At 30.8% G+C, this 57,671-nt stretch carries 54 protein-coding genes (1 of these 54 running past the window's edge); 53 read left to right on the top strand and 1 reads right to left on the bottom strand.

The window, feature by feature from the left end; translation table 11 throughout:
* The 52 genes from VJY32_RS03325 to VJY32_RS03070 form a co-directional block, all read left to right on the top strand.
* Positions 1 to 161 carry the end of an FtsW/RodA/SpoVE family cell cycle protein gene (locus VJY32_RS03325; RefSeq protein ID WP_353676469.1) on the top strand. The gene continues 958 nt to the left of window position 1, outside the view, so 161 of the gene's 1,119 nt are visible here — the last part of the coding sequence; the start codon falls outside the window, past its left edge; the stop codon is at positions 159 to 161.
* On the top strand, positions 158 to 1,252 hold the full coding sequence (murG, locus tag VJY32_RS03320; RefSeq protein ID WP_353676468.1) for an undecaprenyldiphospho-muramoylpentapeptide beta-N-acetylglucosaminyltransferase: 1,095 nt from the start codon (positions 158 to 160) through the stop codon (positions 1,250 to 1,252). The genes VJY32_RS03325 and murG overlap by 4 nt, the downstream gene beginning before the upstream one ends.
* Before the next feature lie 30 nt (positions 1,253 to 1,282).
* Positions 1,283 to 2,671 (top strand): UDP-N-acetylmuramate--L-alanine ligase, encoded by a 1,389-nt coding sequence (murC, locus tag VJY32_RS03315; protein ID WP_434968525.1) that lies wholly within the window; start codon positions 1,283 to 1,285, stop codon positions 2,669 to 2,671.
* The gene (locus VJY32_RS03310; RefSeq protein ID WP_353676466.1) at positions 2,668 to 3,432 is read left to right on the top strand and encodes a cell division protein FtsQ/DivIB; all 765 of its coding nucleotides are present in this window, start codon (positions 2,668 to 2,670) and stop codon (positions 3,430 to 3,432) included. The genes murC and VJY32_RS03310 overlap by 4 nt, the downstream gene beginning before the upstream one ends.
* On the top strand, positions 3,429 to 4,673 hold the full coding sequence (ftsA, locus tag VJY32_RS03305; protein ID WP_353676465.1) for a cell division protein FtsA: 1,245 nt from the start codon (positions 3,429 to 3,431) through the stop codon (positions 4,671 to 4,673). Before VJY32_RS03310 ends, ftsA begins: the two co-directional genes overlap by 4 nt.
* A gap of 23 nt (positions 4,674 to 4,696) precedes the next feature.
* Positions 4,697 to 6,004 (top strand): cell division protein FtsZ, encoded by a 1,308-nt coding sequence (gene ftsZ / locus VJY32_RS03300; RefSeq protein ID WP_353676464.1) that lies wholly within the window; start codon positions 4,697 to 4,699, stop codon positions 6,002 to 6,004.
* Positions 6,005 to 6,176: 172 nt separating this feature from the next.
* Positions 6,177 to 6,908, top strand: coding sequence for a hypothetical protein (locus VJY32_RS03295; protein WP_353676463.1), 732 nt, complete (start codon positions 6,177 to 6,179; stop codon positions 6,906 to 6,908).
* Between the two features lie 3 nt (positions 6,909 to 6,911).
* Positions 6,912 to 7,931 carry a dTDP-glucose 4,6-dehydratase gene (gene rfbB, locus VJY32_RS03290; RefSeq protein ID WP_353676462.1) on the top strand — a complete coding sequence of 340 codons (1,020 nt, stop codon included), beginning with the start codon at positions 6,912 to 6,914 and terminating at the stop codon, positions 7,929 to 7,931.
* Between the two features lie 185 nt (positions 7,932 to 8,116).
* A complete protein-coding gene (locus tag VJY32_RS03285; RefSeq protein ID WP_353676461.1) occupies positions 8,117 to 9,580 on the top strand; it encodes an SLBB domain-containing protein in 1,464 nt (487 codons plus the stop codon).
* A 29-nt stretch (positions 9,581 to 9,609) separates the two neighbouring features.
* The gene (locus VJY32_RS03280) at positions 9,610 to 10,842 is read left to right on the top strand and encodes a GumC family protein (RefSeq protein WP_353676460.1); all 1,233 of its coding nucleotides are present in this window, start codon (positions 9,610 to 9,612) and stop codon (positions 10,840 to 10,842) included.
* A gap of 329 nt (positions 10,843 to 11,171) precedes the next feature.
* The gene (locus tag VJY32_RS03275; protein WP_353676459.1) at positions 11,172 to 12,194 is read left to right on the top strand and encodes an O-antigen ligase family protein; all 1,023 of its coding nucleotides are present in this window, start codon (positions 11,172 to 11,174) and stop codon (positions 12,192 to 12,194) included.
* Between the two features lie 34 nt (positions 12,195 to 12,228).
* Positions 12,229 to 13,656: an oligosaccharide flippase family protein gene (locus VJY32_RS03270; RefSeq protein WP_353676458.1), complete on the top strand. Its 1,428-nt coding sequence runs from the start codon at positions 12,229 to 12,231 to the stop codon at positions 13,654 to 13,656.
* 5 nt (positions 13,657 to 13,661) lie between these two features.
* Positions 13,662 to 14,558, top strand: a complete 897-nt coding sequence (locus VJY32_RS03265; RefSeq protein WP_353676457.1) for a glycosyltransferase family 2 protein — start codon at positions 13,662 to 13,664, stop codon at positions 14,556 to 14,558.
* Positions 14,559 to 14,609: 51 nt separating this feature from the next.
* Positions 14,610 to 15,725 (top strand): glycosyltransferase family 4 protein, encoded by a 1,116-nt coding sequence (locus VJY32_RS03260; protein WP_353676456.1) that lies wholly within the window; start codon positions 14,610 to 14,612, stop codon positions 15,723 to 15,725.
* A gap of 6 nt (positions 15,726 to 15,731) precedes the next feature.
* Positions 15,732 to 16,865 (top strand): glycosyltransferase, encoded by a 1,134-nt coding sequence (locus VJY32_RS03255; RefSeq protein WP_353676455.1) that lies wholly within the window; start codon positions 15,732 to 15,734, stop codon positions 16,863 to 16,865.
* An 8-nt stretch (positions 16,866 to 16,873) separates the two neighbouring features.
* On the top strand, positions 16,874 to 18,067 hold the full coding sequence (gene lhgO / locus VJY32_RS03250; RefSeq protein WP_353676454.1) for an L-2-hydroxyglutarate oxidase: 1,194 nt from the start codon (positions 16,874 to 16,876) through the stop codon (positions 18,065 to 18,067).
* Between the two features lie 19 nt (positions 18,068 to 18,086).
* Positions 18,087 to 19,484: a sugar transferase gene (locus tag VJY32_RS03245; protein ID WP_353676453.1), complete on the top strand. Its 1,398-nt coding sequence runs from the start codon at positions 18,087 to 18,089 to the stop codon at positions 19,482 to 19,484.
* A gap of 1 nt (position 19,485) precedes the next feature.
* Positions 19,486 to 20,202 carry a polyprenol monophosphomannose synthase gene (locus VJY32_RS03240; RefSeq protein ID WP_353676452.1) on the top strand — a complete coding sequence of 239 codons (717 nt, stop codon included), beginning with the start codon at positions 19,486 to 19,488 and terminating at the stop codon, positions 20,200 to 20,202.
* A 5-nt stretch (positions 20,203 to 20,207) separates the two neighbouring features.
* Positions 20,208 to 22,199 carry a glycosyltransferase gene (locus VJY32_RS03235; protein WP_353676451.1) on the top strand — a complete coding sequence of 664 codons (1,992 nt, stop codon included), beginning with the start codon at positions 20,208 to 20,210 and terminating at the stop codon, positions 22,197 to 22,199.
* A gap of 3 nt (positions 22,200 to 22,202) precedes the next feature.
* The gene (locus VJY32_RS03230; protein WP_353676450.1) at positions 22,203 to 23,153 is read left to right on the top strand and encodes an acetyl-CoA carboxylase carboxyltransferase subunit alpha; all 951 of its coding nucleotides are present in this window, start codon (positions 22,203 to 22,205) and stop codon (positions 23,151 to 23,153) included.
* 211 nt (positions 23,154 to 23,364) lie between these two features.
* Positions 23,365 to 23,772, top strand: coding sequence for an acyl-CoA thioesterase (locus VJY32_RS03225; RefSeq protein ID WP_353676449.1), 408 nt, complete (start codon positions 23,365 to 23,367; stop codon positions 23,770 to 23,772).
* A 119-nt stretch (positions 23,773 to 23,891) separates the two neighbouring features.
* The gene (locus tag VJY32_RS03220) at positions 23,892 to 25,352 is read left to right on the top strand and encodes a lipopolysaccharide biosynthesis protein (protein ID WP_353676448.1); all 1,461 of its coding nucleotides are present in this window, start codon (positions 23,892 to 23,894) and stop codon (positions 25,350 to 25,352) included.
* Between the two features lie 29 nt (positions 25,353 to 25,381).
* Positions 25,382 to 25,681, top strand: a complete 300-nt coding sequence (locus VJY32_RS03215; protein ID WP_353676447.1) for a hypothetical protein — start codon at positions 25,382 to 25,384, stop codon at positions 25,679 to 25,681.
* A complete protein-coding gene (gene dut, locus VJY32_RS03210; protein WP_353676446.1) occupies positions 25,656 to 26,111 on the top strand; it encodes a dUTP diphosphatase in 456 nt (151 codons plus the stop codon). Before VJY32_RS03215 ends, dut begins: the two co-directional genes overlap by 26 nt.
* A 122-nt stretch (positions 26,112 to 26,233) precedes the next feature.
* Positions 26,234 to 29,686 carry a DNA polymerase III subunit alpha gene (dnaE, locus tag VJY32_RS03205; RefSeq protein ID WP_353676445.1) on the top strand — a complete coding sequence of 1,151 codons (3,453 nt, stop codon included), beginning with the start codon at positions 26,234 to 26,236 and terminating at the stop codon, positions 29,684 to 29,686.
* 346 nt (positions 29,687 to 30,032) lie between these two features.
* The gene (locus VJY32_RS03200; protein ID WP_353676444.1) at positions 30,033 to 30,866 is read left to right on the top strand and encodes an enoyl-ACP reductase FabI; all 834 of its coding nucleotides are present in this window, start codon (positions 30,033 to 30,035) and stop codon (positions 30,864 to 30,866) included.
* A 27-nt stretch (positions 30,867 to 30,893) separates the two neighbouring features.
* On the top strand, positions 30,894 to 32,039 hold the full coding sequence (locus VJY32_RS03195) for an acyl-CoA dehydrogenase family protein (RefSeq protein ID WP_353676443.1): 1,146 nt from the start codon (positions 30,894 to 30,896) through the stop codon (positions 32,037 to 32,039).
* Positions 32,040 to 32,065: 26 nt separating this feature from the next.
* Positions 32,066 to 32,386 (top strand): thioredoxin, encoded by a 321-nt coding sequence (gene trxA, locus VJY32_RS03190; RefSeq protein ID WP_353676442.1) that lies wholly within the window; start codon positions 32,066 to 32,068, stop codon positions 32,384 to 32,386.
* 351 nt (positions 32,387 to 32,737) lie between these two features.
* Positions 32,738 to 35,737, top strand: a complete 3,000-nt coding sequence (locus tag VJY32_RS03185; RefSeq protein ID WP_353676441.1) for a TonB-dependent receptor — start codon at positions 32,738 to 32,740, stop codon at positions 35,735 to 35,737.
* A gap of 31 nt (positions 35,738 to 35,768) precedes the next feature.
* Positions 35,769 to 39,074, top strand: a complete 3,306-nt coding sequence (locus tag VJY32_RS03180; RefSeq protein ID WP_353676440.1) for a T9SS type A sorting domain-containing protein — start codon at positions 35,769 to 35,771, stop codon at positions 39,072 to 39,074.
* 21 nt (positions 39,075 to 39,095) lie between these two features.
* Positions 39,096 to 40,118: a PorV/PorQ family protein gene (locus tag VJY32_RS03175; protein WP_353676439.1), complete on the top strand. Its 1,023-nt coding sequence runs from the start codon at positions 39,096 to 39,098 to the stop codon at positions 40,116 to 40,118.
* Between the two features lie 171 nt (positions 40,119 to 40,289).
* Complete coding sequence (locus VJY32_RS03170; protein ID WP_353676438.1) at positions 40,290 to 41,663, top strand: GWxTD domain-containing protein; 1,374 nt, start codon at positions 40,290 to 40,292, stop codon at positions 41,661 to 41,663.
* Positions 41,664 to 41,666: 3 nt separating this feature from the next.
* Complete coding sequence (locus tag VJY32_RS03165; protein ID WP_353676437.1) at positions 41,667 to 42,542, top strand: lysophospholipid acyltransferase family protein; 876 nt, start codon at positions 41,667 to 41,669, stop codon at positions 42,540 to 42,542.
* Complete coding sequence (locus VJY32_RS03160) at positions 42,530 to 43,576, top strand: glycosyltransferase family 9 protein (protein ID WP_353676436.1); 1,047 nt, start codon at positions 42,530 to 42,532, stop codon at positions 43,574 to 43,576. Before VJY32_RS03165 ends, VJY32_RS03160 begins: the two co-directional genes overlap by 13 nt.
* Positions 43,577 to 43,611: 35 nt before the next feature.
* On the top strand, positions 43,612 to 44,451 hold the full coding sequence (locus VJY32_RS03155) for a M23 family metallopeptidase (RefSeq protein WP_353676435.1): 840 nt from the start codon (positions 43,612 to 43,614) through the stop codon (positions 44,449 to 44,451).
* Positions 44,452 to 44,460: 9 nt separating this feature from the next.
* The gene (locus VJY32_RS03150; RefSeq protein WP_353676434.1) at positions 44,461 to 44,832 is read left to right on the top strand and encodes a bactofilin family protein; all 372 of its coding nucleotides are present in this window, start codon (positions 44,461 to 44,463) and stop codon (positions 44,830 to 44,832) included.
* On the top strand, positions 44,825 to 45,082 hold the full coding sequence (locus VJY32_RS03145; RefSeq protein ID WP_353676433.1) for an AtpZ/AtpI family protein: 258 nt from the start codon (positions 44,825 to 44,827) through the stop codon (positions 45,080 to 45,082). Before VJY32_RS03150 ends, VJY32_RS03145 begins: the two co-directional genes overlap by 8 nt.
* Complete coding sequence (locus VJY32_RS03140) at positions 45,066 to 45,452, top strand: ATP synthase subunit I (protein WP_353676432.1); 387 nt, start codon at positions 45,066 to 45,068, stop codon at positions 45,450 to 45,452. Before VJY32_RS03145 ends, VJY32_RS03140 begins: the two co-directional genes overlap by 17 nt.
* Positions 45,453 to 45,454: 2 nt before the next feature.
* Positions 45,455 to 46,291, top strand: a complete 837-nt coding sequence (atpB, locus tag VJY32_RS03135) for a F0F1 ATP synthase subunit A (RefSeq protein WP_353676431.1) — start codon at positions 45,455 to 45,457, stop codon at positions 46,289 to 46,291.
* Between the two features lie 20 nt (positions 46,292 to 46,311).
* Positions 46,312 to 46,530 carry an ATP synthase F0 subunit C gene (gene atpE / locus VJY32_RS03130; protein WP_353676430.1) on the top strand — a complete coding sequence of 73 codons (219 nt, stop codon included), beginning with the start codon at positions 46,312 to 46,314 and terminating at the stop codon, positions 46,528 to 46,530.
* A 37-nt stretch (positions 46,531 to 46,567) separates the two neighbouring features.
* Positions 46,568 to 47,113, top strand: a complete 546-nt coding sequence (gene atpF / locus VJY32_RS03125) for a F0F1 ATP synthase subunit B (protein ID WP_353676429.1) — start codon at positions 46,568 to 46,570, stop codon at positions 47,111 to 47,113.
* 2 nt (positions 47,114 to 47,115) lie between these two features.
* Complete coding sequence (atpH, locus tag VJY32_RS03120; protein WP_353676428.1) at positions 47,116 to 47,673, top strand: ATP synthase F1 subunit delta; 558 nt, start codon at positions 47,116 to 47,118, stop codon at positions 47,671 to 47,673.
* Positions 47,674 to 47,685: 12 nt separating this feature from the next.
* Positions 47,686 to 49,233: a F0F1 ATP synthase subunit alpha gene (atpA, locus tag VJY32_RS03115; RefSeq protein WP_353676427.1), complete on the top strand. Its 1,548-nt coding sequence runs from the start codon at positions 47,686 to 47,688 to the stop codon at positions 49,231 to 49,233.
* Positions 49,234 to 49,244: 11 nt separating this feature from the next.
* A complete protein-coding gene (atpG, locus tag VJY32_RS03110; protein WP_353676426.1) occupies positions 49,245 to 50,129 on the top strand; it encodes an ATP synthase F1 subunit gamma in 885 nt (294 codons plus the stop codon).
* 53 nt (positions 50,130 to 50,182) lie between these two features.
* On the top strand, positions 50,183 to 51,517 hold the full coding sequence (gene ffh, locus VJY32_RS03105; protein WP_353676425.1) for a signal recognition particle protein: 1,335 nt from the start codon (positions 50,183 to 50,185) through the stop codon (positions 51,515 to 51,517).
* A gap of 29 nt (positions 51,518 to 51,546) precedes the next feature.
* Positions 51,547 to 51,999 (top strand): 30S ribosomal protein S16, encoded by a 453-nt coding sequence (gene rpsP, locus VJY32_RS03100; RefSeq protein WP_353676424.1) that lies wholly within the window; start codon positions 51,547 to 51,549, stop codon positions 51,997 to 51,999.
* 54 nt (positions 52,000 to 52,053) lie between these two features.
* On the top strand, positions 52,054 to 52,287 hold the full coding sequence (locus VJY32_RS03095) for a KH domain-containing protein (protein WP_353676423.1): 234 nt from the start codon (positions 52,054 to 52,056) through the stop codon (positions 52,285 to 52,287).
* 11 nt (positions 52,288 to 52,298) lie between these two features.
* Positions 52,299 to 52,817 carry a ribosome maturation factor RimM gene (gene rimM, locus VJY32_RS03090; protein ID WP_353676422.1) on the top strand — a complete coding sequence of 173 codons (519 nt, stop codon included), beginning with the start codon at positions 52,299 to 52,301 and terminating at the stop codon, positions 52,815 to 52,817.
* Positions 52,807 to 53,487, top strand: coding sequence for a tRNA (guanosine(37)-N1)-methyltransferase TrmD (trmD, locus tag VJY32_RS03085; RefSeq protein ID WP_353676753.1), 681 nt, complete (start codon positions 52,807 to 52,809; stop codon positions 53,485 to 53,487). Before rimM ends, trmD begins: the two co-directional genes overlap by 11 nt.
* Before the next feature lie 2 nt (positions 53,488 to 53,489).
* Positions 53,490 to 53,837, top strand: a complete 348-nt coding sequence (gene rplS, locus VJY32_RS03080) for a 50S ribosomal protein L19 (RefSeq protein WP_353676421.1) — start codon at positions 53,490 to 53,492, stop codon at positions 53,835 to 53,837.
* A 50-nt stretch (positions 53,838 to 53,887) separates the two neighbouring features.
* A complete protein-coding gene (locus VJY32_RS03075) occupies positions 53,888 to 54,646 on the top strand; it encodes a hypothetical protein (RefSeq protein ID WP_353676420.1) in 759 nt (252 codons plus the stop codon).
* A gap of 35 nt (positions 54,647 to 54,681) precedes the next feature.
* On the top strand, positions 54,682 to 55,017 hold the full coding sequence (locus VJY32_RS03070; protein ID WP_353676419.1) for a hypothetical protein: 336 nt from the start codon (positions 54,682 to 54,684) through the stop codon (positions 55,015 to 55,017).
* On the opposite strand, the gene VJY32_RS03065 is transcribed toward VJY32_RS03070, so the two are convergent.
* Positions 55,014 to 55,628, bottom strand: coding sequence for a YqaA family protein (locus VJY32_RS03065; protein ID WP_353676418.1), 615 nt, complete (start codon positions 55,626 to 55,628; stop codon positions 55,014 to 55,016). The two genes, VJY32_RS03070 and VJY32_RS03065, sit on opposite strands and share 4 nt — an antisense overlap.
* 128 nt (positions 55,629 to 55,756) lie before the next feature.
* Here VJY32_RS03065 and VJY32_RS03060 point away from each other — a divergent pair, with 128 nt between their 5' ends.
* Positions 55,757 to 57,580 carry an AMP-dependent synthetase/ligase gene (locus tag VJY32_RS03060; protein ID WP_353676417.1) on the top strand — a complete coding sequence of 608 codons (1,824 nt, stop codon included), beginning with the start codon at positions 55,757 to 55,759 and terminating at the stop codon, positions 57,578 to 57,580.
* Positions 57,581 to 57,671 lie beyond the last annotated feature (91 nt).

Genomic DNA, 57,671 nt, shown 5'->3' with positions numbered 1-57,671 from the left:
GAGTTGTAACAGGACTTCTTCCTACAACAGGAATACCTCTTCCATTTATAAGTTTTGGCGGGACATCAATAATATTATCAGGTATTTCTATTGGAATAATTTTAAATGTTGCACAACAATCATTAAGAACTGAAGAACTAAAATTAGCGCAGGTAGGATGAATAATATTTATCGATTCATATTTGCTGGTGGTGGAACAGGAGGTCATCTTTATCCGGCTTTAGCTGTTGCTCAAAAAATTCTTGAGCTTAAGCCTGAAGCTGATATTTTGTTTGTTGGCACAAAAGATAAAATAGAAGCTCGAGTTGTTCCAGAATATGGTTTTAATTATAAATCAATTTTGATTAGCGGTTTTTCAAGAAAATTTAATTTGAGTAATCTTCTGTTCCCTTTTAAGCTATTAACTGGACTTATTCAGTCATTAATTATTGCGATGAAATTTAAACCTCGCGTTACTATTGGAACAGGAGCTTATGTTTCAGGTCCAGTTGTATGGGCAGCTTCTGTGATGGGTTCGAAAATTGTCTTGCTTGAGCAAAATAGTTTTCCTGGTATAACAAATAGATTGCTTGAAAAAAAAGCTAATGAAATTTATTTGACTTATGAAGAATCAAAAAAATATTTCCGAGATAAAGAAAAATTATTACTAACCGGTAATCCTGTGAGAATTGATTTAAAGCTTATAGATAAAGAAGAAGCTTTAAAAAAATTTGGTTTGAGTGTATCAAAAAAAACCTTGCTTGTTCTTGGAGGAAGTTTAGGTGCAAAATCAATTAACGACATTATTGCAGAAATTGCTGATAACTTAATTAAAAATAATATTCAGATTCTATGGCAGACAGGTTCATCATATTATGATGATTATAAATCTTTTGAAAAGGAAGAGATAAAAGTTATGCCCTTCATAAAAGATATGCAGGCAGCTTACAATGCATGTGATTTGGTATTAGCACGAGCAGGTGCAACAACAATTGCAGAAGTTTCATCTTTTGGGTTGCCGGTAATTTTTGTCCCTTCAACAAATGTAGCTGCCAATCATCAATTTATGAATGCAAAAGTTCTTTCGGATAAAAATGCAGCAATCTTGATAGAAGATAAAAATTTACGAAACGAGCTATTTAAGAAAATAATTGAATTAATTAATGATGAGGAACAATTAAAAACCCTTAAAAAAAATATTTCTGAATTCTCAAAATCTGATGCAGTGAAAGTTGTGGCAGAAAGAGTAATAAAATTAGCAGAAACATTTTAAAATGATTTTAATAAGGAATTAATTTTTATGATGACAAAAACAATTAAGAATATTCATTTTGTCGGAATTGGCGGGATAGGGATGAGCGGAATAGCTGAAATCTTATTAAATCAAGGATTTAATATCACAGGCTCAGATTTGCATAAATCTGAAATTACAGACAGATTAGAAAGTCTTGGAATAAAAATTTATGAAGGTCATTCACCTGATAACTTAAAAAATGCTGACCTTGTTGTTTATTCATCTGCTGTTACTCTTGATAATACAGAAGTTAAAGCAGCAATAGAAAGAAAAATTCCAGTAATCAAAAGAGCAGAAATGCTTGCTGAGTGCATGAGAATGAAATATGGAATTGGTATTGCAGGTACTCACGGAAAAACTACTACTACTTCTATGGTTGGTCTTGTTTTGACAGAAGCTGGAATAGACCCAACTATAATTGTAGGTGGAAAACTTCATAGTCTTGGCGGAACAAATGCAAGACTTGGCAAAGGAGATTATATAGTTGTTGAAGCCGATGAATTCGATAGAACATTTCTAAAACTTACTCCTGTAATTGCAGCAATCACTACTCTTGAAAGAGAACATCTTGATACTTACAAAGATCTTGATGACCTCAAATCCGCTTTCACAGAGTTTGCAAACAAAGTTCCATTTTTTGGTTTTGTTGTTCTTTGTCTTGATGAACCTGCGCTTCAGGATATAATTCCTTTGATTAATAAAAAGATTATTACTTACGGAATTTCTCCGCAGGCAGATATCAGGGCTATAAATATTTCGCACTACAAAAATTTATCTGAGTTTACTGTGCTTTACAAAGGAGAAGAACTTGGTCAAATTAAAATTAATGTTCCTGGTATTCATAACGTTAAAAACTCACTTGTTGCAGTAACTATTGCAAAAGAAATGGGAGTTGAGTTTTCAATAATTAAAAAAGCTCTTGAATCTTTTAACGGTGTTTATCGCAGATTCGAAAAAAAATATGATGAAGATGTTATGGTAGTTGATGATTATGGCCATCATCCTACAGAAATTGATGTAACACTTGATGGAATTCGTAGAGGCTGGAACCGAAGATTAGTTGCTGTATTTCAACCCCATTTGTATTCGCGCACAAGAGATTTTTATGCAGAATTTGGGAGGTCTTTTCTAAATTCTGATGTTTTTATTTGTACTGATGTTTATCCAGCACGCGAAGAACCAATCGAAGGAGTTACAGGAGAATTAATTGCAAATGCAGCAAAAAATTATGGTCATAAAAATGTTTACTATGAACCTGATAAAACAAAAATTCCAGAACTGCTAAAAAGTATTTATAAAAAAGATGATATAATCATTACCATGGGTGCAGGAGATATATGGAAATTCGGAGAAAAATTTGTTGAATATCTTAAATCAAGAAATAAAAATAAGTTATGAAAAATTTACTAAGTGTAATTTTATTTGTCCTATTGATAGGTATAATTTTTTACATTGGATTGATGCAGAATGAAAAAACTAAAATACTGATTGATGCAATTACAATTTATGGGAATAACCATTTGTCAAAAGAAGATTACATGAGATTTGCAAATTTAATTGATAAAAATAGCTATAGAAATTTATCACTTAGAATAATTAAAGACAGAATTGAAAAGCATCCTTATGTAGATTATGCAGATGTTAAATATGAAGGAAGCGGTAAAGTTATAATCAAAATCTATGAGAAAAATTTTAGTTCAATATTAATAGATAACCAAAATCAATTCATATTGACAGAGGAGATGGAATTGCTGCCATTTCTGCCAGATACTAAGAATGTCGATTATCCAATAATATCAAACATATTTAAAAAAGATTCTTTAAGAGTACTTAAATCTCTCAGGAAAAATTATGATGTATTGACCGCATCAAAAATTTTGAGCGGAATAAAATATCTGAATGAAGAATTATATAATGAACTCTCTCTAATTGATATGAATAAAGGTGCTGATATTATGCTTTATTTTTCTTCATTAGATTATCCAGTGTTGATTGGCAGAGGGAGTGAAATTAAAAAAATTGTTTACTTCAATAATTTATGGAATTATCTGAAGGGAAAAGAAATAAATAATTATATGAACTATATAGATTTAAGATATAACGAACACATCTATTTTGGTATTCAAGATAGTTTACAAGCAGGAGAAAAGAAATTATGAAAAAAAATGTAATTGCAGGTTTAGATTTAGGTACCACAAAAGTTTGTGCTGTAATAGCAGAGCAGACTGAAAATAATATTAACATACTTGGATTTGGAGTGTCACCGTCAGAAGGATTAAATCGCGGTTTAGTTGCAAATATTTCAAAAACCGCTGAAGCAATTACACAGGCAATGAATATTGCATCAAACAGAGCGGGTCTTAATGTAAAAGAACTTAATGTTGGTGTTGCAGGCGAACATATTACAAGTTTGCGTCATAGAAATTATGTAACAATTAATAATCCAGACCATGAAATTACAAGAGAGGATTTAAATCGGCTTGAATCAGATGTTCAAACTATTAGAATTCCTGCCGATAGACAGATTCTTCATATAATTCCGGAAGAATATTTTGTTGACTATCAGGGGGGTATCGATGACCCGATTGGTTTGTGCGGCTCTCGTCTTGAAGCAGTAAATCATGTTGTACTTGCTTCAGTACCTGCAATGGAAAATATTAAAAAATCTGTTGAACGAGCTGGATATTCAGTTAGAAATTATATTCTTCAACCCATTGCATCATCAATTTCAGTTCTTGAAGAAAATGAAAAAGACCTTGGAGTTCTTCTAATTGATATAGGTGGTGGAACAACTGACCTTGCAATATTTCATCGTAAAGCTATTAAACATACAAAAGTAATTGGCGTAGCAGGTAATCAGGTTACAAATGATATTCGTGAAACTCTGGGTATTGTAACAGCTGATGCAGAGAAAATTAAGAAAGAGTATGGATATGCAATTGAAAGTGCAATTATAAAAGATGAAGATATTTACATCAAAGGTGTTGGTGCAAGAGGTAATATAAAAATTCCAATTTCTTTATTAACACAAATAATAAGTGTCAGAATGAGAGAACTCTTCACTTTAATAGATAATGAACTAAGAGTTTCCGGATTTAAAAATAAAATTAAAGCTGGCGTTGTTTTAACAGGAGGAGGTTCTTTATTGAAAGGTTGTGTTGAATTAGCAGAAGATGTTTTTGGATTACCTGCAAGAATCGGAGTGCCGCTAGATTTAGGTGGAGGATTGTCCCATGAAATTGAAAGTCCAGAATTTGCAACTGTAGCAGGATTGATAAAAGGATTACCAGGAATGAAACAGGAAGAAATTGTTGTAGATGTTAAAAAATCAAAAAAGGAAAAGAAGTTTAAACCAGGAAAGTATTTCAAGAAAATTCAAGAATTCTTTGAAAATTTATAAATAGACCACAACAAGGAGGAAGCATGGAACAAAATAACAATAACAAAAAACTGAGATTTGTCACTCTCGATAGGGAAGAAACTCAAAAACTTTCGGCTGTATTAAAAGTTGTTGGAGTAGGCGGTGGTGGCTGCAATGCTATAGATAGTATGATACATCGTGGTTTAAGTGGTGTAGAATTTATAGCAATTAATACGGATGCACAAGCACTTGCAAAAAGCTTGGCTCCACTAAAAGTTCAAATTGGTTCAAATATTACAAGGGGATTGGGGACAGGTGCTATTCCAAATATTGGTAAAAAAGCTGCTGAAGAGGACCGCGATAAATTAACTCGAATTCTTGATGGAAGTGATATGGTTTTTGTAACATGCGGAATGGGAGGTGGCACAGGAACGGGTGCTGCACCAATTGTGGCATCAATTGCAAAAAGTTTAGGTGCTTTAGTTGTTGGCATCGTAACCAAACCATTTACATGGGAAGGAAAACAAAGAATGAAAAATGCAGAAGAAGGTATTAAAGAATTAAGACAATATGTAGATAGCTTGATTGTTATACCAAATAGCAGAATCCTGAGTATTATAGATAATGCAACTGCAGCCATAGCTGCATTTGACAAACCAAATGAAATTCTTTATGAAGCAACAAGAGGTATTGCAGATATAATTACGATGACAGGAATTATAAATGTAGATTTTGCAGATGTTAGAACAGTAATGAAAGACAGTGGTCAGGCATTAATGGGATGTGGAATTGCAAGCGGTGAAAATCGTGCGGTCGAAGCAGCTCAAAAAGCAATTTCGTCTCCTTTACTTGAAGGTATTTCTATAAAAGGTGCAAAAAATATTCTTCTTAATGTTTCGGGTTCTTCAAATATGACAATGCAGGAAATTGAAGCTGGTAATAATATTATTTTCCAGGCTGCAGGTGAAGAAGCTAATGTTATATTTGGTGCTGTTGTAAAAGAAGAACTTAATGATTATATCTCTTATACAGTTATTGCAACTGGATTTGGAAGCAATGGTCAAGCAGGTAACTTAAATAACCTTAAACAGGATAAAGATGATAAATCAACACAAAGAAAACCTTCTTCTGGTCTGGGAGGTTTTTCGAAAGATAAAATTGATCTGGACAATAATGACGATTTAAATATTCCAACAATACTCAGAATGAGAAGAAAAGATCCTGATTTATTCCCGGATGATGATTTGAAAACTGGTTTTAAAGCAGAACCTGATGCTTTTGATTCTAATGATGATTTTAATAATAAAAAGAAAAAAGATGATAACGACGAAGAAGACAGCTCTTCTTTCTTAAGAAAAATTATGGATTAATTTTTACGGCTGATGTTGATTTTCCCTTGTTGTGGTAAACGAGTGACATATCTTGAAAATCAACTCAGCCTTTTATTTTATATTGCTGCAAACCTCATATTCAATTCTTCTTATTTTTGTTTTAGCTTCGGAATTGCTAATTTGTGACTCAAAAAATAAAATGTGATGAAATATGAAAAAATATATTTTAATTCTGATGTTTCTTTTTATAATAAACAATATTAAAGCTCAGGATGAAGAAGTAGGATGGACTTCCAGATTTGGTATTGCTGCAGGATTTAGTCCAGCATATGTTTTCCCGAATCTCGATAAAGTAAATTCTCAGGTTAAAAAGATGGGGATTAGTGAATTAAGTAATTCAGGATTTGTTGTGTGGGGTGGAGGTGGCTATGCTTACATCATGATGATTGAAAATTTTAGAATTGGAGCAATTGGTTTGAGCGGTTCAACTTCATCAAGTGGAAAAGTTAATAATTTTGAAAAAGAAGTAGTTTACGATTTCGGTCTTGGTGGAATAACATTTGAATACACACTTCCGTTCATTCAAAAAGTTGCAGTATCAATTGGTGCAATTGCTGGTTATGGTTCCTCAACAATTGAAATATATCAATCAAGTTCAAACTTTACATGGGATTATATCTGGAACAAAGTAAATGACGGCATAACAACAAGTGATGTAAGTGATAAACTTACTCAATCATATTTTCTTTTTTCTCCAACAATTAATTGTGATATCCCAATTACAAGATTTATCTCATTTAGAATTGGGGCAGGATATAATTTAACATTTGGCAAAAATTGGAAAGTAAATAATGAACGGGATATTTCAGGAGTTCCTTCTGATATTAATTCTAATGCTTTCTTTATTCAAACAGGTATTTATTTTGGATTTTTTGCTTATTGAATTATGAAAACAAAAAATATATTGATTACAGGCGGGGCAGGATTTATCGGTAGCAATTTTATAAATTACATTTTATCAACTCGAGATGATTGGAATATTATTAACCTTGATAAATTGACTTACGCAGGTAATCTTGAAAATCTAAAACAAGTAGAGGGAAAGAAGAATTATCATTTCGTTAAAGGGGACATTGCCAATCGTGAACTTGTTGATTATATCTTCAAAAAATTTTCAATTAAATATGTAATTAATTTTGCTGCTGAATCACATGTAGATAGAAGTATACTTGGCTCAGAAGTTTTTTATAGAACTAATGTAATTGGAACTAATGTTTTATTAGAAGCCTCCAGAAGATATGAAGTTGAAAAGTTTATCCAAATTTCTACTGATGAAGTCTATGGTAGCTTAGGACCTGAAGGAAAATTTACAGAACAAACGCCACTCTCGCCAAACAGCCCATATTCATCAAGCAAAGCAGCAGCAGATTTAATGGCACTTGCTTTTCATCATACTTATGGCTTGCCTGTTGTAATAACTAGATGTTCTAATAATTACGGTCCATATCAATTCCCAGAAAAATTAATCCCATTGATGATAATTAATTGTTTGAATAATAAAAAACTTCCCGTTTATGGAGATGGACTTAGTGTTCGTGATTGGATTTATGTAATTGACCATAATCGAGCCGTTGAATTAGTATTTGAAAAAGGAAAAACTGGAGAAGTTTATAACATTGGTGCAAGCCGCGAAATGAAAAATATTGAAATAGTAAAATTGATTTTGAAAAAACTTAATAAGACAGAAGACTTAATTGAATTTGTCAAAGACCGTCCAGGTCACGACCGTCGTTATGCAATTGATTCTTCTAAAATACAAAATGAACTTGGATGGAAACCAGAATATGAATTTGAAACAGCATTAGATTATACAATTGAATGGTATTTGAAAAATAGAAATTGGTGGGAAAGAATAATCTCTGGTGAGTATTTGAAGTATTATCAAACTCAATATGGAAATTTATAATGATAGTAAGATTCTTTTCATTGAGTTGTAATTATCTTCTCTTTCATATAAAATGAAATTTTAATCTGGTTGGAAAAACACAGGCAAATAACAAATTATATTTGTATTGCTTATATAAAAAGTAATATCTTTTGAACCAATTTCAGAAAGATTTTTATAATTGCAAAAAATAACTGGCTAAATCTATGAAATGGATAAAAAAATTTTTTTATGTGTGCTTAATAATTAGTGTTAATTTTATTTATGCTCAAGAGAACGAGCAAACTACGACAAAAAATTTACAAACATCATTGCTTCAACCAATTACTGTAACTGTTGGAGGAAATTTTGTAGTTACAGGTTCATTTACCGCATTTAGAACTCAGAGATTAGACCATTTTATTACAAATCTATATAATCAAGCACAAGAAAGAGCAGTTGGTGCAATTAACAAACCTGAACTTATAAGACAAATAAACAAAGAACTAAAAAAATACCCATTGAGAGATATTTTATTAAAAAGAGCTGATGGAACCGAATTAAAAATTGATTTACTAAAATTCAGACTTACAGGTGACTTCAAATATAATCCATATTTAATGAATGATGATGTAATCATATTCCCATCATATGATGATGAAAAAGGTATAGTGGATATTTCTGGTGCAGTTAATAATCCAACTCAATTTCAATATGTAGAAGGTGATAAATTATCAGATGCAATTTTATTTGCAGGTGGAATCAATAAATCTTATGATAATGTTACGGAAGCGGAAATATCAAGAATAACAAATGATGGTAACTCAGAAGAAATAATTAGAGTAAGAATAAATGAAGATTTCCCTTTGCAGCGGGGAGATAGAATAACTGTTTTGTTTACTGAGAATAATAAAATGGCTTATAAAGTTTTAGTTCTTGGTGAAGTTAATAGACCTGGTTATGTTTATATCACAAAGAATAATACAACGATAAAAGAAGTAATACAGAAAGCAGGCGGCTTTACACAAAAAGCAGATTTAAGAAGAGCTGAAATTCTAAAAGGTACGGATGAATCACAGCTTATGAAAATAAAATGGATTAGAGAGAAATATGAAGCCGATAGTTCATTTACAACTTTGCCATTAGTTCTTAAAACAGTAGATGAACTTGTTAGCGAAGAATTAAAAATGACGAGAGCCGCAAACTTAACTTTAGAAGAATTTCAATATTCATTTGCATATGACAATTCATTAAGATTTATCGAGAATAAAAGTATAGTTGATTTTACTAAAATATTTTCTGATACAACAGCTGATGGCAGTTACATAGTTGCCGATGGTGATGTAATAATAGTGCCAGCATATCAAAATTTGGTTTATGTATTTGGACAGGTAGTAAATCCGGGATTTTATATTTATGATTCAACAAAAACATGGAAAGATTATATTCACAAAGCTGGCGGCTTAACACAAAATGCAAAAAATGAAAAAAAGATTCAGATAATAAAAGGGACGAACAGAACATGGATGAATGCTGCAAATGTAGATAAAATAGAACCCGGTGATTTCATTTATGTACCCAAAGATATGCCGAAGGGAATTGATTATTATTTGCAGCAGGCAGGAGCTATAACAAGTATAGTAACTGCTTTAGTTACAATTACCATTCTAATATTCCAGGTATCAAGGTAATAAATAATTAAAAAATAGTTGAATTGCATATGGAAAAACTTAATAGCCAAGAATTAGAACAAAAATCATTTATTGACTTCTTAATAGTTTTAGTAAAGTGGCGAAAGTTAATAATTCTAAATGTAGTAATTATTACTTTGTCTGCTGTTATAATAAGTTTAATAATGCCCAAATGGTATACATCTACAGCGAATATACTGCCACCTAAAAATACGGGTGGTTTACTTGGCTCCATAAGTGGCTTTTCAAGTACAATAAAGGATTTATCTAAAACATTAGGTAGGTTAGGAACAACCTCAGAAGAAGCATATAATTATTTAGCAATTTTACAAAGTAGAACCTCTTTTGAAAAAGTAATTAATAAGTTTAACTTGCGTGAAGTATATAAATTTGACCCTGATGATCCGATTGAAGAAATAATTGATGAATTGGAGAGCAATGTAAAATTTAATGTAGAAGATGAAGGGAATATTACTATAAAAGTTACAGATAAGGATCCTAAGAGAGCTGCAGCAATGGCTAATTATTTTGTGCAAATATTAAATGAGATAAGTATAGAGCTTGGAACTCTTGAAGCAAAAAACAATAGAGAGTTTATTGAGAAAAGATACCTCCAGGTTTTGAAAGATCTTAAAAATGTTGAAGATTCATTAAAATATTTTAGTGAAAAATTTTCGGTTTACTCAATTGAGGACCAAACTAAAGCTGCTATAAAAGCTGCTGCTGATATAAAAGCACAAATAGAATTACAAAAAATTGAATATGAATTACTATCAAGAAATTATGGTAATGACCATCCTTTAGTATTGGAAAAAAAGTTGATGATTAATGAATTGCAGAACAGATTAAAGACTATGAAATTTGGGGAAAGTAATTTAACTAGTTCCAGTCTTTCTTTATATACACCTTTTTCACAATTGCCTGAAGTAGGAATAGAATATTTAAGGCTTATGAGAGAATATGAATTACAAGGAAAATTGTTAGAATTTATTTTACCAGTCTATGAGCAGGCAAAAATTGAAGAGAAAAAGGATATACCTGTGTGTGTTGTTTTGGATGAAGCAGTTCCTGCTCAGAAAAAATCATATCCTAAGAGAGTGATTATAGTAGTTGCATCATTTGTTGGGTCATTGTTTCTTTCAATTATATTGGCATTATTTCTAGAGAAACTTTCTAATTTGTCCCATGATACAGAAAAATATAAAAAAATAACAGAAGGGATATTTATTCCATTAAAAAGTTTTTTTAAGAGAGGACAATGACACACAGTGGTAATGAGATACTTAATCTGACTCATCTAAAAAGAAATATTATATACTTGTTTTTTATGCTTGAAGTAATTTTATTAGCATTTTTAGCAATTGACCAAGTTAAAATTTCTATTCTTTTTTTAATTTCTATAATTTTAATACTTCTGTTGTTATACTCGTATAATAAACCCTCTTTTTTTATATATATATTTATTTTTTCAATACTTCTGGGATCAATTGACGTTTTAGGTCAAAAAGAACCCATAGGAATAACAAATTTATTAATACCTGTTATTATAGTTTTATTTTTTATACATATATTTTTTTTTGATATTTCCCATTTGAGAGAATTCAGCTATATAAATATTTCGTATGTTCTATTTTTAATCTGGTCATTAATTATATCCTTAATCTCTCTTGACCCTTCATTAGCTTTATCATGGTGGAAAAATTATTTTATTGGATTCTTAATGTTTAATTATGCATTGATTACTTTTAATAGTGAAAGAGAAGTTAAGAATTTTATTATTATGATTATTTTGTGGGGTGTTATATTAGCAATAATTATATATGTAATTTTATTTTCTTTAGGTGACATAAAAATAAGCGTAATAAAACTTTTTTTTACAAAAAACTTGCTTGCTACTTCATGGGGTAAGTCCAATTATTTGGCCACATTCTTTGTTCTTATAATACCTATAGCAGTAGGATATTATATTTATTCAAAAACTTTTTGTGTAAAATTATTTTTACTTTTATCGATTTTTTTAATGTCATCCGCATTAATAATGACATTTTCAAGAGGGGGTATTTTATCATTTGTTTTTTCAATATTAATGTTATTATCATATACAATGAGATTAAAGAATTTTATCAAGTTATTGGCTTTAGTAGCTATTATAAGTATAATATTATATCTTAATCCTGCTATACAATTATTATTAGATAGTATAAGTAATGTTAATAAAAGTTATTCATATTTTACTAGAATAAATTTTTATAAAGACGTATGGAATACATTTCTTGAGAATCCATTTACTGGTGTCGGGTTAGGGAATCTTGGCTTCTATGCTAAATTTAAAATTTCTACACATGCTTCTGCCCATAATATAATTTTGGGATTATTAGGGGAAACAGGAATTTTGGGAGCACTTTTATTTTTATATGTTTTAGCATCTAATTACTATTATCATCTAAAAAAATTTATAAGAGAAAAAAATAGAAGTACAAGTATATTAAGATGGTCATTTATTTGTTCATTTACAGGTATTTTTATTCATTCAATGATGGAACCAAATTTTGAAGGGCTTCAATTCTCAATTTTATTTTGGCAAACACTTGCTGTTTTTCATAAAATAAGATGATAATTTTTGAATTAATTATATTATTATAAATAATATGTCATTTACAGGAACTTTATCTAAAAATACAATTTTTTCTTTCTATACAGTATTTCTTAGGCTTTTAATTAATACGTTTATTTTTTGGTTAATTGCTAATCAGTATGGGAAATACCTATTTGGTCAATTTACTTTAGCTCAAACATTTTCTTCTATTTTTATTCTTTTTGCAGATTTTGGCATCGATTTATATACCGTGAATAAAGTTCCAATTAATAATGATAAAGTATCATTATTTCAAAGATTATTCACATTAAAATTGGTATTAACATTTTTTTCAATAATTATATTTGGTTTTATTATTAGTATTAGTAATTTTAATATAAAAGTAAAATATTTAATTTTTATATTTATAATTTATTCTATTTTAAGTACACTATTAAATTTTCTAAATTCTTTTTATAGAGGTATTGAAAAATTAGTATTAGAAACTAAGGTATCATTAATTACTAATTTTATAACATTATTATTTACTGTAATTTTAATAATTCTTAAGGTTTCTATTTTCTTCATAGCAATCAATTTCGTATTTACAAGAATACTCGGGATAGTATCTTCGTTAATATTAGCTAATAAAAATGATATTAGCATTAAATTTAAAATCAATTTTAATGATAATTTTAAGATTTTTAAAGAATTATATTACTACGGTATTTTCCTGATGTTCGGGAACTTATATTTTATACTTGATTCTATTTTATTAGGATTTATAAAACAAGAAGAATCAGTTGGGATCTATCAAGCAGTATTTAGATTAATATTATTTCCTTTAATTATTCCTGAAATTTTTATAAATAGTTTTATGCCAGTTCTTGCTAAATTATTTAAAATTGACCCTCTAAACTGGGTTAAACTTAGTGTGATACTATATAAAATTTTTATGTTTATTGGCTTAATATTTGGGATATTTTTTTTTATTTATTCAGATATAATTATAAACATTATCTATGGATATGATAAGTATTCTGAATCAATATCTATTTTAAAAATTTTTAGTTTCATTATAATCGTAAGATTTTTAAGTGAAGTATATGGATTGATGCTTACAACTTCAGAAAATCAAAAAGCACGAATGTATATAGTCATTGTGGCTACATTAATTAATATAATAATTAATTTATTTTTTATTCCTAATTTTGGTATAATTGGAGCTGCTATCACATCCTTGATTACAAACTTGTTTGTTTATATATCTTTTGTTCTTGTTTGTAAATTATTATTTAATGTTAATTTTAATATAAAGATTAATTTAAAATTCATTTTAATTAATCTATTTACAATAGGAATTATATATTATATAAAAGAATTTTTAATTATACCGAGTATTATATTAATTGTATTATATATTTTATTGTTATATAGATACATTTTTGATTCACAGGATAAAGTATTTTTATATGATTTTATCAAAAGTGTAATTAAATAAAAATTATGTTGCCAAAAGTTGCAATTATTGTTTTAAATTGGAATGGATTTAATGATACAAGTGAATGTTTAGAATCATTAAAATCAATTCATTATGGTAATTATGAAATAATTCTTGTAGATAATAATTCTCAAGGGAATGAGTATCAGATTTTAAAGGAAAAATACAATGGATTTGTTAGTTGGTTTATAAAAAATGATTATAATATAGGCTTTGCGGGGGGTAATAATTCTGGAATTAAAATAGCTTTAAAAAATAATTTTGATTACATTTTATTATTAAATAATGATACTGTGGTTGAACCTGATTTTCTTAATAGATTAATAGAATACGCTGAAAAAAATAAAAAAATTGGTATATTGACTCCCAAAATAATTTATCACTCAAATAGAAATTTAATATGGGCAGCAGGTGGATATATAAGTAAGATTAGAGCTTCTGGATTTTCGTATGGATTAAATAAAAGTGCAACGACAAATAATAAAGAACGATTTTGTTCTTTTGCAAGTGGTTGTTGCTTACTTATAAGAACCGAAGTATTTAATGAAATAGGATTATTAGACGATTCTTATTTCCTTTATTTAGAAGATACTGATTTTTGTTATAAAGTTAATAAAAGTGGATATAAAATTTTATATATCCCATCTAGTATTATTTATCATAAAGTAAGCTCATCTACTTCAAAAGAAAGTTCAATATTACCTTTATATTATTCGATTCGAAATCGATTGTATTTCGCAAGAAAAAATTTAGGATTTTATTATTATTTGGCTCTTATTTACGTCATTATTGCATCTTTAGTAAAAATTATATTTTCAAGAGAACAAAAAATCAAATTTAAGATTTTTGTTTCTGCTATTAAAGATTTTTTTAGTGGTAAAATTGGTTATAAGAAATTATAAATAAGCATTTGTTTTGTATATTTTTTATCCCAATAAATTTTAGAATTATTAATGAAAATTGGTATTGATGCTAGAGTACTAAATAAGGGGATTACCGGAACAGGAAGGTATTTATCTAATTTATTAAAAGAAATTCCTAAAATTGACAATAAAAACGAATATTTTTTATTCACTACAAAAGATTTAACCTTCGATAAAAATTTCTATAAAATCATAAAATATGAAAGTCATAGAGTACCTTTTAAGTTATATTCTCCATTATGGCTAAATTTCATAATACCAAATCTTCTTAATAAACTTGAAATCGATATATTTTTTTCTCCTAATATTTTATTGCCATTTACTAAAAATAGTAAAGTAAAGTATATTACAACTATTCATGATGTAATTCCTTTTATTTATAAAGAATTTTATTCATTTAGTTATAGAATGTACTTATCTATTTTATTACCGATTACACTTAAAATTGCTGATAAGATAATCACTGTTTCAGAGCATTCTAAAAATGATATCTCGCAAATTTTTAAATTAGATAAAGGTAAAATAGAAGTTATTTATAATAGTGCTTCAAAATTATTCAAACCAAGAATTATTAATGAATCTGAATTCCCGCATAATTTCTTTGAATTGAATTTACCTCCTAAATATTTATTATATGTTGGCGCAATAGAAAAGAGAAAAAATATCGGAACTATAATAAAAATAATAGATATACTTAGAGAGAAGGGAAGTAGTTTACAATTAGTTATAGTAGGTAAATACGATTATGGATATAAAGAATTTGTAAAAGAACTTGATGCAAAGAAGGAATACATTAAAGTATATCAAAAAGTAGAAGATGATATTTTGCCCTATGTTTATAATAAAGCTTTTGCATTTTTATTCCCATCTTATTATGAGGGATTTGGTATCCCGCCTTTAGAAGCAATGCAATCTGGCATTCCAGTTTTAACTTCTAATACTTCATCGCTTAGGGAAGTTGTTGGAGAGGGCGGAATTATGCACGCACCTGAAGATAGTTATGCTTTTGTAAATGATATTTTAAAATTAGAAAAAGATAATGATTTCTATAATATTATTAGAGATAAAGGTTTAGAACAATCAAAAAAATTTAATATTCATATTATAACTCAAAAATTGATTAATCTTTTTAATGAAATGAGTTAATAATAAATGAAAGTATTATTAGTTATTACAAAATCCGAAATCGGTGGTGCTCAGGTTTTTGTATTAAACCTTGCAAAGTCTCTTAAAAAATTGGGAGTTGATGTTCATGTTGCTGCTGGTGAAGGAAATTTTTTGTTTAATGAACTCACTAAGTATGATATCCCTCACTTTTATCTTAACTCTCTTAAGCGTGACATCAGTATATTCAATGCTTTATATTTCATTTTTGATTTGTACAAGCTATTAAAAAAAAATGATTTTGATATAATACATCTAAACAGCACAAACACTCTATTAGGCACTCTTTCAGCACACTTATTAAAAAAGAGACCTAAAATAATTTTTACATTTCATGGACTCTCTTTACTTGACAAAAATTATAAATCTAATCCAATCCTTAAGTTGTTGAGCAAATTTTATTTTAAATTGCTAATAAGATTAATTGACAAATCTATTTTTGTAAGTCAGTTAAATTATAATGAAGCTAAAAAATATAAATTAGTTGATGCTGGAGAAATTGTTTATAACGGTTTATGTGAAAGTGAATTGTCTTTTTTAGCTCGAGAAGATGCTATAAAATTTTTTTCAACAAAATGTAATTTTGATTTATCTAATTTTTTTTTAATTGGCTCAGCAGGCCGGCTTTCATATCCCAAAAATTATGAATTCCTTATTCTTAATTATATCAAAATTAAAAAAGCAATCCCCGAATCAAAAGTAATCATAATTGGTGATGGACCTAATTTTAATTTATACCAGAAAATGATTAAAAAATTAGGAATTGAGAACGATTTTTTTCTTGTTGGTGGAATTAAAAATTCTTATAAATATATAAAAGCTTTTGATGTTTTTACTTTGCCTTCTTGCTATGAAGGCTTATCAATTAGTTTAATTGAAGCAATATTTGCAGAAATTCCTATCTTAGCTTCGGATGTTGGTGGCAATAGAGAAATTGTTAATGATAATTATGATCAACTTTATCAGCTTGATAATATTGAAGAATATATTTCTAAGTTAATTAAAATAAAAAATAACAAATCACAGTATCAAAAATATAATGCTAATATGAAAAATAGATTTTCTTTGAAAGATATGGCAGATAAATATTACCGTGTTTATCAAAATATTTTAATAAAGTAGAAATTTCTATGTTTGACATAATTATAGTCGGTGCTGGAATTATTGGTTTAGCGACCTCCCTTAAAATTTTGGAAAAAAATCCAAATCTTAAATTGCTCATTCTTGAAAAGGAAAATGATATTTGTCAACATCAAACTGGGAATAACAGCGGAGTAATTCATTCGGGAATTTATTATAAACCGGGAAGTCTGAAAGCCCTTAACTGCATTCGCGGTTATAAAATGCTTATTGATTTTTGTAACAGAAATGAGGTTAATTATAAAATAACTGGAAAAATTATTGTTGCTACTTTAGAAGAGGAAATTCCAATTCTAAATAATATTTATGAAAGAGGTCTTCAAAATGGTCTTGATGGCTTAAAAAAACTAAATCTTAACCAGATGAAAGAAATTGAACCGTATGTAAATGGAATCGCAGGAATTTTTGTTCCCCAAACAGGGATAGTTGATTATTTTGAAGTATCTAAAAAGTATCTTGAATTAATATTAAAACATAATTGTGAAATAAAATTCAATCATACTGTAATTGATATTAAAATAAATACAGATTTTTGTGAAGTAATTACCGACAACGAATCATTTAATTCAAAAGTTGTTGTTACATGTGCAGGATTGCAATCAGATAGAATTGCTAAAATGACACATCCTGATCTTCCACTTAGAATAATTCCATTCCGTGGTGAATATTATAAATTAAAAAACGAAAAAACATATCTTGTTAATTCATTAATATATCCAGTGCCAAATCCTGAATTTCCTTTCCTCGGAGTTCATTTTACCAGAATGATTAACGATGATGTAGAAGCTGGTCCAAATGCAGTATTAGCACTGAAACGAGAAGGTTATTCCAAAACAAGTTTTAATCTTAGAGATGCTATTGATACTTTTACTTGGAAAGGTTTTTATAAAATTGTTCGAAAGAATTGGAAGATTGGTCTTTATGAATATTATCGTTCTTTTAGCAAAAAAGCTTTTGTTAATGCTTTACAAAAATTAATTCCTGAAATTCAAGAAGAAGATTTAATTGCTGGTGGTGCAGGAGTTCGTGCGCAGGCTTGCAGTAAAGATGGCGGTTTGCTTGATGATTTTTATATTGTTGAAGACAAAAGAGCAATTCATGTTTGTAATGCACCATCACCTGCGGCTACTGCCTCTTTATCTATTGGAGATTATATATCAGAAAAAGTAATGCAGCAGATTTAAAATTTATTATGAGGAACCATTGAGTAAAAAAGTTGAAAAGATATTTTTATTAACAACTGATTTTATAACCATCAATTTATCCTGGTTTCTTTTCTTTTATTTGAGGGTGAACACTGGCTGGTTTGAACTTATTTCTCAGCCTGATTTCTTTTTGCCAATGCTTGCTATTTATTTCTACTGGCTGATAATTTTTACGATTGTTGGAATGTATCGCACATGGTTTGCTCAATCCCGCTTTGATGAAATTTCTACTTTGTTCAAAACCTCTTTTGTAGGAATTTTTATTCTTCTATTTTTAATTCTTTATGATGATTACAAATCTGGCATAGCTACACCTTTTCGATTTTATATTTTTATTTATTGGTTAATCTTTTTTGTAATTGTAAGTATAGGAAGAATATTAGCTCGAAGCATTCAAAGAAATCTACTAATAGAAGGTGTTGGAAGAAGAAATGCTTTAATAATTGGATTTAATCCCAGAGCACATGAAATTTTTGATATGATTGAAAATCATAAAGCTCTTGGACTTGATGTTGTTGGATTTATCGCAGTCCTAAATGAAAATGTTGATAAAGATTATAAAGGCGTAAAAGTTTTAGATACAGTTGAAAATCTCGAATCAATAATAAAAAAATATAATGTAAGGAATGTTATAATTTCTGTAGAACGTCATCATGAAGATTTAATTCTTGATATAATTTCAAAGTGTAACGGAAATGAAGTCGAAATTAAAATTGTGCCCGACCTTTATGACATAATTAGTGGCCAGGTTAAAACATCACAGATTTATGGAATACCTTTAATTGATATTATGCCGGAGTTAATGCCTGAATGGGAAAAAAAGTTAAAGAGATTGATGGATATTGTTTTTTCATTGTTATTGTTGATTGTTACCTCACCAATAACTCTTTTAGCAGCAATTGCAATAAAACTTGAAAGCGAAGGTCCAGTTTTTTATAAACAAGAACGAATGGGAATGAATGGTAAAATTTTTAAGATAATTAAATTCAGAACAATGATTAATGATGCGGAGAAACATACCGGCCCGGTTTGGTCGACAAAAGATGACCCGCGCATTACAAAAGTTGGAAAATTTTTACGCAAAGTTCGTCTCGATGAAATTCCTCAGGCAATTAATATTTTGAAAGGTGATATGAGTTTTGTGGGACCACGTCCCGAACGACCATTTTTTGTTGAGAAACTTTCTAAGGAAATTCCACTTTATAAAAGAAGACTAAAAGTTCGTCCTGGTTTAACAGGCTGGGCTCAGGTAAAACACAAATACGATGAATCAATTGAGGATGTTAAAATAAAATTGCGTTACGATTTGTTTTATATAGAAAATATGAGTCTGAGATTAGATTTTAAAATTATTATTAGAACTATTTTTGTGGTCTTATTTGGAAAAGGACAATAAAATGAAAACACTTGTTATCATACCAACTTACAATGAACTTGATAATGTTCAGAAATTAATTCCTTATATCATCGAAAAATATCCCGAGCTGGATATTTTAATTGTGGACGATAATTCTCCTGATGGAACTGCAAATTATGTTGAAGAATTAAGTAAATCAGAACCTCGAGTTAAATTAATCAAACGTGAAAAAAAATTAGGATTGGGAACTGCTTATGTAGAAGGTTTCAAGTATATGTTAAGTAATGGTTACGATGCAGTAATTCAGATGGATGCGGATTATTCTCACGACCCAAAGGAGATAAAAAATTTTTTGAAGAAAATTAAAGATTACGATTTGGTTATCGGGAGCAGATATATTAATGGTGTTCGTGTTATAAACTGGCCAATAAGAAGATTGTTATTAAGTTATTTTGCAAATCTTTATACTCGAATAATTACTGGGGTGCCGATTAAAGATGCAACAGGCGGATTTAAATGTATTAAAAGAAATGTTCTTGAATCCATTAATCTTGATGAAATTCGTTCAAATGGTTATTCCTTTCAGATAGAAATGAATTTCTTGGCGTGGAAAAAAAAGTTTAAGATAATAGAAATTCCAATTGTATTTGTGGAAAGAGTTCAAGGTTCTTCAAAAATGTCTAAAAAAATTGTTCGAGAAGCTGTTTTTATGGTCTGGAAATTACGCCTTAAATCTCTTCTTGGATTAATAAAGTGATAAAAATGGTTGACCTATCAATCATAATTGTAAATTATAATGTAAAAGAATTTCTTTTGAATCTTCTTGATTCAATTCGAAGAGCAAGAAAAAATTTTTCTATTGAAATTATTGTTGTAGATAATGCTTCTGATGACGGCAGTGTAGATAAAATCAAAGAGAAATTTCCTGATGTAAAATTAATTGCCAATAACAAAAATATTGGTTTTGGTGCAGCAAATAATTTGGCAATGAAAGAAGCACAGGGAAAATACTTTCTCTTGCTAAATCCCGATACAATTGTTCGTGAAGATACTTTTGAAGTAATGATAAATTTTTTTGAAACACATCCTGATTGTGGAATTGCTGGCTGCAAAGTTCTAAATCCTGATGGTTCACTTCAGCTTGCATGCAGACGAGGATTTCCAGGTCCCTGGACATCATTCACAAAAGTAATGGGTTTGAGTAAATTGTTCCCTAAGAGTCGTCTATTTGCAAAATATAATTTAACTTATCTCGATGAAAATCAAACTTATGAAGTTGATGCTGTAAGCGGTGCTTTTATGATGATGAGAAAAGATGTTTATGAAAAGATTGGCGGATTTGACCCGCAGTTTTTTATGTATGGTGAAGACCTCGATTTATGTTATAGAGCTCAAAAGGCTAACTTCAAAGTCTATTATGTTCATTCAACAGAAATTATTCATTACAAAGGAGAAAGTACAAAACGCAGCAGCATCGACGAAACAAAATTATTTTATGATGCAATGCATCTTTTTGTAAAAAAACATTTTTCTTCTTCTTTTATTGTTGAATCGATTTTACAGTTAGCTATTCTTTTCAGAAAATTAATTGCTTTTGCAAATGTTTATAAACTTGCACTAATAAGTATTTTATGTGACTTTATTTTTCTTAGTGCATCTGTTTATTTTGCAGAAAAAATTTACTCAAATGAACATTGGCGTGGTTTTCCAGATTATGTTATTCCATGGATTTATTTCGCCCCAGCATTAATGCAGGTGATAATTTCAAGTTTTGGCGGTGCTTATAATAAAAATTCAATATCTGTTCTAAAAAGTTTAATAACACTTTTTTATGGATTTATAATTTTATCCGCAGTTACATATTTTCTCAAGCAATTTGCTTTTAGCCGTGCAGTAGTTTTAATAACATACATTTTAGCAGTTATAACATTTTCACTCTGGAGGATTATTTTTAAGGTTGTGTTTAAACTGGGTTTAGTAAGTGATTCTAAAAAAGCACGTACATTAATTGTAGGAAGTGAAATAAAAGCGAAGGAACTTGCTGAAAGATTAAAATCAAATATTACTTCGCTGTATCAAGTTGTTGGATTTATTGGATTCAACAAAAAAAATATTGGTAATCAAATTAGCAGTTATAAAGTACTCGGTTCTTTAGATAATATGAGAAAAATTATTATAGACCAAAAAATTGAGAAGGTTATTTTTTCATCAGAAGAAATTTCTTTTGATCAGGTTTTTGCTGTTGTATCAGAATGTCAAGGATTAAATGTAGATTTTTTGGTTGCTGGGAAAGAATTAAATTATCTTGTGGGTAAATCATCAGTAACGATGCTCGATAATATTCCATTGCTTAAAATTCAATATAACATTTCTTCATTCGGTCATAGAATAACAAAACAAATATTTGATTTCTTTTTGAGTTTAATCTTAATTTTGTTTTTGGTTTATCCTTTCATATATTTATTTCAAAAATTAACATTAAAGAGGAATGATTTTATTCAATTTATTCTTGGAATTCCAGAAGTATTGATTGGAGAGAAAAGTTTTGTTGGTCCAAGAGATTCTTCATATTATGGTGAACTTTATGTTGGTAAAAAAGGCTTAACTGGTTTATGGTATGTAGAAAACATATCATTAAATGATAATGAAGAGATAAAGAGCCTTGATCTTTTCTATGCTAAAAATCAAAATATCTGGCTCGATTTAGAAATACTTGGAAGAACAATTTCAAAAATGTTTTTTAGGACGGAGTAAAAAATGGCAAAAAATACTCTTGATTTTGAAAAGCCAATAATTGAATTGGAAAACAAAATTGAAGAGATGCGTAAATATGAAGGGCATCTCGATATATCAAATGAAATAAAAACACTTGAGGAGAAAGTAATTCAACTCAAAAAAAATATTTACGAAAATTTAACACGCTGGCAAAGAGTTCAGCTGGCACGCCATCCCGAAAGACCTTATACTCTCGATTATATTTATATGATGACCGAAAATTTTGTAGAACTTCATGGCGACCGTCTTTTTAAGGACGACCATGCAATCGTAGGTGGTTTTGCCAAACTTGATGAATATAAAGTAATGATTTTAGGTCATCAAAAAGGGAGAGATACAAAATCAAATCTATTCCGAAACTTTGGAATGCCAAACCCAGAAGGTTATCGGAAAGCATTGAGATTAATGAAACTTGCTGAAAAATTTAATAAACCTGTAATAACAATGCTCGATACACCTGGTGCATATCCTGGTTTGGAAGCAGAACAGCGAGGTCAAGCAGAAGCAATTGCAAGAAATCTTCTTGAGATGAGCAGACTCAAAGTTCCAATCATTGTAGTAATTATTGGTGAAGGTGCAAGCGGTGGTGCACTCGGTATTGGCGTTGGCGATAGAATATTAATGCTTGAAAATACCTGGTATTCAGTTATTAGTCCCGAATCCTGCTCAAGTATTTTATGGCGAAGCTGGGACTATAAAGAACAGGCAGCCGAAGCTCTTAAACTTACTGCAAATGATTTGCTTCAACAGGGTATCATCGATAGAATTGTTCCTGAACCTTTAGGAGGCGCTCATAAAGACCATCAAGCAATGGCTAATACTTTGAAGTCAATTCTTAAAGAAGAATTAGCTGCACTTGTTAAAATTAAACCTGAAAAGCTTGTTCAAAATCGTCTCGAAAAATTTGCAAAGATGGGAGTTTATATTGAGTAATTAGGAATTAGGAATTAGGAATTAAGAATTAAGAATTGAATATAGAATATCGAATGAAGAATATCGAATATTAAGCGTTGAAAATTGAGAATTGAATATTGAGCATTTAACATTGAGCACTGCAACATAAAAATTGTGACAAGAGCTTTGAAAGTTGATAATTAAAAATCTGAAATTAGCATAAACTTTTATTTCTTTATTCACATAAAACATGTTGACTCATACTACTGAAATCAGGGTGCGTTATGCAGATACTGACAAAATGCAGTTTGTATACAACGGCAAATACCTCGAATATTTTGAAGTTGGAAGAACAGAACTTTTAAGATCTACAGGTTTATCTTATGCAGAGCTTGAAAAAAATGGTTATCAACTTCCTTTGATTGAAGCAAATGTAAAGTACAAAAATCCTGCTTACTATGATGATATTCTTGAAATTGAAGCAAGTGTTAAAGAATTATATTCTCCTAAGGTTCATATTGAATATGTAATAAGAAGAAAAGAAACGAAAGAATTAATAGCCGAAGGATTTACAACTCATATTTTTATTAAGACAGATACAAAAAAAGCAGTTCGTCCACCCCAAATTTATGTTGAAGCTTTAAAGCAATATTTTTAATTCAATCCTCAATTAATTCATTTTTTATCTTACTTTTTGTAACTTACTTTCAGCACTGCATACTCATCTTTCTTCGATTTTTTGTAATTTGTTTTTGTTATTTCAGTCATAATTGCAGAATGTTTGAAAAAATAAAAGAACTTACAAAAGACACTGTCATTTACGGAATAAGCACAATTATAGGAAGATTTCTGAATTTTCTTCTTGTTCCATTTTATACAAATGTTTTTACTCCTGCCGAAGTTGGTATCTATTCCAACATATATGCTTACATAGCTTTTCTAAATATAATTTTTATTTATGGAATGGATGCTGCTTTTATGAAGTACAGCTCAACTGCTCCTGATAATAAAAAGAAAGAAGCTTATTCTACTGCATTTTTATGTGTCGCAATTTCATCAATAGTTTTTTCTGCAATTTTGTTTTTATTTAGAAATCCAATTGTAAGTTTAATCGAAATTCCACAAAATTATTTTTATTTGTACTACTACCTAATTCTAATCATTTTCACTGATACATTGGCTATTGTTCCTTATGCAAATTTAAGACTGCAAAGAAAAGCAATAAGATTTACGATGATTCGTCTTAGCAATATTTTATTGAACATTCTTCTTAATATCATTCTTGTCTTAAAATATAAAATGGGAATTGAAGCAATATTAATTGCCAATCTTTCAGCTTCTGTGTTTTCTTTGATTTTGCTTTCGAGGGATATAATTAAAAATCTTGTGTTAAGGATTCAAAAAGAATTTTTAAGACCGATGTTAAAATTTGCAATTCCATATTTGCCTGCAAGTATTGCTGCTACAATTGTTCAGGTAATTGATAGACCGATTGTTCTTGCTTTAACAAATGAAGAAACACTTGGAATTTATCAGGCGAATTATAAACTTGGAATATTCATGATGTTGATTGTTCAAATGTTCCAATTTGCCTGGCAGCCTTTTCTTTTAAATACTGCAAAAGAAAAAAATGCGAAGGATATTTTTTCAAAAGTGCTTACTCTTTTCTTGATTGCTTCATCAATTGTATGGTTAATTCTATCTTTATTTATCGAAGATATTGCAAAAATAAAATTCTATGGGGATGTGAGTTTAATTGGTTATAAATTCTGGGGTGGACTTTCTATTGTTCCAATAATTTTATTGGCTTATTTATTTAATGGGATGTATGTTAATTTTCAAGCAGGATTATATATAGAGGAAAAAACTAAATATTTTCCGATAGTTACTGGCTCTGGCGCTTTAGTAAATGTTGCAGTAAATATTTTATTAATACCGGTTTTTGGAATAATGGGAGCTGCACTTGCAACTCTTGCAAGTTATTTGGTAATGGCAATTACTTTATTTTTATTTTCACAAAAATTTTATGAAATAAATTATGAATATGAAAAAATTTTAAAAATATTATTGCTCGTTTTTGTAACTTGCGTTGCCTATTATTTCATTTATTATAAAGGCTACTTAAATATCCCCATAAAAATTTTAATAATGATTTTTTTCTTTGTCATGTTAATCCTGCTAAAAGTTATAAACAAAGAATCAATTTTTAAATTAAACAAAATGATTTTTCAAAGATGAAAAGCGAGATTAACCCAAAGGATATTATAATGCTTTTAAAAGAATATGATAGGATTAAAAAAGTTCTGAACGAAAAGTACTATTTGGCATCAATAATTTTTGTTACTATTGCTTTAGTTCTTATCATCTCATTTTTTATATCTGTAGATTCTAAATTAGGAATATTGGCTAAAATTTTTTTGCCTTTGTTGTTTTTGTTTCTGATATGGGAAATTTTTTTATTAATGAAATATTACATGGATAAAAAATTATTTGTTATAATTTCATCGTTATTGAATAAAGACGAAGATGGAGAAGGAATAAGTGGAGAAAATTCAAATAAAGATTAAAAGAATTTCAGAAAATTTTTTAGATATTCCATTACCAGAATATGCCACAGAAGGAAGCAGCGGTTTGGATTTAAGAGCTGCTGTTGAAGATAAAATAATCATTCCTAAAGGTAAATTTGTTTTAGTTCCAACAAATATTAAAGTAGAAATTCCTGAAGGATTTGAAATTCAGGTTCGACCAAGAAGTGGTTTGGCAGCACGACATGGAATTGGATTACTAAATTCCCCGGGAACAATTGATTCAGATTATCGAGGTGAAATTAAAGTTATTCTTTTCAACTTTGGAGAAGAAGATTTTGTTATAAATCGTGGTGATAGAATTGCTCAGATGGTTCTTTCAAAAGTTTACAAAATAGAATTTATTGAGACTGATGATTTAAATAATAGCCACCGAGGGGAGGGTGGTTTTGGGCATACTGGATTAAGTTAAAATTAGAACACAGATGACGCAGATTAGACAGATGACCACAGAAAAAAATCTGTGAGAATCATGTCTTATCAGTGTCATCAGTGTGCAATTTCATATTAAAGTTAAAAGAAATAGGTGCATAGATGTCGGATTTCATACATTTACACAATCATTCACATTACAGCTTACAGGATGCTGCGTGCACAGTTGAAGATTTAGTGTTAGCTGCTAAAAGAAATGATATGCATGCAGTAGCACTTACAGACCATGGAGTAATGTTTGGTGTTCTTCAATTTTATAAAAAAGCAAAAGCAGAAGGAATTAAACCAATTATTGGAATGGAAGCTTATGTTGATTTTGAAAAAAGCAGATTTGAAAAAGTAACTGATTCAGAAAATGGGAAAAGAAAATCTAAACATTACAGTCATCTTCTGCTTCTTGCAAAAAATGAAATCGGTTATAAAAATTTAATGAAGATATCTACAATCGGCCATACAGAAGGCTTTTATTACAAGCCCAGAATTGATATGGAAGTATTGAATAAATATCATGAAGGATTAATCTGCACTTCTGCATGTCCTGCAGGTCCAATCTCAACACAATTAATAAATGATAATTGGGAAAAAGCAAAAGAAATTGCAATCAAACTGAAAGAATTATTCGGTGATGATTTTTATCTCGAAATTCAAGACCATGGAATGGAGGTCGAAAAACCAATTTTAGCTGGAATGCCTAAACTTGCAAGAGAACTGAACATAAAACTTGTAGCCACAAATGATATTCACTACATTGATAAAGACCATTCAATTGCACATAACATTTTATTGCTACTAGGTGATAAAACAGGGAATGCTGATTATCGAGATTTGAGATATGGAACTGACCAGATTTATTTTAAAAGTGCAGAAGAAATGAAAAAAATTTTCAAGAATTATAAAGGAGCAATTGAAAATACACTTGAGATTGAGCAAAAAATAAATTTAACACTCGATTTCAAAACTCATCATTTCCCTGTTTTTCCAATTGATAATGGAAAATCCCCCGAAGAATATTTGACACAATTAGTCTACGAAAGGCTAAATAAAAGATTCAAAAAAATTACAAGTGAAATTCAAGACCGCATTAAATATGAATTAAATGTAATTATTGAAATGGGTTATGCAGGATATTTCCTGATTGTGCAAGATTTCATTAATGCATCAAAGCAAAGAGGAATACCAGTAGGACCGGGCAGAGGAAGTGCAGCAGGAAGTTTGGTCGCTTATGTTTTGGGAATAACAAATGTTAATCCACTTGAATATGATTTATTGTTTGAAAGATTTTTAAATCCAGCAAGAAAATCAATGCCTGATATTGATGTTGATTTTGCTGATGATAAAAGAGAAGAAGTTATTAATTATGTGAAAGAAAAATATGGAGAAAATTCTGTTGCACAAATCATTACATTTAATAGACTTTCATCGCGGCAGGTAATACGTGATGTTGCACGAGTTCTAAAAATTCCAATCCCACAGGTTGATAACATTACAAAATGGATTCCCACAAAATTTGGAAGAGTATATACAATTGACCAGGCATTAGATGAAGTGCCTGAACTCCAATGGATTAAGAAATCAGATGATCCTATAATTAAGGAGTTGATAAAATATGCAAGAATACTCGAGGGCATGAATCGCAATGCATCCAAACATGCTGCTGGAGTTGTTATTACTCCGGGAGATGTAAGTGATTTTGTTCCTCTTGCAATTTATGGTGAACAGGGAGAAACTGCAACTGTTACTCAGTTCAATATGAAAGACCTTGAAGATTCCGGAATATTAAAAATGGATTTTCTCGGTCTTGATACTCTTTCAATTATTCGGGATACAATTGAACTTGTCAAAGAAAATCGAGGAGAAACAATTGATATTGAAAATATTCCTGTAGATGACCCAAAAACTTATGAACTTTTTGCTAAAGGTCAAACAACTGCTGTATTCCAGTTTGAATCTGCTCCAATGCGTGAATATTTGAAAAAGCTTAAGCCTACAAGCATTAAAGATCTTGCTGCAATGAATGCACTCTATCGTCCAGGGCCAATGGAGTTTATTGATGATTTTATTGCTCGTAAACATGGAAGAAAAGAAATAACTTACTTGCATCCAGTTCTTGAACCTATCTTAAAAGAAACTTATGGAATTATTGTTTATCAAGAACAGGTAATTCAGATTGCAAATAAAGTTGCAGGAATGTCTCTTGCTGAAGCTGATTTGCTAAGAAGAGCAATGGGAAAGAAAGACCTCAAAGCAATGCAGGAACAAAGAGAAAAATTTATTAAAGGAGCAGAACAAAATAATATTGACGCAAAAATTGCCGGTGAAATTTTTGATGCTATCGATAAATTTGCTAACTATGGTTTTAATAAAAGTCATGCTGTTGCATACAGTATTCTAGCATATCAAACTGCTTATCTTAAAGCTCATTATCTTGAAGAATTTTTAGCTGCTAATCTTTCAAATAAATTTGATAATACTGATAAGGTTACAATTTTACTTGAAGAATGCAGAAAACTTGGAGTTAAAGTTCAGCCGCCTGATATTAATCATCCAACTGTAAAATTTCAGGTTAAGGATAAGAAAATAATTTTTGGTATGGCAGCAATTAAAAATGTTGGAATACAAGCAGTAGAAGAAATTCAAAGAGCTCATGATGCTCTGGGAAGAGATTTTAAAAGTATTTATGATTTCTGTGCAAATATTGATACAAGAATTGTTAATAAGCGGGCACTTGAAGGTCTTGTGCTTGCAGGTGCACTTGATTCATGTGGCGGAACAAGGGCTCAAAATTTTGCTGCTATTGAAGAAGCTCTTGAATTTGGAAGTAAAATTAAAACAGCAAAAGAATCTCATGCCGATAGCCTTTTTGCTACAAACACAGAAGAGTTTCATTATGAAGAACCTACACTTCCTGATGTTAGACCATGGGATTCTCGTGAAAGACTTGCTAAAGAAAGAGAAGTTCTTGGATTTTATTTGAGTGGCCATCCTTTAAGAAAATATGAAATTGAATATAACTCATTTGCCACTGTTCATCTTGGAGATTCAGAAACATTCAACTTTAATGATACTGTTCGTGCTTGTGGTGTTGTAACGGATGTAACTCATAAAATGGATAAGAACGGAAATAAAATGGCTTTCTTTAAACTTGATGATTTTTCAGGTTCATGTGACTGCTTGATGTTTTCAAAAACATTTAAGGATTTTGGTGAGCTTATATTCCCTGAATCTACAATTATGGTAAAAGGAAAACTTGAAAGCAGTGGAGATACTGTTAAACTTCATGTCGATGAAGCTTATCCATTAAGTGATGTTAAAAATAAATTTACAAAACGACTTGGAATCATTCTGGATACTTCATTTCATTCTCCAGAAATAATTGATAATATTCAACAATTAATGATGCAGTTTGAAGGAAGTATTCCCGTTCTTTTATGTGTGAAAGAAAATGGTACAACTAGAGAATTTACTCTTGAATACAAAGTGAAATTGGATGATGAATTTATTGAAAAAATGAAAGATTTAATCGGCGATGAAAATATAATTTATTTCATAAATTAAATTATTTTTTTCATATAACTAAAAATGAATATGAAAAATTGAGCTATTGTTATCGATTAGAAGCAACTTAGTTATTAAATTTTTTTAGGTTACATTCAGTTTATAAAATCATCTAATAGGAAGCAATCTTTTAAATAAGGAATTAGAAAAACTTTATTTTAGAATTAACAAAAAATATTTTTTGAAAGAAACATGCTCGAAAATAAAATTGAATTTCTTTCAAAAACATATCAAACTACTTTCATTTATTTCATTAAATAAAATTAATTTTAATAAAAACATAAGCGTTTGATTTGTTTTTTCTATTTCTTAAGTTTGCAAACACTTAAAAAATAAGGAAGAATCAATGGAAAAAAAATGGGCATTAATATTAGGTGCATCAAGTGGTTTTGGTGGAGCTTCTGCAGTAGAGCTCTCAAAACATGGATATAATATATTTGGAGTTCACCTTGACCGTCAGGCAACAATGCCACAAGTTCAACAAATTATTAAAAAGATAGAAAAAAATGGTCAGCAGGCTGTATATTTTAATATAAATGCAGCAGACCAAATTAAAATAAATGATACACTCGACGAAATTAAAGAAAGATTTGCTGCTTCAAAAGAACATTCAAAAGTTAATGTATTAATTCATTCACTTGCATTTGGAACACTAAAACCATTTATATCAAAAAATCCAGATGAATGTGTAACACCTGCCCAAATGACTATGACACTTGAAGTAATGGCACATTCTTTAGTTTATTGGACTCAGGGATTAGTATTTAGAGATTTATTAGCACAAGGGGGAAGAATTTTTGCACTTACAAGTGCAGGTTCTCATACAGTAATCCCGAATTATGGTGCAGTATCGGCTGCTAAAGCTGCACTCGAAGCTCATATTCGTCAATTAGCTGTAGAACTTGGTTCAATGAGAGTAACCTGCAATGCAATTATGGCTGGTGTAACTGATACTCCCGCAGGAAGAAAAATTCCAATGTTTGATAAAATGCTTAATGCAGCAAAATTCAAAAACCCTCAAGGAAGATTAACCACACCAGAGGATATTGCTAAAGCTATAGTAGCTTTGTGTGACGAAAAATGTGATTGGATTTCTGGCAATGTGATTGGAGTAGATGGAGGAGAATACATTGTAAATTTCATTGGTGAAAAAGCTCATCTTGCTTTCAAAGCAGATTGACAATCCAAACAAATAAGGTATAAATAAATGAACGAGTTCACCTTTACAGAAGAACAAAAAATGCTTCGCGAAACCGTGCGAGATTTCGTGAACAATGAAATTAAACCAATTGCATCAAAAATCGATGAAGAAGAAAAAATTCCAGATGACTTAATTAAAAAATTAGCAGAACTTGGATTTCTTGGTGTATCATTCCCGGAGGAATATGGCGGAGGAGGATTTGGCGAGGTTGGTTATTGTATTATGCAGGAAGAAATTGCAAGAGGCTGTATGTCAACCGCAACTTTCATAGGTGCTCATCAATCCATTGGAGCTAATGCAATTTATATTGGCGGTAATGAAGAACAAAAGAAAAAATTTCTTACACCTCTTGCAAAAGGAGAAAAAATTGGCGCATTTTGTTTGACAGAAGCTCAAGCAGGTTCTGATTCATTTAATGTAAAAACACGAGCAGAACTGGACGGTGATGAATGGGTTCTTAATGGTGAAAAACTTTGGATTACAAATGGTGGAATTGCTGATATTGTGACTGTATTTGCAAGAACTTCAAAAGGAATTAGTGCATTTATTGTGGAAACTAATTCTCCTGGTTTTCATGCTGGACAGCCAGAAAAGAAAATGGGAATTAGAGGCAGCACAACTAATCCAATTACATTCGATAATCTAAGAATACCTAAAGAAAATTTATTGGGAAAAGAAGGGCGTGGATTTTTACTTGCTATGAAAACACTTGATGCAGGAAGATTGGGCTTAGGTGCTGCATGTCTTGGTGCTGCTAAAGAACTTTTAGAACTTTCCACTCGTTATGCAAAACAAAGAAAACAATTTGATCAGACAATTTCTAATTTTCAGGCAGTACAATTCATGCTTGCAGAAATGGCAATGATGATTTATAACATGGAATCAATTGTTTATAGGACAGCTGTGGATTATGATTTAGGAAAAGATATTTCATATCAATCTGCAATTGTGAAATTATATTGTTCTGAATCCCTGGATAAAATAGCAGATTATGCAGTTCAAATTCATGGAGGTATGGGCTATTCACGTGAATTACCTATTGAAAGATTTTATCGAGATTCCCGTATTAATAGAATTTTTGAAGGTACAAATGAAATTCAGAAAGGTATAATTGCAAGAGAAGTAATTAAGAAAAATGGAGTTTTATTTTAAATCTTATAAAGGAGAAAAATTATATCATGAAGCCATTTATATTTACAGACAGCAATTTCGACCAGGAAGCACTTCAATCAAATATTCCTGTTATTGTTGATTTCTGGGCTGCATGGTGTGGTCCTTGCAGAATGATTGCCCCTATAATTGAAGAACTTTCAGAAGAATACGAAGGAAAAATTAAAGTTGGAAAACTTGACGTAGATGAAAATCAAAATACTGCTATTAGATATGGTGTAAGAAGTATTCCTACAGTTCTATTTATTAAAGATGGAAAAGTAATAGATCAGATTATTGGAGCTGTTCCTAAAAGTGTATTTATTGAAAAGATTAAGAATATTTTATAATTAAGTTAAAACATGTTTAATAAAAGAGAAAAAATAATTTTTTTATTTTTTATACTTGACAAAGCCAATAAGTGGTATTATTTTTTTGTCGAAAAACAAAAGATTTAGAATTATACTGTTTATTAGAAAATAATAAATAATATCAAAGATTCAGTGGCATAAAATGGGCAATAGTTTTTTGAGGAACAGAACTTATATGGAAAAAAGTTTAGAATTAATTCAACACAATAGTTCTAATATAACTAATTACAATATCTCACAAAGATAGGAGGTAATTATTGTTTTTTATTTACAATTTTAATCCTTTCAATAACCCTTTCTTAATTAAAATAACAAGTTAAGGAGTAAAGTATGCATCGAAGAATTTTTTACTTTTTGCTATTGCTTGCTCTTTTTCCTGCGTTGATTTCTGCAGGAACAAAGGGTAGAATTAAAGGGAAGGTTGTCGATTTGCAAACCGGTGAACCGCTAATTGGTGCTAATATAATTGTACTTGGTACAACAACTGGTGCGGCATCGGATGCAAACGGAGAATATGTCCTTCAAAACCTTGACCCGGGTGTTTATTCGGTTCGTGCTTCTTACCTGGGATATCAATCAATAACTATTTCTAATGTGAGAGTTAATGCTGACTTAACAACCTCACTTGATTTCCAGCTACCAAGCGAAGAAATTCAAGTAGGCACAGTTGAAATTGTAGCACAAAAACCTCTCATTCAAAAAGACAATACAAATGCAGTCAGAATTACAACTAGTGAAGACATACAGGCATTACCTGTTCGTGGAGTAAATAATATTGTTAGTTTAACTGCTGGTGTTGTTTTACAAAATGGTAACATCTTTATTCGTGGCGGTAGATTTGACGAAGTAGGTTACTACCTCGAAGGTGTTCCAATTAAAAATCCAATTACAGGAAATAGAGGTGTAACAATTTCTCAGGATGCTCTCGAAGAAATACAAGTTCAAGCTGGTGGTTATACTGCAGAATTTGGAGGTGCAAATGCAGGTATTATCCGTCAATCATTTAAATCCGGCGGAACTCAACTAAAAGCAAGTTATGAATATATTACTGATAACATTACATTCAAGAGTAAAGATAATGCTTTTGATGGAAAGAAACGTCTTGGTGCATACTGGTGGGGTTATAATGAACAAAGTGCTGTATTAAGTGGCCCTTTGTTCGATAACAGAGTAAAATTCTTTGCAAATGTAAATTATGTTTACAACAGAGATCCTAATCCACAACCCAATCCAGGTATAAACTTAGGCATACTCACAGATGATATTACACATGATACAATAAATTTTGTATATCCAGCAGGTCCACAAAAAGGTTCTCAAGAACATTACATTACATATACAGGAACACTTAATTTTGATTTAAAACCTGTACTTGTTAGACTCTCAGGAACCTATACAACATACAATGGAGAAGTTATATCTGGAGCTCCAGTTGTAAACATTCTACAAACACGCAGAGGTGTAAACGAGCAAACAAATGGTGCTCTGAATCTAAAGATTACTCATGTTCTAAGCGGTTCAATGTTTTATGAATTATCTGCTGGCTATTTCTTTGCAAACAGCGAAACTTATACTCCAGGACTTGGTTCTAACTACTGGTTATATGGAGATAGCGTAGCCAATGCAGAAGTTGGTTGGACAATTCCAAGAACTGCAGCTGATATAGCAAATGGCGTTGTTGGTAGATATGTAAGTCCAACACAAGCAAGTATAATGGGATTCACATTTAATAGAGATGGTTCTATTCCAACAGGTTATGGTAAAAATGATAGAAAAGGACTAACACTTAGTGGTTCTCTTTCTTTCTTACTTGGAAAGAATCATTCATTTAAGATTGGTGGTGAATATCAACAATATATATTAAGAAACTGGGGCTTACGTTCTCAAGTAAGCTTGGCTGCCTCTTTGCATAACTGGCTTGTTGCTCATCCTACCGCTACAGAAGATGATATTAATGCAGCAAAGAGACAATTTATTTTAACACGAGGTGTTAATAATTATGGCTATGATGTTTTTGGTAATGAAACCGACGAAGGATTCTTTGATGCACCTCATAAACCAGTTTTTGCTGCCGCATACATTCAAGATAAAATTGAATATGAAGACCTTGTTATTAATGCAGGTTTGAGATTTGATTATATTGATATTGATAATCTTACATTTGTTGACCCAACCAAACCTGACCTTGCAATTAACCCTCAAACTGGCGAACTGTACGAAGCTGGCTGGAAGAAAGTACCTACATTTAGTGCTATCAGTCCTCGTTTAGGATTTTCATTCCCTGTTACTGATAAAACAGTATTCCATGCACAGTTTGGTAAATTCGTGCAGCAACCTGCATTAAATACAGCATATTTAGGTTATTATGAATTAGCATGGGAAATTAAAGGTGGTTACTTTATTTCAAGACCTGCTGGTTCTGATATCAGACCTACAAGAACTACTCAATATGAATTAGGATTTACTCAGCAATTAACTGATTTTATGTCCATAGATATTACGGGTTATTATAAGGATATAAAAGATCAGGTACAATTCGTAAATCAACCAGTTGTAAGAACCTCAGCATTCCAAAATTATAACATATTAGCAAATGGCGATTATGCTACTACTAAAGGTGTTGAAATTACACTTAATATGAGAAGATACCAAAGATTAGCTGTTAATGCTTCGTTATCATTCCAGGATGCAAGAGGAACCGGTTCGAATCCATATTCAAATAGTGGTGTTGTTGGAGCTCCTCTTGATGGTGTAACTATATTCGTTCCAAAATATATTAGTCCGCTTCAGTTCAACCAGGCATTGAGAGGAAATGTTAATATTGATTATAGATTTGGTCCAAACGATGGTCCAGCAATATTACATGATTTTGGTGTATCAATGCTTGCAATGTTTAATAGCGGACATCCATATACAAGAGGTTTTGGTGCTTTGAATGCTGAAACAGATGCAAGATTTAGACAACCACTCGAAGCATTAAATGCATCTACTACTCCTGCAGAATTTCAGGTTGATTTACGTATAGATAAAACATTCAGACTTTTTGATAGATTATCGATGAATGTATATTTATATGTAATCAACTTATTCGACAGAAAGAATGTTCGAAATGTATTCCTAAGAACAGGGTCAGCTGACGATGATGGTGTAATTTATAATCCAGAATTATCACAACAATTAATATCAACATACGGCGAACAGTATATTAATCTTTATAAAGCAATTAATATTGATTATCAACAAGGATATGGTGGTGTTCCTGGGGCTGCTACTAATTTGTTATATGGACCACCTCGTCAGATTCGACTTGGTATTAGATTGGAATACTAATAAAGTTTTGAAAAAATAACAGGAGTAAAAAATGAAAATAAAGTTATTCAGATATCTAAGTTTAGCGCTTATTCTTATAGCGTTTACAACAATGGCTCTTGCTAAAGGCGGTGGAAATAAATCCACCAGACTAAATAAGAGTCTTGGTGAGCCGGTTTATACCAAAATTAATATTAATAATATTTCTACATGGATTAAAAATGATGGTGAAACTGACATAAATCAAAATGGAAATTCAGGTTTTGTTTTCCCAAAAGGTAGTAACAAAGCTGCAGTGTTCCAGTCAGGATTTCTTTGGGGTGGTAAAGTTGATGGTCAGTTCAGAGTTGGAGGTTCAACTTATCGACAAGGTACTGTACCAGGAAGAATTTTGCCAAATGGTCAGCCAGCAAATCCACAGGATCCAGATGTTAGAATTTATAGAGTGAGAAGAGATTATAAAGATGGTGATTTAAGTGCTGAATTGGCTGATGGAGATGGACCAACAATTGAAGCTATCCGTGCTCAATATGAAAAAGATTGGAATGAATGGCCAGCAGATCAAGGAGCTCCTTTTGAAGATGTAAATGGTAATGGTAAATATGAACCCGCTATAGATATACCAGGTGTTCCTGGTGCTGACCAGACAGTTTGGTTTGTTTGCAATGATTTAGACCCAGCTCAAACTGACTATATGTATGGCTCACTCCCAATGGGTATTGAAGAACAAGTTACTGTTTGGGCTTATAAATCTACTGGTGCTTTAGGTAATATGATATTTAGAAAATTTATTTTAATAAATAAAAATCCTGACCAAAAACCATTTACTGAAATGTATGTCTCAATGTGGAGTGACCCAGATGTTGGCGATGCTGGAGATGATTTCGCAGGTTGCGATACTGTTTTGAGCCTTGGTTACTGCTATAATGCTAATGCTTCTGATGCAGTCTATAATCCATTACCACCGCCAGCTGTAGGATTCGATTTCTTCCAAGGACCTATAGTGCCAGGCGATGCTCATGATAAAGCAATTTTTAAAGGTAAATACGTTGAAGGTAAGAAAAATTTACCTATGACTGCATTCTATTTCTTTATTAATGGGGACCCTGTATACAGTGATCCAGACCTTGGTCTTTATGAAACCGGAACACTTCAATGGTATAATTTATTCAGAGGAAGAATTTCTACAAGCGGCGACCCATTTGTTGACCCAACAACAGGACAACCCACAAAATTTACTTTGGCTGGTGATCCTATTACAGGTACAGGCTGGCTAGATGGTATGCTTCATCCACCAGGAGACCGTCGTATAGGTTCAGTATCTGGTCCATTTGAAATGGCTTATGGCGATACTCAGGAGGTTGTAGTAGCAGAAATTGCTGCAGGGGCAATACCAGGCGTTGATAGATTAGGTGCAGTCCAATTACTTAAATTTTATGACTTACAAGCTCAATTAGCTTATGATAACTTCTTTAATGTTCCAAAAGCTCCGCCTGCTCCAGTAGTATCAGTTGCGGAATTGGATAAAGAGGTTATACTATCTTGGGGCAGTGACCCTGCAAAAGTTAATGCTACTGAATCATATTCCCAAGGTGGTTTTGAATTTGAGGGTTATTGTGTATATCAGTTACCTTCAAGAACTGCACAAGCTAGTGAGGCAAAATTAATAGCAACCTATGATAAAGTTAATGGTGTACTTAAAATAAATGACCTTGAATTTGATGCTTCTTCTGGTGTAGTTCAAAGTAAAGTAGTAAAGTTTGGTACCGATTCAGGAATTAAACGTTATATAAGCATTAAAACAGATGCATTCAAAGGTGGCTTACCACTTAATAATGGTAGCAAATATTATTTTGCTGTAACTTCTTATGCATATAATCCAGATCCCAATGCTGTCCCAAAAGTTCTTGAAAATCCACTTGAAGTTATTGAAGTTACACCACAAACACCAAAACCAGGAGTAAGATACGAAGCTTCATTAGGTAAAGAAATTGTAGCTACACATAAATCAGGTTTCAGTGATGGTAAAGTTACAGCATATGTTGTTGATCCGACAAAGGTAACAGGCCATAAATACGAAGTTAGTTTTGCTGCTGATGGCTGGATTTTGAAAGATTTAACAACATCAACTACTTTACTAACCAAGCAAACCAATCAAAATGCTGATGAATTATCGCCAATGGTTGATGGTATGCTTATTAAAGTTGCAGGTGCACCAAATGATTTCAAAGATTTCCTTGTAACAGCTAATGCTAATGGTCCGCTTAATCCACCAGAATACGGTGCTTTTGCATTTAATAATAGTGGTTTCCCGCATCCAACTACAGGCGATAGACCAACTGCGAGACAACAAGTACGCGGCGGAATGTGGGGAATTCACACAGGGAATATTGATGATCATAGTTTTGACTATGAGTTTTTCAAAAATAGAGTAACACAAAATGGTGCTCGTTGGCCAAGAATAATTCCAAATGATTTTGAAATTAGATTCAAACCAGGTAAAGCATTCTTATATCCTGGAAGTGATTACGGTGGTCATGGAAAATTAGTTGATGTCCCATTCCAACTCTGGAATATTGGTACAAAAGCTGATGCAAGTGATGATATTCGTTATTTCCCTTATATACTTGATGAAAATGAAAATGGAGTTTTTGATTTATCTGGTATTGACCATCCAATTTCTGGCGCTGATAATGATCCCGAGACAGACTGGATCTACTGGGTAATTCCAAAAGATATGACTCCTGGAGAAAGTGGTTATAATGCAATTGTAAATAAAATCCAGACAGAAGGCGAAGATAATCATCAATATTTAGATGCGACAATAATGAGTGGTGATGCTATTCGTCGTATGGTATTTGTCAATTGGAATGGTGGTAGTGTTTCAGCTGCAAATTGGCCAAATAATGTTAATAGCCCAATGCCAGAAGAAGGGACAGTATTTAAGATTATCACAACGAAACCAAATCAACCTGGTTCAGATGTATTTGAATTTACAGCTCCTTCAGTTATTGTAAGTAATGATCTTGCTAAGGAAGATGTTGAACAAATCAATGTTTTCCCAAATCCTTATTATGGTGTTAATCCTCAAGAAATAAATAAATATCAACGATTTGTTACTTTTACTCACTTGCCTCAAAAAGCAACAATCAGGATATTTAACTTAGCAGGTCAGCTTGTAAGAACAATAAGAAAAGATTCTCCTGAACAATTCCAGAGATGGGACCTCAATAATGAAAGCAGCTTGCCAGTTGCAAGCGGTATTTACATTGTTCATGTTGATATGCCAGATTTGGGAAAAACTAAGATTCTTAAAGTAGCTATCATCCAAGAACAACAAGTTCTTGATAGATTCTAAAAAATTGAAGGAGACTGAAAAATGAAAAAAATAAATTTAATTGCATTAACACTATTACTTACCGTAAGCAGTCTATTTGCAGGTGGTGGCAGTCGTAATGGCACTGCAGGTGCAACCGAATTGTTGGTGCCAGTAGGCGCTCGCGGTATTTCAATGGCTGGTGCTACTCTTGTTGGAGCTACCGGTGTCGAAGCTTTGTATTGGAATCCTGCTAACCTTGTTCGTGGCGAATTCAATACAAATGTTCTCTTTTCACATATGAATTACATTGCAGATATTAGCGTTGATTATGGTGCAGTATCTACTAACATCGAAGGATTTGGTGCTTTAGGTTTTACTATAAAATCAATCGGTATTGGTGATATTCCAGTTACAACTGTTGTTAATCCTGATGGTACAGGTCAGACTTTTAGACCATCGTTTATTACTGTTGGAATGACTTATTCCAGAATGTTAAGTGATAGAATTTCTGTCGGTGTAACTGCAAATATTATCTCTGAAAGAATTGAACTTGTATCTTCAACCGGTATCGCATTTAATATGGGTATAGCATATAAGAATCTTGCTAATGTTGATGGATTAAGCTTTGCAGTTGTATTGAAAAACATTGGACCTCAAATGAAATATGACGGCAGCGGTCTTAATGTAAAAGCAATTTCAACTGACTTAGCAAGACCAACTCAATATTATAAGATTGATGCTGCCTCATTTGAATTACCTTCAACACTTGAACTTGGACTGGGTTACAACTTCCAGTTCAGTGAATCAAATGCATTGATGATTAATGGTGTATTCCAGAACAGCAATTTCTATGGCGATGAATACAGATTTGGTGCTGAATATGGATACAACAATACCTTCTTCATTCGCGGCGGTTATATGTTTATGCCAGAACTTGATAGCGACAGCAATGTATTCGGTCTGACAGCAGGTTTTGGTATAAATTATAACTTAGGTGGAGTAGGTGTAAAATTGGATTATGCATATCGTCAAGCTAAATTTTTCGATGCAAATCATGTATTTACTATTTCTTTAGGTTTATAATTATTCTAACCAAGACTTAAGAAGCCCTCTATAAAGAGGGCTTCTTTTTTTTAAATAAATCATAAGAAAATTTTTAAAACTGAGGAATATATTTTTAATAATGTTGATTATATTTTTTCAAATCATTAAATATGCTAATAAAAATTTGCATGAACATAGGAGAAGTAATTAATGAATAGAATTTTGGCATTAACTTTTGTATTAGTTTTATCAATAATTATCAAAGCACAAACAGAATTAAATTTTGAATTTGATTATGCACGTTTTAAATATGATACAAGTTCTGTCTACATGGAATTTTATTATGATTTAAATACGAGCAATATGAAAATTAAAAAATCAGATTCGGGCTTTTTGAAAGAAGCTATTGTTCATATTGAAATGAAAAATGATGATGTAGATACTTTTTTTATTTATAAAGATTGGAAAATATTACATCCACTAATTGAAGGTACTGAAGAACAGGAAAGAAATTATATTGGTGTTCTAGGTTTTGTAGTGCCAAAAGGAAATTATTCTTTGCTTGTTAAAGCTTATGATAGCAGTAATCCTGATTTAAACAAAGTTATTCGAGAAAAAGTAATTATCAATCCATTTAAGGAAGATAAATATTCTGTTAGCGATATCCAGATTGCAACAAATATAAAAAAAGAAGGAGCTGACCCTAATTCTATTTTTTATAAAAATACACTCGAAGTTATTCCAAATCCATCAATGATTTATGTAGATAGAATGCCAATTCTGTTTTACTATGCTGAACTTTACAATTTGAAACTTGATGACCCAAACAATGATTTTAAGCTTCATAAAATTCTTTTTAATAGCGTGGGCAAGAAAGTTTATGAACAAACAAAAACTGTCAAACAAAGCGAAAATGCTTTTGTTGATGTCGGAACTATTAACCTTTCAAAAATGCCAACAGATTCTTATAACCTTGTTTTGAGTCTGGTAGATAATAAAACAAATCAAGCTTACATTTCTACGAAAAGATTTTATTATTACAATACAAAATATATAGATACTGCAGCTGCACGAACCTTAGCAAAAGGAATAATGGGAACTGAGTTTGCTGTTTTTGATAATGCTGAATGCGATAAAATGTTCTCTCAGATAAAATATATTGCTACTCAAAAGGAAATTGAACAATATAAAAAGCTTGATTCCTTGAATGCAAAAAGAGAATTTTTATATAATTTCTGGAAACAAAGAGACCCGGACACTTCCACACCAATTAATGAATTTAAAGAAGATTATATGAAGAGAGTTGAATATGCTAACAGGAACTTTGGAGTATATTCTAAAGAAGGTTATTTAACAGATAGAGGCAGAGTTTATTTAATTTATGGCGAACCTGACCAGAGAGATTACTATCCCAGTGAACCGAATATGAAACCTTATGAAGTTTGGTTCTATAATCAAATTGAAGGTGGCGTTAGCTTTATTTTTGGCGATGTAACAGGTTTTGGAAATTATGAACTTCTGCACTCTACAAAAAGAGGTGAAGTAAGAGATGATTATTGGCAGAGAAGATTAACAACTCAATAGCTTATGCTAAATAAAAATAAAATTGAATTTTTCTTCTTTCGTCAATTTAATAAAATTCTTTTAGCATTAGGACTGAAAAAATCTCGCAAGCTTGCACAGCTTATTGGTACATTTTTTTATTACTTTATTCCAATTAGAAAGAAAACAGTTCTTAGTAATCTAAAAAATGCATTCCCAGAAAAATCACAGAAAGAAATAAAGAGCATCGCAAAGAAAAATTATCAAAATATATCAATTACTTTCTGTGAATTAATGCTTTTTCCATCACTAAGTTTAAGCGAAATAAAATCTCAAGTTTGGTTCGATAACCTGGATTTAATACGGAATAAAATTTCAAATGGTAAAGGATTAATTCTTCTAACTGGACATTTTGGCAACTGGGAAATTTTAATATCTTCAATTGTTGCATATATTGATGCAAAATATCATGTGCTTGTCAAACCTCAGAGAAATGAATATATAACCCGATGGTTAAAAAATACTCGAAGTATTGGTAATACAAATGTTATAGATGTAGGAGTTTCTGTAAAAGAAATTATTAAAGCACTAAAAGCAGGCGAAGTTGTTTTAATAGCAGGCGATCAGCGAGGTCCTTTTGAAGGAAACAGATTTCAGTTTTTTAAACGCCAAACGGCACTTTACACCGGTACAGCATCAATAGCTCTTAAAACTAATTGTAATGTATTGCTTGTAGCAATTGTAAGACAACCTGATTTTAAATATAAAGCTTATATTGAAGAACTCAATTTTGATGAACTTCCAGAAGATAATGACAAAAAATCAATTGAACTTACTCAGCGTTATATTTCATTTCTTGAAAAATTTGTTAGAAAAAATCCCGAGCAGTATTTCTGGATGCATAAATTATGGAAATACTAAATTCTAAAGAAAAAATTTTAATTATCCAGACTGCTTTTCCTGGAGATGCAATTCTTACTTTACCAATGATTCAGAAACTAAAAGAAAAATATGCTGAAAGCATTATAGATGTTTTGTGTATCCCTTCAACAAAAGAAATATTTTTGAATTCTCCGGCAGTTGACAATGTAATTGTATATGATAAGAAAGGTGAACAGAAATCTTTTCGCGATTTAATTATCCTGATAAAAAAAATTCAAAAAACGAATTATTCAAAAATATATTCACCACATAGGTCCTTTAGAACATCAATTATTGTCTGGCTTTCTAAGTGCAAAGAAACATATGGTTTTGATAATGCTGCATTAAGTTTTGTCTATAAACACAAAATTCATTATGATAAAAATAAACATGAGGTAGAAAGAAATCTTAGCCTAATTAAATATGATACATCAAAAAATAATTGGAAATTATACCCTGCAATAAAATTTACAGAAGAAATTGAAAGCAAGATTGATAAAATGATTCAATCAATCAGTAAAAAAATAATTGCTATAGCACCAGGTTCAGTATGGAATACAAAAGTTTATCCGGAAGAATATTACAAATTACTTGTTGATTACCTTATATCTAAAAATTACTATATCGTTTTTATTGGAGGGAAAGAAGACCAAGTTCTTTGTGAACGATTAAATAAAAAATTTGGAGAGAATTCTTGTTCACTTGCAGGGAAATTAAGTATTGTTGAAACCATTGCATTATTAAAAAAATGTTCTTTATTGATTTGTAATGATAGTGCACCAACGCATATGGCAATGGCTGCGCAAATTCCTGCATTGACAATTTATTGCTCAACTGTTCCTGAATTTGGTTTTTATCCTTATAATTCAACGAGTGATTTTATTTCATATGATGGACTTAAATGTAAACCCTGTGGTATTCATGGCCATAAAAAATGCCCGATTAATACATTTGATTGTGGATATTTGCTTACTCCTGATATGGTAATTGAAAAAGTAAATAACATGATAAGTGCCAAGAAAAAAAGCATATAAATTCATATATTTGATGCACAATGGATGGATGAAAAATGAAATTTTTCAACTTAGATACAATTAAGAAGATTTTTGTAATTATTACACCAAATATTCCCGATTCAAGCACAAAAACTTATAAGTTCAGTTTTTTTAGAAGTATTGGTTACATTTTAATTTACACATTAATTTCATGGTTAGTATTAATTTTTATTCTTTCTGTAACGCCTCTTAAGGATTTTCTTTTTGTCCTAGATAATCAGGAATTAATAGCTCAAAGAAAAAAAATAAACGAGCTTCAGGAAAAGGTAAGAATATTGACAAATCAGCTTGAAGATATTTCTTCAACAAATGAAAAAATAAAATACACTCTAAAACTTGCTCAAAAAGATTCTTCAGATACATCAAAAGCAATTTATGATACATTAAAAAAAAGAATAACAAAGAAAATCAATCTTGGTGGGAATATTTTCCTCGCAATAAAAGAATTATTCGGAAGATTTATTTATGAAAATACAAGTACAGACTCATTAATTTTTCTTGCACCAGCCACTGGCATATTAACTAAAGAGTTTAATCCAGAGACCGGTCATCTTGGTGTGGATTATGGGCTTAAGATCGGTTCCCCAGTTTATGCTTCTTTGGGTGGCTTGGTGATATTTGCTGATTATACAGTTGATTATGGTTATACAATTATAATTCAACATGATAATGGTTATGTAACAATGTATAAACATTGTTCATCACTTTTGAAAAAACCTCAAGATTTTGTAAGACAGGGAGAATTAATTGCTTTAAGCGGAAATTCTGGCAAAAAAAGCACAGGTCCTCATCTTCATTTTGAAATCTGGCATCGAGGTAAACCTGTTAATCCTGAAAAATTAATAATAAAGTAAGGAGGAGCTATGGCATCAAAAAAAGACTCACACGAAGAAGAAGTAAGTATAATCAGTAGTGGTGTAAAAATAGAAGGCAATTTGAGTAGTGAAGGAAATGTTAGAATTGATGGCGTTGTGATAGGAAATCTAACTATTAATGGTAATTTAACTATTGGAGATACTTCAGAAATTTTTGGAGAAATTAAAGCTCGTAATGTAACTACAAATGGAAAAGTTGAAGGTAAGATTTATGCTTCAGAAAAATTGAAATTGGAACCAAAATCGGTAATTAAAGGTGATTTAATTACAAAAACATTAATAATAGAAGAAGGAGCAATTTTTGAAGGGCACAGTTCAATGAATGGTGCTCAAATTTCAGCTCAAAAAGAAAATGGCTGAATTAGGAAAATATCCAAGTAAATTTTCTGAAACTTATAGAAATATCAGTCCCTATCTGGGATTAGGAACTCAGCTTGCAGCCACAATTATATTGATGTTTTTTTTAGGCAGATGGCTGGATGATTTATTCAATACAAGTCCCATCTTAATGATAATTTTTTCTTTTATAGGCTGTTATGCAGCAATTTATAATTTTATAAAAACTGTGTTGAATTTAAACAAGAAAAATAAACTTGATAAAACAAATTAAGCTTTCAGCTGCAATAATAATTTTTATTAATGCGATAATAATTCTTTTATCCTATTTCAAAATCATATCAGATTCTCAGTTTAATTCATTAATTTTTGCATGCTTAATTTCGATTATTAATTACATTATTTTTTTGTTTTTATTTTATAAATCACTTAAGGAAGAAAATAAAAAGTTTATAAAAATAAATTTAGGTGGAATGGCTTTTAGAATTATATTGGTTCTTGCTTTAATTTTTCTTACACTCAAATTCTTGAAAGTTGACAAATATGAATTTATATTTGCACTCTTAATATGGTATATTTTGTTGATGATATTCGAAATAAATATAATTCGATTAGAAAAAACAGTTAAAAACTCTCTAAAGTGAACATGTGGTTTAATAATGCTGTACAAGATACATTGAATGCTGCAAAATCTGGCTCTCAGGATACCGGCTGGATAATGCATCATATTCTTGATTCAAAAGAACTTGATTTGACCCCCTTTGGAGTAATTCATCTTCCTGAAATTCATCTTTTTGGACTGGATTTATCAATTACGAAACATGTTGTTTTCATGTGGATTGCAGCTCTAATTTTAATTGTTACATTTATTAAGGTATCAAATTCGTATAAGAAGTCGTTAGTCCCAAAAGGAATTACCAATTTTGTTGAAGTGTTTATAATTTTTGTGCGAGATGAGATTGCAAAACCTACTATTGGTCATGGCTATGAAAAATTTTTGCCTTATTTGTTGACAGTGTTTTTCTTTATTCTAACCTGTAACTTTTTAGGTTTAGTGCCTTACGCTGCTACATCAACAAGTAATATTGCTGTTACTGCAACACTGGCTACAATTTCATTTTTCGTTATTCAAATTGGCGGAATAATGAAGAACGGATTCTTTGGATATTTCAAAGGATTAGTTCCTCATGGAATACCATTCTGGCTTGTACCAATTATGTTTGTTGTTGAATTACTTGGATTATTTACAAAGCCTTTTGCTTTGGCTATTCGTCTTTTTGCAAATATGACCGCAGGACATATAGTAATTTTAGCTTTACTGGGATTAATATTTATTTTGAAAACATATTTTGTTGTCCCTGTTTCAATTTCATTTGCTCTGTTTATTTATTTATTGGAAATTCTGGTTGCTCTTATTCAAGCTTATATTTTTACAATGTTGTCATCTTTATTTATCGGGATGGCATATCATCAAGAACATTAATATAAAAAAGGAGGAAATCAATGGAATTCGCTTATTTAGCAGCTGGTTTTGGTGCAGCACTCACAGTAATTGGCGGTGCATTTGGCATAGGTAAATTAGCAAGCTCAGCTATGGAAGCAAGCGGCCGTCAACCTGAAGCAGCTGGAGAAATTAGAACTTCTATGATTATTGCTGCAGCATTAATCGAAGGTATTTCTCTTTTTGCATTGGTTATTTGTATTCTTTTAGCTTTGAAATAATTTATAATTTCTCTTTCTTTACATAAGGGAGTGCTTTATGATAATTAGTAATTTATTAATCATTGCATTAAGTGGAAGTGGTGAACATTCAGGCAGCCCGCTTGATGTAAATCCAGGTTTGATTTTATGGACAGTGGTAACTGTTATTTTTTTGCTTATAATATTATCTAAGCTTGCATGGAAGCCAATCTTAAAATCCCTTAATGAAAGAGAAAATTTAATCAAAGAATCACTTGAAAAAGCAGAAAATGCAAGAAAAGAAGCAGAAAGATTAATTGCAGAAAATAAAGCAAACCTGCAAAAAGCCGAAGCTGAGGCACAAAAAATAATTGAGCAAAGTAGAGAATACGCTGAAAAATTAAAATTGCAGATACTTGAAGAAAGTAAATCGCACGCAAGACGAATGATTGAAGATGCATCAAGAGAAATTGAAAGAAAGAATGCTGAAGCTTTTAATAAATTGAAAGAACAGGTTGCAGATATTGCAATTAATGCTGCTGAAAAAATTCTTAGAGAAAATCTAGATAAAGAAAAACAAACTAAAATTATTGCTAAGTATCTGGAAGATCTTTCAAAGAACTAATTATGAGTGTTTACAGAATATCATATCGCTACGCTAATTCCCTTTTTAAGCTTGCTGAAGAAAAGAATGTTCTATCAAAAATTGCAGAAGATGCAGAATTGGTCTATTCAACTATAAGCAGTTCAAAAGAACTTCGTATACTGCTTAAGAACCCTGTAATTAAAGCGGATAAGAAAAAAGAAGTACTATCAAAAATTTTTGAGGGAAAGATTGGCGATGATATGATGAGATTTATTGATTTTGTTATTGAAAAGAATAGAGAAAATATCTTGATTGATATTATGCAAGAATTTTTAAACCTGAGAGACAATAAAGAAGGTATTCTGCGTGTTCAGGTTATTACTGCTGTTGAAATAGATGATAACTTAAAAAAAGAGATTGAAAAAGTACTTGAGAATAAAGAGAGAAAAAAAATTAAAAGTAATTATGTGATAAATCCAAATATACTTGGTGGATATGTAATAAAATTTAAAGATACTGTAATTGATGCTTCACTTACTCATCAATTAGAAAGATTAAGAAAAAAGTTCTCAGAAGATTTAAGTATTTCGAACAATTAGGATGAAAATAAAATGGTAGAAATAAGACCCGACGAAGTTTCTGCAATATTAAGAAAGCAACTTGCCGGCTTCGATAACGAAGTTGATATTTATGATGTTGGAACAGTTCTTCAGGTTGGAGATGGGATTGCTCGTGTTTATGGATTAACAAAAGTAATGGCAAGTGAACTCGTAGAATTCCCAAATGGTGTGATGGGAATGGTTCTCAACCTTGAAGAAGATAATGTTGGTTGTGTTCTTTTTGGTGAGAGTACTTTAATTAAAGAAGGTGATATTGTTAAAAGAACGAAACGTGTAGCTTCATTTCCTGTTGGAGAAGGTTTACTTGGCAGAGTTGTTAATCCTTTGGGAGAGCCACTTGATGGTAAAGGGAATATTCAATTCGAAAAATATTCTCCAATTGAAAGAAAAGCACTCGGTGTAATTCAAAGACAACCTGTTAAGGAACCATTGCAGACAGGAATTACTGCAATTGATGCAATGATTCCTATTGGTCGTGGTCAAAGAGAATTAATTATTGGTGATAGACAAACCGGTAAAACTGCAATTGCAATTGATACTATTATTAATCAAAAATATACTCATACTGAAGAAGCTAAAAAGTATGGTATAAATCCTGTCTATTGCATTTATGTTGCTGTCGGACAAAAAAATTCTACAGTTGCACAAGTTGTTGCCAAGCTCGAAGAATATGGTGCAATGGAATATACAACTGTAATTTCTGCCCCAGCATCTTCACCTGCACCTCTTCAATATATTGCGCCTTATTCAGGAGCCACATTGGGAGAATACTTCAGAGATAAAGGTATGCATGCTCTCGTAATTTACGATGACCTTTCAAAACAAGCAGCTGCATATCGTGAACTTTCGCTTTTGCTTAGAAGACCTCCTGGAAGAGAAGCTTATCCTGGTGATGTTTTTTATTTACATTCCCGTTTACTTGAACGCGCTTCAAAATTAAGTGAAGAAGAAGGAGGCGGAAGTTTAACTGCATTGCCAATAATTGAAACTCAACAAGGTGATGTTTCCGCATATATCCCTACTAATGTTATTTCTATTACAGATGGACAAATCTATCTAGAGCCTAATTTATTTAATGCAGGTGTTCGTCCTGCTATTAATGTTGGAATCTCAGTTTCACGTGTCGGCGGTAATGCTCAAATTAAAGCAATGAAAAAAGTTGCTGGTTCATTAAAATTAGATTTAGCACAATATCGTGAACTTGAAGCATTTGCTAAGTTTGGCTCTGACCTTGATAAAGCAACTCAAAGAACACTTGCAAAAGGTGCTCGATTAGTTGAATTATTAAAACAAGACCAGTATTCTCCAATACCTGTTGAAAAACAAATTGTTAGCGTATTTATTGGAACGAACGATTATCTTGAAACAATAGATGTGAAAGATGTTAAAAAATTTGAAAAAGAATTTCATGAATATGTTGAATTGAAATATCCTGAAATTTATGAAAACATTAGATCAACAAAAGAATTAAGAGATGATACAATTCAACTTCTGAAAAAAGCGGCAAGTGAATTTTTAGACAAATTTAAGAAAAGCTGATAATATTTCTGATGGCAACTTTAAGAGATATAAAAAGAAGAATAATCGGAATAAAAAATACTCAGCAGATAACCAAAGCCATGAAAATGGTTGCTGCTGCAAGATTGCGTCGTGCTCAGGATAATATTATTAATGCTCGGCCATATTCACGCAAAATATCAGAAGTTTTATCACTTCTGCTAAGTATCGAAAAAAATATTAATAACCCATTTTTACAGGAAAGGAAAGTAGATAATCTTGCAATTGTAGTTGTTACTTCTGACAGAGGTTTATGCGGAAGTTTTAATGTAAATGTAATTCGTAAAACAGAAGAATTAATTCATAATGATTATAAACAATTGTATGATAATGGAAAAGTTCAGTTGTATTGTGTAGGAAAAAAAGGATTTGATTATTTTTCGAAAAGAAATTATTTAATAGCAAATTCCTTCCAAGGAATATTTTCCCACTTAAAATTTGAATTCGCTTCGGGTATTATAAAAGAATTATCACAAAAATTTTTAGAATGTGAAGTTGATAAAGTTTTGTTGGTTTATAATGAGTTTAAATCTATTATTCAACAAAAAACTGTAATCGAACAGTTGTTGCCTATTCAACCATTTTCACAGAATGAATTAAATCAATTACTAACAGTTGATTTTATTTATGAACCAAATAAAACTGGTATAATAAATTTTTTGCTGCCTAAACACTTAAATGCACAAATGTGGAGGACATTATTAGAATCGTATGCTGCTGAACTTGCTGCAAGAATGACCGCTATGGATATGGCAACAGAAAATGCAAAAGAATTAATTCGTTCGTTACAGTTAACTTATAACAAAGTTCGTCAGGCTACGATAACTAAAGAAATAATTGAAATTGTATCCGGAGCGAATGCCCTTAAAGAAGGCTGAAGAATTAACTTTTGAAATGATTTTCCTTTTTATTATCTTTTTTACTGGAATTTATGCTTGAAGATTTAACTGAAAAATTTGAACGAACTTTAAAGAAAATTACTGGTCAGGGAAGATTAACCGAAGATAATATTTCTGATACTCTTCGGGAAATAAGACGTGTTCTTTTAGATGCTGACGTAAACTATAAAGTAGCAAAACAATTTATAGAAGATGTAAAAGCAAAAGCACTTGGTAAGGAAGTTTTATTATCTGTAACCCCAGGACAGCTCATTACTAAAATTATTTATGATGAGCTTACAAAACTTTTGGGTGGCACTGGTGCTGAATTAAAGTTAAATCCATCAGGAATTACGGTAATTATGTTAATTGGGTTACAGGGTTGCGGTAAAACTACTTTTAGTGCTAAACTTGCAAAATATCTTAAAGAGAGAAAAAGAAATGTTCTTTTAGTTGCTGCAGATGTTTATCGGCCTGCTGCAATTAATCAATTGAAAATTCTGGGTTCTCAAATAAATGTCCCTGTTTTTTCAATTGATGGTAGCAATGACCCGGTAAAAATTGCATACGAATCACTTACATTTGCTAAAGATAATAAACTTGATACTGTAATTATTGATACAGCTGGAAGATTGCATGTTGACGATGAAATGATGCAGGAAGCAGCTGCAATTAAAGAAAAGGTTAATCCAACAGAAACTTTGTTTGTTGTAGATTCAATGACTGGACAGGATGCTGTAAATTCTGCAAAGGCTTTTCACGAAAAAGTTGATTTTGATGGTATTGTAGTTACAAAGCTGGATGGTGATGCAAGAGGAGGTTGTGTTCTGTCAATTAAAGCTGTTGTTGATAGACCTATTAAATTTATCAGTGTAGGCGAAAAACTTGATTCAATTGAAATATTTTATCCTGATAGATTAGCTTCGAGAATACTTGGCAAAGGTGATATCATTACTCTTGTTGAAAAAGCTCAACAGCAGGTTGATGAAAAGGAAGCAGAAGAACTTGAAAGAAAATTATTAGCTAATAAATTTGATTTTGATGATTTCTTAAAGCAGATTAAAATGATTAAAAAGATGGGTTCTTTGAAATCACTTTTATCAATGATTCCTGGAATAGGTTCTGCATTAAAAAATGCCGAAGTTGATGATAAACAATTGATAAAAGTAGAATCAATTATTCAATCTATGACAAAAGAAGAAAGAAAAAATCCTAAGATATTAAATGGAAGCAGAAGAAAAAGAATTGCAAGAGGAAGTGGTAATTCAATACAAGATGTAAATAGATTGATAAAACAATTTAACCAGATGCAACAGATGATAAAAATGCTGAATTCAAAATCTGGTAAAGCAGGAATAATGAATTTGAAAAATTTTAGAATGAATTAATATTATTAAATAAAGGAGGAATAAATAAATTGGCAGTAAAGTTAAGACTGAAACGAATGGGAAAGAAAAAACAGCCGGTCTATAAAGTTGTGGCTGCTGATGCACGTTCACCAAGAGATGGTAAATTTATAGAAGCAATTGGATTATATAATCCTAAAACAGAACCAGCTACTGTTGAAATCAAAGAAGATAGAGCTTTGTATTGGCTTAATGTTGGTGCTCAACCTACAGAAACAGTAAGAAGTCTTCTTTCTCAAAAAGGAATATTGTTAAAACGAGATTTGATGAAGCGCGGCTTTTCTGAAGAAGAAATTGCAAAAAGATTGGAAGAATGGACAAAATTAAAAGAAGCAAAATTAGCAGCTGCTCTTAAAAAAGCTGAAAAATCAAAATCTAAAAAGCAGTTAGAAACAAAAGCTGATACAATAGAAGATTCTAACAGTGCAGCGGAAGTAAAGGGTACTGCTTCCGGAGAAGCATAAATTAGCTTGCACTTTTAATTAGGTACCCTTATTCACTTAATGATAGGTACTCTCATGAAGGAATTTATTGAATTTATCGCAAAACACCTTGTTGACAACCCGGGTAATGTTTCTATTGATGAAGCAAGACCCGATGACAAAACTATCGAACTTACTTTAAAAGTAGGCGCAGAAGATGTTGGAAAAGTAATTGGGAAACAAGGCAAAACTGCTCAAGCAATGAGAACTTTGCTTACAGCAATTGCAGCGAAGGAAGGAAAACGCGCAATTCTTAAAATATTGGATTAAAATATTTCTAAGTGAATGACTTATTTTTAATCGCTGTAGTAAAGTCCGTAGTGAATAATGAGGGGTTTGTTGCGGTAGATTCCTATTCCGATTTTAATGAGAGATTCTTTGTATTAAAGAATATTTTTATTGAGTTCTTTGGAAACTCGAAAGAGTTCTTTGTCGAAAAAGTAGAAATTATTGATGGAAAGATAGCTCTTAAAATTAAAGGCTTTGACAATGATAAAGATGCTGCACTGTTAATCGGCAAAAAAATTTATGTCGACTCAAAAAATGCAGTTAAGCTAAATAAAGATACTTATTTTATTCATGACCTTATTGATAGTGAAGTTTATAGAAATGGAAAACTTCTTGGATATCTAAAAGATGTATTTGTTCTTAAATCTAATGATGTTTATGTGATAAAAGATTTACAGGGTAAAGAAATTCTATTACCTGCAGTAAAAGATTACATAAAAAGCTTTGACCCCAAAAAGAAAAGATTGGAATTAGTAGAAGACTGCGATTTGCTTTATGATGATGAGAATTGATGTAATTTCTGCTGTGCCTGACTCATTAATCAGTCCTTTGAATACTAGTATAATTAAACGAGCACAGGAGAAAAAAAAAGTTGAAATATTTGTGCATAATCTTCGTGATTATGCTTATGATAAACATAAACAAATTGATGATAAACCTTTTGGTGGTGGACCGGGAATGCTTCTTAAACCCGAGCCGTTCTTTGAGTGTATTGAAAAACTTTTGAGCGAAAGAAGTTATGATTATATTATTTATCCAACACCAGGTGGAAAATTTTATAATCAGGAATTAGCGAAAAAATATTCACTCGCTCAGAATATTATGATTATTGCTGGACATTATAAAGGAATAGATGATCGCGTACGACAAAAATTTGCAACCGATGAAATTTCAATTGGAAATTATATATTAACGGGTGGTGAAATTCCGGCTTTGGTAATTATTGATTCAGTTGTAAGACTGATACCTGGTGTTCTTAATGATAGTGAATCAGCTCTAAATGATTCTTTGATTGATGGAAATTATATTGAAGCTCCCTATTATACTCGTCCAGCTGAATACAAAGGAATGAAAGTGCCAGAAGTTTTACTTTCTGGTAACGAAAAGAAAATTAAAGAATGGAAAGAAGAACAATCAAGAATTTTAACAGAAAAGTGGAAAAAGATAAATAATTTGGAGTAACAATGGATAAGTTAAAAGAAATAACAGAAAATCAGATGCGAACCGACTTGCCTTCATTCAAAGCAGGGGATCACATTCGTGTGCATGTGAGAGTTATTGAAGGTGATAAAGAAAGAATTCAACCTTTTGAAGGTGATGTAATAAACATCAGAGGCACAGGTCTAAGCAAAACATTTACAGTTAGAAAAATTTCAAGTGGTGTAGGTGTTGAAAGAATTTTCCCTTATAACTCTCCTAAGATTGCTAAAATTGAAGTGCTTCGTGAAGGTAAGGTTCGTAGAGCTAAATTGTTTTATCTGCGCAAACTTTCAGGTAAAGCAGCAAAGATTAAAGACAAGAATCTTAAATAATAATTTCAAAAGCCGCTTTATTTTAGCGGCTTTTTTTATTTGAGTTCAAAATGAACCTTTATCTGCCAAAAAATATTTTTTCATCAATATTTGAACATAATATTCCTGAAAATTCAGAAATTAAGATTATTAAGAAAGAATCTGCCTTACTTACAAGTCAATTATATAACGACCCTGATTCAATTGCTTTAATTCCATCCCTTGAACTTTTGAATCACGAAGATTTGCTTGTTTCATCTAAGCTTAGCTTTTCTTTTGATGGAAATCTTTCTTATTCATACATGTATTTTACTGAAAATGAAAGAATGATAGATAAAATTTTTATGCGTGCCGATGTTACAGTCAATGAAGTTATTCTTACAAAAATATTATTTTCGGAAAGATATTCAATTTATCCTGAAATAACTCTCGATACATCACTTCAAAAACAAGTTGATAAAGATTATGTTGTAAGCGGGGACGAAAATTTTACCTCGTGGAATTTTCAACATGGTATAAGCTTTGCAGATGAAATTTCTGATTTAATTGATTTACCATATGTGAATTTTATTTTTGCATCTAACAATAAAAGTTCATTAGAAAATTTTAATAATCTGTTTAATGAAGTTGATGCTAAAATAGAAGATAACATTGATAATATTTTACATTCTTTAAATTATTCAGAAAATGTAAAATTATTTATTAAAGAAAATCTTGGCTCAATCTATTTTGAACTAACTCAAAACGAAATTGAAGCACTAAATGAATTAATAAAATTAACATACTATCACGAAATAATTGATGATATTTTTGATATCAATTTCGTATAAAAATAAAGCTACATTTTAATTATCAATTTGATGTTATGTTAGAAACAATCTTAAATATTTACATAGTAATTGAAAACGATTTTGTAGTTGCTTTCAGAGCAAAAGCATATGATGTTGAAGGCAGTGATGAACATAAAATTAAATTCTTAAAAGGGAATGCCGAAAAGGATTTTAAAGATGCATATTATTTTGATGCACCAAGAAATAATAAAGGAGAGTTCATGCCATATAGAAAATTTTCAAAACTTGAATCTCAAGGTATGCAATATCAATTATTTGAAGAAATTTTTGAAAAGTTTAATGTCCCTCAAAATCCACTAATTTGTGTAACACCTGTTGTGAATGGAAAAATTTTAACCCAGAAAAATTAAACCAGATATTTAATAACAGCAAAACCACCAATCAATAATATAGTAAAAGCAATAGCAAGCCAGTTAAAATATTTATCTATAAAAGTCTTAATCTGTTCACCAAATTTCCAGATTAAACCCGCAACAAGAAAAAATCTTCCTGCTCTACTAATTATTGATGCAATTACAAACATTGGTAAATTGATTTCAAATGCTCCACCGGTTATTGTAAATACTTTGTAAGGTATTGGAGTAAATCCTGCTGTAAAAATTATCCAGAAGTTCCACTCGTCATACATTTTTTTTACATCGTAGAAAACTTTGTGAGTAAAGCCAGGCACATTTGAGAAGAAAAACTCTGCTACAGATGAAAATTCATGAGAACTTTTCCACCATAGAAATTGACCAATTCCATAACCAGCAAGAGCACCAAGCACTGAAGCAGTAGTACAGATAAATGCAAACTTAAAAGCCTTTTTTTGAGAACCTAAAACAAGAGCAATTAATAATGCATCTGGTGGAACTGGAAAAAATGATGCTTCTGCAAATGAAAGCAGAAATAATGCTGCAGGTCCATAAGGTGTTTCAGCCCAATGTAGAACCCAATCGTAAAGACTTCTTAAAATCTTCATATGACTTTTAATTTTGAAATGCAAGTATAGTAAAATTTGAAATCATGAAAAATTTTTTCTTAATCTGTCTCTTTGATTGATTTTTATAAATACTAAAATTATTTTGTTTCAAAATTTTGGAGGAATTGATGCCAGTACTAAAAGATTTTAAAACCATACCTGAACTTTTCAATTTTATTACTACTGAATTTGGTAAAGGAAAAGAAAGACCAGTGTTTAAACATAAAGTAGATGAAAAATGGATAGATATTACATACGACCAGCTTTATGATGAAACTGTAAACTTTGCATGTGGACTTGCATCATTGGGTGTCAAGCGAGATTATAAAGTTGCCATAATTTCAGAAAATCGTCCAGAATGGGTTTATTCCGATATGGCAATATTAGGTCTGGGAGCTGTTGATGTGCCAATTTATCCGAACTCGACTGCAGATACAATTGAGTATATATTAAATAACTCTGAATCTATTGGAGTAATTGTTTCTAATAAATTTCAGTTGAATAAGATTTTGAAAATAAGGAACAATTGTAAACATCTAAAAATTATTGTAGTAATGAACAACAACGATAAGACAGATGACAAAAATGTTTATTCATTTGAAGAAGTACAGAACAAAGGGAAAGAATTTAGAAAAGAAAATCAAGATTATTTTAAAGAACAAAGCGAGCTTTGTCGTGAAACAGATTTATGCACAATAATTTATACATCAGGAACAACGGGTGAACCAAAAGGTGTTATGCTTTCACATAAAAATATTGTTTCGAACATTAAAGCAGCTCATGAAGTTTTTTATATTGACGAGAACGATGTATTTCTGTCTTTCTTACCATTGTGTCATATATTTGAAAGAATGGCTGGTTATTATACAGCATTTTCATGTGGAGGAACAATTGCTTATGCAGAATCCATTGAAAAAATAGCAAATAATTTATTAGAGATTAGACCTACAATCGTTACAGCAGTACCAAGATTATTTGAAAGAATGTATTCAAAAATTAAAAGAAATGTTGAAAGTCAATCTGAAAGAAAGCAAAAAATTTTCAATTGGGCTATTGAAGTTGGGAAAGAATATCAATTGGCAAAAAAATCTAATCAACCTTTGCCTGTTACACTTTTGTTAAAACACAAACTTGCCGATAAACTTGTTCTTTCCAAATTGAGAGAAAGAACGGGAGGAAGAATAAGGTTTTTCATTTCAGGTGGTGCTGCTCTTTCACGTGAATTAGGGATATTCTTTGAAGCAGCAGGAATTTTAATTATTGAAGGATATGGTCTAACAGAATCATCACCTGTAATTGCGGTTAATCGTGTTAATGACTACAAATTTGGAACAGTAGGAAAACCATTGCCTGGTGTAGAAATAAAAATTGCAAAGGATGGAGAAATACTTGCATCAGGTCCAAACATTATGCTTGGTTATTATAAAAATAAAAAAGAGACAGAAGAAACAATTAAAGATGGATGGCTCCACACCGGAGATATTGGAGTATTTGATGCAGAAGGATTTTTAATAATTACTGATAGAAAAAAACATTTATTCAAAACTTCTCAAGGAAAATATGTTGCACCTACTCCAATTGAAAATATGTTTTTAGCAAGTAAATATATTGATCAGTTTGTAATAATTGGTGACCGCAGAATGTTTATAACTGCACTTATTGTTCCAGATTTCGATGCTCTTAAAGAGTATGCTGATGCAAATAGAATTCAATATAATAGTGTAGAAGAATTAGTTAAGATGAAGCAAATATATGAATTGTTGGACAGGGAATTAGACCAATTCCAGAAAAAACTTGCCAACTTTGAAAGGATTAGAAAATTTGCAATTCTCGATAAACCATTTTCAATTGAAACTGGTGAACTTACTCCATCATTGAAAGTGCGCAGAAAAGTTATTGAAGAAAGATATAAAGATTTAATAGAAGAAATGTACAGAGGTTTGGAAGGATAGTTTTTTCTGAATAGAATTCAATAAAATTTTATAACTAAAAAATATCAGTACCCCCGAGAGGACTCGAACCTCCGACCAATCCGCCGTTTGG

Origin of the sequence: Rosettibacter primus (assembly GCF_036860675.1) — a bacterium.
GTDB lineage: Bacteria > Bacteroidota > Ignavibacteria > Ignavibacteriales > Melioribacteraceae > Rosettibacter > Rosettibacter primus.
Note: the sequence above shows the minus strand (reverse complement) of the source record. Positions and strands in the feature narration are given on the sequence as shown.

Coding starts and splice junctions, on each gene's coding strand:
- ffh (WP_353676425.1), top strand. CDS start 50,183: ATGCTTGAAGATTTAACTGAAAAATTTGAACGAACTTTAAAGAAAATT.
- VJY32_RS03310 (WP_353676466.1), top strand. CDS start 2,668: ATGAAAAATTTACTAAGTGTAATTTTATTTGTCCTATTGATAGGTATA.
- VJY32_RS03230 (WP_353676450.1), top strand. CDS start 22,203: ATGGCAAAAAATACTCTTGATTTTGAAAAGCCAATAATTGAATTGGAA.
- VJY32_RS03270 (WP_353676458.1), top strand. CDS start 12,229: ATGTCATTTACAGGAACTTTATCTAAAAATACAATTTTTTCTTTCTAT.
- atpA (WP_353676427.1), top strand. CDS start 47,686: ATGGTAGAAATAAGACCCGACGAAGTTTCTGCAATATTAAGAAAGCAA.
- atpG (WP_353676426.1), top strand. CDS start 49,245: ATGGCAACTTTAAGAGATATAAAAAGAAGAATAATCGGAATAAAAAAT.
- atpE (WP_353676430.1), top strand. CDS start 46,312: ATGGAATTCGCTTATTTAGCAGCTGGTTTTGGTGCAGCACTCACAGTA.
- atpH (WP_353676428.1), top strand. CDS start 47,116: ATGAGTGTTTACAGAATATCATATCGCTACGCTAATTCCCTTTTTAAG.
- VJY32_RS03155 (WP_353676435.1), top strand. CDS start 43,612: ATGAAATTTTTCAACTTAGATACAATTAAGAAGATTTTTGTAATTATT.
- rplS (WP_353676421.1), top strand. CDS start 53,490: ATGGATAAGTTAAAAGAAATAACAGAAAATCAGATGCGAACCGACTTG.
- ftsZ (WP_353676464.1), top strand. CDS start 4,697: ATGGAACAAAATAACAATAACAAAAAACTGAGATTTGTCACTCTCGAT.
- atpF (WP_353676429.1), top strand. CDS start 46,568: ATGATAATTAGTAATTTATTAATCATTGCATTAAGTGGAAGTGGTGAA.
- ftsA (WP_353676465.1), top strand. CDS start 3,429: ATGAAAAAAAATGTAATTGCAGGTTTAGATTTAGGTACCACAAAAGTT.
- rfbB (WP_353676462.1), top strand. CDS start 6,912: ATGAAAACAAAAAATATATTGATTACAGGCGGGGCAGGATTTATCGGT.
- VJY32_RS03220 (WP_353676448.1), top strand. CDS start 23,892: ATGTTTGAAAAAATAAAAGAACTTACAAAAGACACTGTCATTTACGGA.
- murG (WP_353676468.1), top strand. CDS start 158: ATGAATAATATTTATCGATTCATATTTGCTGGTGGTGGAACAGGAGGT.
- VJY32_RS03260 (WP_353676456.1), top strand. CDS start 14,610: ATGAAAATTGGTATTGATGCTAGAGTACTAAATAAGGGGATTACCGGA.
- trxA (WP_353676442.1), top strand. CDS start 32,066: ATGAAGCCATTTATATTTACAGACAGCAATTTCGACCAGGAAGCACTT.
- VJY32_RS03175 (WP_353676439.1), top strand. CDS start 39,096: ATGAAAAAAATAAATTTAATTGCATTAACACTATTACTTACCGTAAGC.
- VJY32_RS03185 (WP_353676441.1), top strand. CDS start 32,738: ATGCATCGAAGAATTTTTTACTTTTTGCTATTGCTTGCTCTTTTTCCT.
- VJY32_RS03235 (WP_353676451.1), top strand. CDS start 20,208: ATGGTTGACCTATCAATCATAATTGTAAATTATAATGTAAAAGAATTT.
- VJY32_RS03095 (WP_353676423.1), top strand. CDS start 52,054: ATGAAGGAATTTATTGAATTTATCGCAAAACACCTTGTTGACAACCCG.
- VJY32_RS03285 (WP_353676461.1), top strand. CDS start 8,117: ATGAAATGGATAAAAAAATTTTTTTATGTGTGCTTAATAATTAGTGTT.
- VJY32_RS03160 (WP_353676436.1), top strand. CDS start 42,530: ATGGAAATACTAAATTCTAAAGAAAAAATTTTAATTATCCAGACTGCT.
- VJY32_RS03165 (WP_353676437.1), top strand. CDS start 41,667: ATGCTAAATAAAAATAAAATTGAATTTTTCTTCTTTCGTCAATTTAAT.
- murC (WP_434968525.1), top strand. CDS start 1,283: ATGACAAAAACAATTAAGAATATTCATTTTGTCGGAATTGGCGGGATA.
- VJY32_RS03225 (WP_353676449.1), top strand. CDS start 23,365: ATGTTGACTCATACTACTGAAATCAGGGTGCGTTATGCAGATACTGAC.
- VJY32_RS03180 (WP_353676440.1), top strand. CDS start 35,769: ATGAAAATAAAGTTATTCAGATATCTAAGTTTAGCGCTTATTCTTATA.
- VJY32_RS03170 (WP_353676438.1), top strand. CDS start 40,290: ATGAATAGAATTTTGGCATTAACTTTTGTATTAGTTTTATCAATAATT.
- VJY32_RS03075 (WP_353676420.1), top strand. CDS start 53,888: ATGAACCTTTATCTGCCAAAAAATATTTTTTCATCAATATTTGAACAT.
- lhgO (WP_353676454.1), top strand. CDS start 16,874: ATGTTTGACATAATTATAGTCGGTGCTGGAATTATTGGTTTAGCGACC.
- VJY32_RS03295 (WP_353676463.1), top strand. CDS start 6,177: ATGAAAAAATATATTTTAATTCTGATGTTTCTTTTTATAATAAACAAT.
- VJY32_RS03240 (WP_353676452.1), top strand. CDS start 19,486: ATGAAAACACTTGTTATCATACCAACTTACAATGAACTTGATAATGTT.
- atpB (WP_353676431.1), top strand. CDS start 45,455: ATGTGGTTTAATAATGCTGTACAAGATACATTGAATGCTGCAAAATCT.
- VJY32_RS03215 (WP_353676447.1), top strand. CDS start 25,382: ATGCTTTTAAAAGAATATGATAGGATTAAAAAAGTTCTGAACGAAAAG.
- VJY32_RS03065 (WP_353676418.1), bottom strand. CDS start 55,628: ATGAAGATTTTAAGAAGTCTTTACGATTGGGTTCTACATTGGGCTGAA.
- VJY32_RS03265 (WP_353676457.1), top strand. CDS start 13,662: ATGTTGCCAAAAGTTGCAATTATTGTTTTAAATTGGAATGGATTTAAT.
- VJY32_RS03060 (WP_353676417.1), top strand. CDS start 55,757: ATGCCAGTACTAAAAGATTTTAAAACCATACCTGAACTTTTCAATTTT.
- VJY32_RS03255 (WP_353676455.1), top strand. CDS start 15,732: ATGAAAGTATTATTAGTTATTACAAAATCCGAAATCGGTGGTGCTCAG.
- VJY32_RS03145 (WP_353676433.1), top strand. CDS start 44,825: ATGGCTGAATTAGGAAAATATCCAAGTAAATTTTCTGAAACTTATAGA.
- VJY32_RS03070 (WP_353676419.1), top strand. CDS start 54,682: ATGTTAGAAACAATCTTAAATATTTACATAGTAATTGAAAACGATTTT.
- trmD (WP_353676753.1), top strand. CDS start 52,807: ATGAGAATTGATGTAATTTCTGCTGTGCCTGACTCATTAATCAGTCCT.
- VJY32_RS03200 (WP_353676444.1), top strand. CDS start 30,033: ATGGAAAAAAAATGGGCATTAATATTAGGTGCATCAAGTGGTTTTGGT.
- VJY32_RS03195 (WP_353676443.1), top strand. CDS start 30,894: ATGAACGAGTTCACCTTTACAGAAGAACAAAAAATGCTTCGCGAAACC.
- dnaE (WP_353676445.1), top strand. CDS start 26,234: ATGTCGGATTTCATACATTTACACAATCATTCACATTACAGCTTACAG.
- VJY32_RS03150 (WP_353676434.1), top strand. CDS start 44,461: ATGGCATCAAAAAAAGACTCACACGAAGAAGAAGTAAGTATAATCAGT.
- VJY32_RS03280 (WP_353676460.1), top strand. CDS start 9,610: ATGGAAAAACTTAATAGCCAAGAATTAGAACAAAAATCATTTATTGAC.